This window comes from Blautia sp. DFI.3.45, assembly GCF_020593505.1.
Taxonomy (GTDB): Bacteria; Bacillota; Clostridia; order Lachnospirales; family Lachnospiraceae; genus Blautia_A; species Blautia_A wexlerae.
The window spans coordinates 1-57,671 of the sequence record NZ_JAJDMI010000016.1; the positions used below are offsets into that span (position 1 = coordinate 1).

46 protein-coding genes and 2 pseudogenes (1 of these 48 running past the window's edge) are annotated in these 57,671 nt (G+C 40.9%); 8 read left to right on the forward strand and 40 right to left on the reverse strand.

Features of this window, described 5'->3' with window-relative positions; all coding sequences use genetic code 11:
* Positions 1-209 precede the first annotated feature (209 nt).
* Together LJE09_RS07600 and LJE09_RS07605 are read right to left on the reverse strand one after the other, a co-directional pair.
* Complete coding sequence (locus tag LJE09_RS07600; protein ID WP_173697474.1) at positions 210-1,211, reverse strand: helix-turn-helix transcriptional regulator; 1,002 nt, start codon at positions 1,209-1,211, stop codon at positions 210-212.
* A 166-nt stretch (positions 1,212-1,377) separates the two neighbouring features.
* A complete protein-coding gene (locus LJE09_RS07605; RefSeq protein WP_227311112.1) occupies positions 1,378-5,997 on the reverse strand; it encodes an Ig-like domain-containing protein in 4,620 nt (1,539 codons plus the stop codon).
* Positions 5,998-6,277: 280 nt separating this feature from the next.
* Here LJE09_RS07605 and LJE09_RS07610 point away from each other — a divergent pair, with 280 nt between their 5' ends.
* Entirely contained in the window at positions 6,278-8,794 is a 2,517-nt protein-coding gene (locus tag LJE09_RS07610; RefSeq protein WP_227311113.1) for a LuxR C-terminal-related transcriptional regulator, read from the forward strand.
* 100 nt (positions 8,795-8,894) lie between these two features.
* Here the strand turns inward: LJE09_RS07610 and LJE09_RS07615 are convergent.
* From LJE09_RS07615 to LJE09_RS07655, 11 genes and pseudogenes are all read right to left on the reverse strand, one after another.
* Positions 8,895-9,149, reverse strand: a pseudogene (locus LJE09_RS07615) (PfkB family carbohydrate kinase); the annotation flags it as partial.
* A gap of 11 nt (positions 9,150-9,160) precedes the next feature.
* On the reverse strand, positions 9,161-10,645 hold the full coding sequence (locus LJE09_RS07620; RefSeq protein WP_118617219.1) for a glycoside hydrolase family 32 protein: 1,485 nt from the start codon (positions 10,643-10,645) through the stop codon (positions 9,161-9,163).
* Positions 10,646-10,676: 31 nt separating this feature from the next.
* Positions 10,677-12,356, reverse strand: coding sequence for an ABC transporter substrate-binding protein (locus tag LJE09_RS07625; RefSeq protein WP_022380669.1), 1,680 nt, complete (start codon positions 12,354-12,356; stop codon positions 10,677-10,679).
* A 19-nt stretch (positions 12,357-12,375) separates the two neighbouring features.
* Positions 12,376-13,269 (reverse strand): carbohydrate ABC transporter permease, encoded by an 894-nt coding sequence (locus LJE09_RS07630; RefSeq protein WP_008706703.1) that lies wholly within the window; start codon positions 13,267-13,269, stop codon positions 12,376-12,378.
* Between the two features lie 12 nt (positions 13,270-13,281).
* Positions 13,282-13,473, reverse strand: a complete 192-nt coding sequence (locus LJE09_RS07635) for a hypothetical protein (RefSeq protein ID WP_255601791.1) — start codon at positions 13,471-13,473, stop codon at positions 13,282-13,284.
* Positions 13,474-13,484: 11 nt separating this feature from the next.
* Positions 13,485-13,592 carry a maltose acetyltransferase domain-containing protein gene (locus LJE09_RS18400; protein WP_020993554.1) on the reverse strand — a complete coding sequence of 36 codons (108 nt, stop codon included), beginning with the start codon at positions 13,590-13,592 and terminating at the stop codon, positions 13,485-13,487.
* A 558-nt stretch (positions 13,593-14,150) separates the two neighbouring features.
* A pseudogene (locus LJE09_RS18745) lies at positions 14,151-14,249 on the reverse strand (LysR family transcriptional regulator); the annotation flags it as partial.
* Positions 14,250-14,286: 37 nt separating this feature from the next.
* Positions 14,287-15,711 carry an alpha-L-fucosidase gene (locus LJE09_RS07640; RefSeq protein ID WP_055150792.1) on the reverse strand — a complete coding sequence of 475 codons (1,425 nt, stop codon included), beginning with the start codon at positions 15,709-15,711 and terminating at the stop codon, positions 14,287-14,289.
* Between the two features lie 18 nt (positions 15,712-15,729).
* Entirely contained in the window at positions 15,730-16,557 is an 828-nt protein-coding gene (locus LJE09_RS07645; RefSeq protein ID WP_022380663.1) for a carbohydrate ABC transporter permease, read from the reverse strand.
* 11 nt (positions 16,558-16,568) lie between these two features.
* Complete coding sequence (locus tag LJE09_RS07650; protein ID WP_055058441.1) at positions 16,569-17,450, reverse strand: carbohydrate ABC transporter permease; 882 nt, start codon at positions 17,448-17,450, stop codon at positions 16,569-16,571.
* Between the two features lie 158 nt (positions 17,451-17,608).
* Positions 17,609-18,955, reverse strand: coding sequence for a carbohydrate ABC transporter substrate-binding protein (locus tag LJE09_RS07655; protein ID WP_022380661.1), 1,347 nt, complete (start codon positions 18,953-18,955; stop codon positions 17,609-17,611).
* A gap of 312 nt (positions 18,956-19,267) precedes the next feature.
* Here LJE09_RS07655 and LJE09_RS07660 point away from each other — a divergent pair, with 312 nt between their 5' ends.
* Together LJE09_RS07660 and LJE09_RS07665 are read left to right on the forward strand one after the other, a co-directional pair.
* Complete coding sequence (locus LJE09_RS07660) at positions 19,268-21,052, forward strand: cache domain-containing sensor histidine kinase (protein WP_008706711.1); 1,785 nt, start codon at positions 19,268-19,270, stop codon at positions 21,050-21,052.
* Positions 21,053-21,088: 36 nt separating this feature from the next.
* Positions 21,089-22,267: a response regulator transcription factor gene (locus LJE09_RS07665; protein WP_008706712.1), complete on the forward strand. Its 1,179-nt coding sequence runs from the start codon at positions 21,089-21,091 to the stop codon at positions 22,265-22,267.
* A gap of 78 nt (positions 22,268-22,345) precedes the next feature.
* Here the strand turns inward: LJE09_RS07665 and LJE09_RS07670 are convergent, their stop codons facing one another.
* The 3 genes from LJE09_RS07670 to LJE09_RS07680 all read right to left on the reverse strand — a co-directional run bounded on the left by LJE09_RS07670 (position 22,346) and on the right by LJE09_RS07680 (position 26,542).
* A complete protein-coding gene (locus tag LJE09_RS07670) occupies positions 22,346-24,601 on the reverse strand; it encodes a glycoside hydrolase family 95 protein (RefSeq protein WP_055058442.1) in 2,256 nt (751 codons plus the stop codon).
* 276 nt (positions 24,602-24,877) lie between these two features.
* Complete coding sequence (locus LJE09_RS07675) at positions 24,878-25,387, reverse strand: EAL domain-containing protein (protein WP_330645491.1); 510 nt, start codon at positions 25,385-25,387, stop codon at positions 24,878-24,880.
* 333 nt (positions 25,388-25,720) lie between these two features.
* On the reverse strand, positions 25,721-26,542 hold the full coding sequence (locus LJE09_RS07680) for a 4Fe-4S binding protein (protein WP_020993556.1): 822 nt from the start codon (positions 26,540-26,542) through the stop codon (positions 25,721-25,723).
* 289 nt (positions 26,543-26,831) lie between these two features.
* Between LJE09_RS07680 and LJE09_RS07685 the strand changes: the two genes are divergently transcribed.
* Positions 26,832-27,416 carry a cytidylate kinase-like family protein gene (locus tag LJE09_RS07685; protein WP_055058447.1) on the forward strand — a complete coding sequence of 195 codons (585 nt, stop codon included), beginning with the start codon at positions 26,832-26,834 and terminating at the stop codon, positions 27,414-27,416.
* 160 nt (positions 27,417-27,576) lie between these two features.
* Here LJE09_RS07685 and LJE09_RS07690 read toward each other — a convergent pair whose 3' ends face one another.
* From LJE09_RS07690 to LJE09_RS07700, 3 genes are read right to left on the reverse strand one after another with little or no spacing between them, the layout of a single operon-like run.
* Complete coding sequence (locus LJE09_RS07690) at positions 27,577-28,053, reverse strand: GNAT family N-acetyltransferase (RefSeq protein ID WP_055058448.1); 477 nt, start codon at positions 28,051-28,053, stop codon at positions 27,577-27,579.
* A gap of 42 nt (positions 28,054-28,095) precedes the next feature.
* Entirely contained in the window at positions 28,096-29,226 is a 1,131-nt protein-coding gene (locus tag LJE09_RS07695) for a type II toxin-antitoxin system HipA family toxin (protein WP_055058449.1), read from the reverse strand.
* A complete protein-coding gene (locus LJE09_RS07700; protein ID WP_008706728.1) occupies positions 29,213-29,491 on the reverse strand; it encodes a helix-turn-helix domain-containing protein in 279 nt (92 codons plus the stop codon). The genes LJE09_RS07695 and LJE09_RS07700 overlap by 14 nt, the downstream gene beginning before the upstream one ends.
* Positions 29,492-29,732: 241 nt before the next feature.
* Here LJE09_RS07700 and LJE09_RS07705 point away from each other — a divergent pair, with 241 nt between their 5' ends.
* Entirely contained in the window at positions 29,733-30,311 is a 579-nt protein-coding gene (locus LJE09_RS07705; RefSeq protein WP_008706729.1) for a TetR/AcrR family transcriptional regulator, read from the forward strand.
* A 9-nt stretch (positions 30,312-30,320) separates the two neighbouring features.
* On the opposite strand, the gene LJE09_RS07710 is transcribed toward LJE09_RS07705, so the two are convergent.
* The 9 genes from LJE09_RS07710 to LJE09_RS07750 form a co-directional block, all read right to left on the reverse strand.
* Entirely contained in the window at positions 30,321-31,865 is a 1,545-nt protein-coding gene (locus tag LJE09_RS07710; protein WP_055058452.1) for an AMP-binding protein, read from the reverse strand.
* Positions 31,866-31,968: 103 nt separating this feature from the next.
* Entirely contained in the window at positions 31,969-32,199 is a 231-nt protein-coding gene (locus LJE09_RS07715) for an acyl carrier protein (protein WP_055054282.1), read from the reverse strand.
* Positions 32,200-32,225: 26 nt separating this feature from the next.
* Complete coding sequence (locus LJE09_RS07720; protein ID WP_055058453.1) at positions 32,226-33,614, reverse strand: condensation domain-containing protein; 1,389 nt, start codon at positions 33,612-33,614, stop codon at positions 32,226-32,228.
* Between the two features lie 299 nt (positions 33,615-33,913).
* Positions 33,914-34,900 (reverse strand): alpha/beta hydrolase, encoded by a 987-nt coding sequence (locus tag LJE09_RS07725; protein ID WP_227311116.1) that lies wholly within the window; start codon positions 34,898-34,900, stop codon positions 33,914-33,916.
* A gap of 125 nt (positions 34,901-35,025) precedes the next feature.
* Positions 35,026-38,406 carry a bifunctional diguanylate cyclase/phosphodiesterase gene (locus LJE09_RS07730; RefSeq protein ID WP_227311117.1) on the reverse strand — a complete coding sequence of 1,127 codons (3,381 nt, stop codon included), beginning with the start codon at positions 38,404-38,406 and terminating at the stop codon, positions 35,026-35,028.
* A gap of 262 nt (positions 38,407-38,668) precedes the next feature.
* On the reverse strand, positions 38,669-38,863 hold the full coding sequence (locus LJE09_RS07735; protein ID WP_022381328.1) for a hypothetical protein: 195 nt from the start codon (positions 38,861-38,863) through the stop codon (positions 38,669-38,671).
* 78 nt (positions 38,864-38,941) lie between these two features.
* Positions 38,942-39,799, reverse strand: a complete 858-nt coding sequence (locus LJE09_RS07740; protein WP_055058456.1) for an EamA family transporter — start codon at positions 39,797-39,799, stop codon at positions 38,942-38,944.
* A 1-nt stretch (position 39,800) separates the two neighbouring features.
* Complete coding sequence (locus LJE09_RS07745) at positions 39,801-40,427, reverse strand: hypothetical protein (protein ID WP_022381326.1); 627 nt, start codon at positions 40,425-40,427, stop codon at positions 39,801-39,803.
* A 435-nt stretch (positions 40,428-40,862) separates the two neighbouring features.
* A complete protein-coding gene (locus LJE09_RS07750; RefSeq protein WP_025577516.1) occupies positions 40,863-42,140 on the reverse strand; it encodes an L-cysteine desulfidase family protein in 1,278 nt (425 codons plus the stop codon).
* Positions 42,141-42,579: 439 nt separating this feature from the next.
* On the opposite strand from LJE09_RS07750, the gene LJE09_RS07755 reads away from it, so the two are divergent.
* Together LJE09_RS07755 and LJE09_RS07760 are read left to right on the forward strand one after the other, a co-directional pair.
* Positions 42,580-43,512 (forward strand): AEC family transporter, encoded by a 933-nt coding sequence (locus LJE09_RS07755; RefSeq protein WP_227311118.1) that lies wholly within the window; start codon positions 42,580-42,582, stop codon positions 43,510-43,512.
* Positions 43,513-43,550: 38 nt separating this feature from the next.
* Positions 43,551-44,093 (forward strand): TIGR00730 family Rossman fold protein, encoded by a 543-nt coding sequence (locus LJE09_RS07760; RefSeq protein WP_227311119.1) that lies wholly within the window; start codon positions 43,551-43,553, stop codon positions 44,091-44,093.
* A 454-nt stretch (positions 44,094-44,547) separates the two neighbouring features.
* Here LJE09_RS07760 and LJE09_RS07765 read toward each other — a convergent pair whose 3' ends face one another.
* From LJE09_RS07765 to LJE09_RS07785, 5 genes are all read right to left on the reverse strand, one after another.
* On the reverse strand, positions 44,548-45,186 hold the full coding sequence (locus LJE09_RS07765) for a bifunctional 4-hydroxy-2-oxoglutarate aldolase/2-dehydro-3-deoxy-phosphogluconate aldolase (RefSeq protein WP_118574907.1): 639 nt from the start codon (positions 45,184-45,186) through the stop codon (positions 44,548-44,550).
* A gap of 58 nt (positions 45,187-45,244) precedes the next feature.
* On the reverse strand, positions 45,245-46,297 hold the full coding sequence (locus LJE09_RS07770) for a sugar kinase (RefSeq protein ID WP_055052625.1): 1,053 nt from the start codon (positions 46,295-46,297) through the stop codon (positions 45,245-45,247).
* Positions 46,298-46,299: 2 nt separating this feature from the next.
* On the reverse strand, positions 46,300-48,045 hold the full coding sequence (gene ilvD / locus LJE09_RS07775) for a dihydroxy-acid dehydratase (RefSeq protein WP_055052626.1): 1,746 nt from the start codon (positions 48,043-48,045) through the stop codon (positions 46,300-46,302).
* 62 nt (positions 48,046-48,107) lie between these two features.
* Positions 48,108-48,344, reverse strand: coding sequence for an HPr family phosphocarrier protein (locus LJE09_RS07780; RefSeq protein WP_118574911.1), 237 nt, complete (start codon positions 48,342-48,344; stop codon positions 48,108-48,110).
* Positions 48,345-48,356: 12 nt separating this feature from the next.
* A complete protein-coding gene (locus LJE09_RS07785) occupies positions 48,357-49,712 on the reverse strand; it encodes a GntP family permease (RefSeq protein ID WP_227311120.1) in 1,356 nt (451 codons plus the stop codon).
* A 282-nt stretch (positions 49,713-49,994) separates the two neighbouring features.
* Here LJE09_RS07785 and LJE09_RS07790 point away from each other — a divergent pair, with 282 nt between their 5' ends.
* Positions 49,995-50,681 (forward strand): FadR/GntR family transcriptional regulator, encoded by a 687-nt coding sequence (locus LJE09_RS07790; protein ID WP_227311121.1) that lies wholly within the window; start codon positions 49,995-49,997, stop codon positions 50,679-50,681.
* A 73-nt stretch (positions 50,682-50,754) separates the two neighbouring features.
* Here the strand turns inward: LJE09_RS07790 and LJE09_RS07795 are convergent, their stop codons facing one another.
* The 7 genes from LJE09_RS07795 to LJE09_RS07825 all read right to left on the reverse strand — a co-directional run.
* A complete protein-coding gene (locus LJE09_RS07795) occupies positions 50,755-51,516 on the reverse strand; it encodes an ABC transporter ATP-binding protein (RefSeq protein ID WP_227311122.1) in 762 nt (253 codons plus the stop codon).
* The gene (locus tag LJE09_RS07800; RefSeq protein WP_227311123.1) at positions 51,513-52,307 is read right to left on the reverse strand and encodes an ABC transporter ATP-binding protein; all 795 of its coding nucleotides are present in this window, start codon (positions 52,305-52,307) and stop codon (positions 51,513-51,515) included. The genes LJE09_RS07795 and LJE09_RS07800 overlap by 4 nt, the downstream gene beginning before the upstream one ends.
* A 98-nt stretch (positions 52,308-52,405) precedes the next feature.
* Complete coding sequence (locus tag LJE09_RS07805; RefSeq protein ID WP_227311124.1) at positions 52,406-53,944, reverse strand: ABC transporter substrate-binding protein; 1,539 nt, start codon at positions 53,942-53,944, stop codon at positions 52,406-52,408.
* A gap of 34 nt (positions 53,945-53,978) precedes the next feature.
* Entirely contained in the window at positions 53,979-54,845 is an 867-nt protein-coding gene (gene nikC / locus LJE09_RS07810; RefSeq protein WP_025577531.1) for a nickel transporter permease, read from the reverse strand.
* Complete coding sequence (nikB, locus tag LJE09_RS07815) at positions 54,842-55,786, reverse strand: nickel ABC transporter permease (protein ID WP_026649033.1); 945 nt, start codon at positions 55,784-55,786, stop codon at positions 54,842-54,844. The genes nikC and nikB overlap by 4 nt, the downstream gene beginning before the upstream one ends.
* Before the next feature lie 514 nt (positions 55,787-56,300).
* Positions 56,301-57,209: a LysR family transcriptional regulator gene (locus tag LJE09_RS07820; protein WP_055150775.1), complete on the reverse strand. Its 909-nt coding sequence runs from the start codon at positions 57,207-57,209 to the stop codon at positions 56,301-56,303.
* 35 nt (positions 57,210-57,244) lie between these two features.
* Positions 57,245-57,671 carry the final stretch of a sensor domain-containing diguanylate cyclase gene (locus LJE09_RS07825; RefSeq protein ID WP_227311125.1) on the reverse strand. The gene runs 1,292 nt beyond the window's last position, so only the last 427 of its 1,719 coding nucleotides appear in the window; the start codon falls outside the window, past its right edge — the gene reads right to left on this strand; its stop codon occupies positions 57,245-57,247.

Here is a 57,671-nt window from a genome sequence, read left to right on the forward strand (position 1 = left end):
CTGTAAAGTTTTTTAACTTTCTTCAATTTTAGTATTGACTTTTTATTTGCAGGCTAAAGTAACGAGAATGCGACGCGCAGTTATTCAAAAGCGTTTTTTACTAAAAATGTATCTTCTGTTTTTGGGCATTATTACTATGTATTTTCATATCCTGCGGCATCAGCGGATGGTTACGCAGAGCAAATACCGTATCTTCCTGGATTTCCCGATCATTTTAATACGAAATTCTTTAATTCATCTCTCTTTTTTACATGAAGCTTATTAAAGATATCTGTAAGATAATGCTTCACTGTGTTTAAGGATACCCCCATGTGTTCTGCGATCTCCCGGTTGCTCCAATCCCGGCAGGCCAGCATGGCGATGGAAAATTCCATGGTAGTCAGAGCGTCTGTCACAGGGTTGTCTGATGCAGGATTGTGAACCGCCATCCATCCACGGCTGAAGGTAATAACTGCATCCGATATTTTTCTGTACATCTCCGGATTTTCTTTGCGGATGCAGGACTCCAGAAGTCCCTGGAGAAGTCCGTGGAGTTCGATAAACGGCTCGATAAGCTCATCCTTCACTGCCAGTTTCCATGCAGTGAGTATGGCTTTTTCTGCCTCCGCCTGATGCTTCAGACTGATTTCACACATAGCAGTCACACAGTAAAGATATATCATCCCAACAGGATAAATTTCTTTACAGGAAAACAGTGCCGCATCACAGATTCCCAGCGCTCTGCTGTATTCACCTTTCAGATAAAGGTCATGGGAAATTACATTGGCAGCAAAAATTCTCAGTCCCTGAGGCAGACTGCTCATATATTTCTTCATATCCGGCAGTTCCTCTGTAGAGAGATGTAAAAGAACTGTTCCCATATATCCTGCAAATACACAGTATGCTGTATTTCTCTCAGAAGTGGGAGCTTCCATCTCTTTTCTCAGACATTCCCGGATGATCTCAAGGCCACGTCCGGATGCCTTCGCATTTCCCAGTGTAAGATTAGAGTACACATAGAGCATACATGCAGACAGCTTCAGTTCCAGCCGGGAACTCATAATATAAATCTCCACCAGATCACTGCATTTCTGCGCCTGCCCTGTGAAATAATAAAATTCTGCAATAGCGATCTCCCGGAAATCCCTGTCTGCAAAATTCTCTGCTGCTTTTCTTGCATTTCCTGGCTCAAATGCTGTATTTATCAGTGGTAATACTGTATTTTCCGTCATATATCCCCTCTGCCATGTCCTTTCTCTCTGTATTTTTTTATATTACCACCTTTTTCCTGTTTTTTCTATAACACTTATAAATTCTCGACACATAAGAAATACCGGATCAGGCCTGTTTGGCTCAATCCGGTATTTTTTTCATTTCACAGTTAAAACTCCATCAGGATTATTTTACAGTGATTTTCAGAGCTTTGTATACACCATTCTGTGCATATACCCATATTGTGCAGGTTCCTTTGCCTGTTGCTCTGATAAGGCCATCCGGGGTAACGGTGGCTACTTTTGTATTGCTGCTTTCGTAGCAGAGTTTTCTGTGGCGTTCGATCTTCTTATCTTTCTTTACTTCTTTTGCTTTTATCTGTGCGGTTTTTCCCATTTTCAGGGTGATCTTTGAAACATTCTTTTTGTTTCCAATCTGGGTTACAGAAACAGCTTTTGCATTTCCGTATTTACCGCCTCCGGTGACTACATGTACAGATATGGATGTGTCTGTCACTACCTTTTTGCCATTTACCAGTCTGTAGGCTTTTACCACATATTTGTAGTAAGTACCTTTTTTCAAGTCCTTCTGGGTCCATGTGCTGATATCTCCACCGGTGATGGTGGCAAGCTTCCTGTACTTGTAAGACTTTGTACCTGTATTACAACGGTTGCCGTATACGAAATATCCATCTGCATCCTTAATGATGTTCCACTGCAATGTCACAGAAGTTTTTGTCTGTTTTACAGAACGGGCTCTTAACCTTCTGAAGCCTGTGGTCTTATTGATCGTGGGTTCATCCGGGACTTTCACTGTGATCATAATGGAAGCTGTAATTTTTCCATCCTCTGTTGTAACTGTAATCTCTGCAGTTCCATTTCCAACTGCTGTTACCTTGCCGTTTTCATCTGTAATGGCAACTTTTTCGTTATGGGATTTCCAGATCAGTTTCTGTAAATCTGCATTTTCAGGCTCGATCTTTACTTTCAGTTCTGTGGATTCACCAATCTTTGTCAGGGTTTCTTTCTCTGCTTCTATGGTAAGCTTCTGGATTTCCATAGGGATTTTTACTGTTACGGAAACTGTCGCTGTGTAACTGCCGCTTACAGATGTTGCGTTAATGGCGGCAGTTCCGTTTCCAACTGCTGTTACCTTGCCGTTTTCATCTACAGTTGCTACTTTCTCATCGCTGGATTGCCAGGTTACACGCTTATTGTCTGCATAAGACGGTGTCACCTCTGCAGTAAGCTGGGCGGTTTCATCTTTCTTTGTTAAGGTAAGAGTATCCGGAGATACCTTAATGCCTGTTACCGGGTAGCTTGGGGAATAGTAGGTGTCTTTGTAAGTCAGTACATAAATGGAGAATTTATCTGACTTAAAGGTAAGCTCGTTAGTACTGCTGTTAAAGACAGAATCTAATATATCAACAGTTGCCTGATTCGTTGCACTGTCCTCATGCAGTCTGAGAATCTTGTACTCCCGGATGGTATAAGGCTGATTATTAATCATTTTATCCGGGATTTTAATCCTGATATTCATATTGATACCCGGATCTGTAATAAGTACCCTGTTCTCACCCGCAAGCTGTCTGTATAAATCTATGTCGAATAAAATCCGGTCTGCATTTTTTCCCACTGTCTTTTCTATTTCCGTGTTGATTAAATTCTGCCAGTCAGGATCAAGATTATTAACATGATTGATTTCAAGCCATACTTTAGCTCTTGATCCATTATCAATTCTGGTTTTATCACTTTCCGGGAAAAGTCCAAAAAGGATTGTTTCTTCATTGTCCAGAGCTGCAGCTGTGATTTCTGAGCCAAATATCTGGATATATTTATCTATTTTATCTGCATAGGGATCCGCCGGTTTTCCATCCTGTTTCGGGATGGCATCATATCTTTTCTGACCACAGCCCGGTACTGTACAGGTTCGCTCCTTCATTCCTTCTGACCATGAAGTTGCAGGACTTAATATCTTTCCGTCTTTTGGCCATTTATGGTCCTCAATTGTAAAGGTGCCTGTCTTTTGTGTGACAGTATAATTCGGATTTTCACCTTCTGTTTCTGTGGCTGTGATTGTATATTTTCTGGCATCCTCACCTGATTCTCTCTGCAATGTGATCCCAGATAGTGTTTCACCTTCAACGATACCGTCTGTGGTATAAGTAAGCTGAGGTTCCTCCCCGCCGATATGCTTGTATAAATCATCCGGTTTCACTGTTACTGCTTTTGGATTGATAACCCATGGATGGATGCTCTCTTCTTGGATGAAGCTGTAATTGGTATTTCCGAGAGCTGTAACCTTTGCCGTATACTTCCGGGCATTCTTTCCGGTGTTTGTGTAAGTTTCGTTAGTTTCATATGTCAGTGTAAAGGTATCACCGGGCAGGGCATTGGTCACTTTTGCAGTGACTGTCTGGTCCTTTCCATTGTAAGTCAGGTCTGAACTGCTCCAGTCAAGCTTCACCGGGAGTGGTTTTATTTCAAATGTACCGGTTGCTGTTCCAGCATTATAATTGGCAGATTCCGGTATCTGGGCTTTTACATAATAGGTGCCTGCGTTCTTTGGTACCCCACCTTCTGTTTCTGCTCCGTTTTCAGTTGAAGTCTGTGTGCTACATGCCCCATCTGTATAGTAAGTGTACTGGACTGTCTGATTTTCCGGGTTCAGGCTTGGATCTATTGACGGTGTATTTTTTGCTCCATTATATCCACCATATGTCCATCCATTGATGCTGACTTTGGAAGCAGAATTTGTAGTACTTGCTTTTTTTATTTCCCATGAATATACACTCTCTTCTTCGCTGAGGCTGTAATTGGTATTTCCGAGAGCTGTAACCTTTGCCGTATACTTCCGGGCATTCTTTCCGGTGTTTGTGTAAGTTTCGTTAGTTTCATATGTCAGTGTAAAGGTATCACCGGGCAGGGCATTGGTCACTTTTGCAGTGACTGTCTGATCCTTTCCATTGTAAGTCAGGTCTGAACTGCTCCAGTCAAGCTGCGCCGGGAGTGGTTTTATTTCAAATGTACCGGTTGCTGTTCCGGCATTATAATTGGCAGATTCCGGTATCTGGGCTTTTACATAATAGGTGCCTGCATTCTTTGGTACCCCGCCTTCTGTTTCTGCTCCGTTTTTAGTTGAAGTCTGTGTGCTACATGCCCCATCTGTATAGTAAGTGTACTGGACTGTCTGATTTTCCGGGTTCAGGCTCGAATCTATTGACGGTGTATTTTCTACTCCATTATATCCACCATATGTCCAACCACTGATGCTGACTTTGGAATCGGAATTCGTAGTACTTGCTTTTTTAACCTTAAAAATACAGGTATCAGAATCTCCCTCATAATTCGCTGTTTCTTCCACCACTGCCTTTAAGGTATATTCTCCGGCAGAAAGTTTTTTCAGGCCTTCTTCCGTTATACCAGCATAAGTACTGTCATCCTCATCCTTAACTTTGTATTGATAAACTACCTTACTGTCAGATGGTGCTGCCCATATCTGTATAGCTGGCTGCTCTCCATATGTGAAATCATCCAGGAAAACCGTTAGGGTAACCGGTGCCTTTTTAATTTCAAAATCAGTAGATATCTCTCCTGAGTACTGCTCTCCAGGCAGTGTAATATTTACTTTCGCTTTATATTTTCCTGGAGAGGTGGGAAGTGTTTCACTTTCCGAAAAAGTGGTCCCGTCACGGCCTGCATATATGATTGATCCTATTGTTGCCCCTATTTCTGACGGAAGACTATTAGCACATGTTACAGAATAAGAATTGCCATATTCAGCACAGTTATTGTTATCAAATCCATTAAGCTTAAGTGAAACTGTTGCCTTTGCATTGTCAGAACCTGTTCCATAATAATCACATTGTGACGTTGTGTTTGAGCAATATGCCTTAAGAGTATCGCCACTTAAACTATAGTTCCAGGCATGCTTATGAACCCACTTTGCATATAATGTTATTTCTTTATAGTTATTGGAACCTGCAACCGCCGCATTAACAGCCTGCGAAACTCCCTCTATCTTGCTTCCTTTTCCATTTGCTTGAGTATACCATCCAGCAAATTTATAGCCTGCTTTAGTTGGCTTAGTATCATGGTCATTTTTCCATAATCCATCAGCATTCCATACCCAATCTGTGGTTGGGCCGCCTGATCCACCCTGTAAATCATAATTAACTCTTATTGGGTTTTCTACCCCCTGATAATTAGCCAACTTATCCCCTCCAATGCCGACGAGGGTAACTACACAAAATAAAGTACAAATATTCGTAATATTAATTTTCTTTTCCACAGGAATGGAAGTTAAACTCTTAATCCCATAATATCTTTCATCGTTTGATTCTGGATTCTTTACATTTTGCGCATAATCACTGATACGTTTTTCGCTCCTATATTTGATACTATATTTTTTGTTTAACTTGCCCGAAGATGCTATAATCTCCGGATCTTCCCCCACAGTCAATGTCCCATCATGATTATTTATCACATCATAAATTGTATCCGTACCTATTTTATAACTGGGACTGGTATCAATGGTCACTGTATGTTTCGTTGTAGCAGAAGTGTCCTGTGCTGCATCCAGTGTTCCGTCAGTGAACCCATTTTCCACCTCCGGCACTCCTGCAGCAGCTACCGGCTGTTCTTTCTCCTCCTCTATCTCCGGCTCGTCTGTAAATTCTTCTTTCTTTTCTGACTCCCCGGATGCCCCATCCGAGAATTCCGTCATTCCACTGCCCCATGCTATGGATGGTGTCATGGAGAAGCACATTGTAAGTGCAAGTATTCCTGATAATATCCTTTTCTTCATTGAAATCCCTCCTTCTGATCCTGATCTGGTGGATATGTGCATCCGCTGTTTCCGCATACTCCTGAACGCAATGTCATTTCACAGTCCGGTCAGGTTTCTGTTACCTGTAATTATAACTGATTTTCTCTCATTTGATAATGCACTTTTCGGCACCAAAAAGTGCCCCCGTATAGCAAATGCGACGGCAGATGTTGCCTGAAAAACCACCTGGGAAAAAGTTTCATTTTGATACTTTATATGTTAAAATGAAACATATCGTATCAAGTGAGGGGTTTTACAGATGTCTAAAAAGAAATATAATCTGAATACAATTTACATCTCTGAGCGTCTGCAGGAGAATCTGAAACCGATTTCACAATCTGCATTCACTGCTGTGACTGCTCCCATGGGATATGGAAAAACAACTGCTATCAACTGGTATCTGGACAAACAGATCAAAAACGGACATTCCTGTGTGATCCGGATCAGTATTTATTCTGATAATCTGTCTGTTTTCTGGCAGAGCGTTCAGAAGGCATTTGCCTTTGCAGGGCTTGATTTTCTGGATAATTATGTTTGCCCCTCAGATGCTGCCAGTGCCGGGATGCTTGCTGATGAGCTTTGTTATTCCCTGAGCAGTCAGACCTCTTACTACATTTTTATTGATGATTTTCATCTGCTGGATAAACCTCATGTTGCAGATTTTTTTTGTATGCTTGCCAACAAACTGCCTGAAAATATCCACCTGATCGTATCCGGCAGAAATGCTTTTCTGTCCGGAAAAGAAATTCTCCGTCTTGGCAAAAAGTTATATCAGATCCATACCAGGGATCTGTGTCTAAATCGCCGGGAGCTTTCTGTCTATACCCATCGCTGCGGTGCCAGTCTGAACGAAGATCAGCTGAATACGCTTCTCTATTCCAGTGAGGGGTGGTTCTCTGCAGTCTATCTGAATCTCTGTACCTTTTTTGAAAGCGGACATTTTCCTGACCATACTTCTAATATCTATGATATGTTTTCCTCTGCCATGATCGCACCTCTTTCTGATGCGCAGCAGGAATTTCTCACTGTTATGGGACTTGCAGATGAATTTACCGTTGAGATGGCTCTTTTTATTACAGGGAATCCGGAAGCCGGACAGATTCTTTCCCTTATGACCAGACAGAATGCTTTTATCACTCCTTTGCCCGATGGAGTCAGCTTCCGTTTTCACCATATGATGAAGGAATGTACACAGCGTGCCTTTGCCATGCTTTCCCATGAAAAACAGACAGATTTCCGGAATCGTTACGGACAATGGTATGAATCCCGGGGACAGTTCCTGCAGGCACTTGCTGCCTATAACAAGGCTCTTAACTATGATGCAGCACTTGCTGTTATCCAAAAGGATGCAGGAATCCTCCTGGCTTCTCTTTCGCCGGAAAAGGTTCTCGCATTTCTTGATGTCTGTCCAACAGAAATCCTGAAGAACAGGCCTCTGGCCCTTCTCGTATTAATGCGCCGTATGTTTACCTGGCATCAGATTCCCAAAATGCTGGAACTGAAGCAGCTTCTGACAGATACCATAGCTGAAGATAACACTTTGTCCGAAGATGAGAGAAAGAATCTCTCCGGAGAATGTGATCTTATTATGAGTTTTCTGATGTATAACGATATCACCGGTATGAGCGTTCTGCACCGTCAGGCCAGTTCCAAAATGACCAGACCTGCCATCAGTATCCGCAAAACAGGAAGCTGGACCTTCGGTTCTCCTTCTGTTCTGATGATGTTTCACCGCAGATCCGGAACCCTGGATGCAGAACTGACAGCTATGAATGAATGTATGCCCCACTATTACAGGATTACCCAGGGACATGGACAGGGTGCGGAATTGCTCATGAATGCAGAGGCAGCATTTATGCAGGGGAATTTTTCAGATGCACAGATTCTGCTGGAGCAGACTTATTCCACCATTGCCTCAAACGGACAACACAATATTTCGCTCTGCTGTGATTTCCTTGCTGCAAGGCTTTCCCTTTTTCAGGAGGGTGTCACCTTTGTGAAGAACCCTGAAGTAAAGCGTAAGGAGCTTCTGTCTCTCCACAATATGATGTGGCTGAATATTTTTGACAGTACTTATGCTTACTACTATGCATTAATTAGAATGCCGGAAAAGATTCCCGCATTATTTAAAGACCACATGTTATCCACTGTCAGCTTTCTCTCTCCCTGCAGACCTATGATGGAAATGATCGAGAATCAGGTCTTTCTTTCACAGAAAATGTACGCAAAAGTTATAGGCAGAAGCGAAACGCTTCTGCCCTTCTGTGAGAAAATGCACTATGAACTTGTGTCTCTCCACGTTCAGATCCAGACCGCTGCTGCTTACGCAATGCTGGGCAAACATCATGATGCACGACAGCTTCTGCAGAAAGCCTTAGGACACGCCATGCCGGATGGCTTTCTGATTCCGTTTGTAGAAAATTATAACTATATCAAGGATGTGCTAGGCAGTATTAATTCCATAACACCAGAGCCTTTCACAGACCGGATCCTTTCCCTTGGTTCTGTTTATGAACAACACTGCCTCCGCCTGTCCAGCCGTAATTCCAGACCTGAGATCCTAAATATGCTGAACAGCAGAGAAGCAGAAATCGCAGCTTTGATCACCGACCGTCTGAGCAACCGCGAAATCGCAGAGAGGTTATTTCTCTCTGAAGGCACTGTGAAACAATATGTCAACCAGATTTATTCCAAGTTGATGATCAACGGTGATACACGCACCAAAAGGAAACAACTGGCAGAGCTGATTTCTTCCATAAACAAGGGCCTTACCTGACACTTTGAGAAAAAAAAGCAAGGAAATTCACATGACCAAAGTCTTGCGATTTCCTTGCTATTTGGCAAGAATTACAAATTTAAAGTTTTTTACTTATTTGCATTTCTGTTTCCTTGAGAATATCCTCGGAAATCTCAGTTTTATTCAGCATCATGTCTGCTCCCGGATTACGATAGAAGGAAAAATCCCTATCTCCATCCGGATATGTATGTACCATAGCAAGCGTAGTATGAATTTTTTCATCTGTACATAATCCAATGTCATCAATTCCTGCTTCTTTTATGGCTGCTCTCAACTGATCTCCAAAAAAATCATTACCAACCTTACCAATAAATGCTGCATTATGTCCCAATTTATAACTCTTTATTATAATAAATCATATTTCACTATATCAAGCTTAACTGCACCATCAGCAAGGAAAGAAATCCCCTTTGCTTCCTGCTTTGTAAGAATAACCGCAGACATAACCTGCTCGCCGTCATTAATAAATACTTCCACACTAAACTTATCCAAAATCACACGCAGTTTTAGTTCATTGCTGTCACCGTTTACCAGACAACTGCTCTGATGAACCAGCGCCCGTTCGCTTCCTGAGAATTTTCTATCGATTTTTAAAACAGATTCATCCGGACGGAAGCATAATGTAGAATGATATTTCTCATTCTCTGCAAAACAGAGTTCAAATTTTTTATAAAGATTGTCTTTATCTGCCGGTCGTATCACAAGTTCCAGATCTACCGTTCGTCCTTCAATCTGATCCAGTGTGAGCCTGGTATCTTTTATCACAACATTGTTATACTCGACTTTGTTTGCACGCATGGCATTAAGTTCTCTGATCGGAACCTGATACAATCTTCCGTTTTTAACAGACAGTTCTCTTGGAAGACTCATTTGTGCGAACCATCCAGAGTCATTGCATCGATATGCAAGCGTATCCCAGTTCTGCATCCAGGCGATCATAATTCTTCGTCCATCCGGTGCAAGCAGTGTCTGCATTGCGTAATAGTCAATTCCGTAATCAACACCTTGACAAAACTGTTCCTTTAAAGTATGTGTCTCAGGATCCAACTCCCCAATAATACATAACGTTCCATTTCCATTATGAAATTCTAATCCTTCCGGAAGCATATCCTGTGGACTTGTCAGAAGCACATATTTGCCATCCAATTCAAAGAAATCCGGGCATTCCCACATTTTTCCATAACGATTTTGATTCTTTGCCAGAATGCTTACAAATTCCCATTCAAAGCCATTTTTACTTCTGTAAAGAAGGATCTGTCCGCTTCCATCAGCCGGACGACTTCCTATAACACAATAAAAGTTTCCATCGTTCCCTTTCCAGATTTTGGGATCACGAAAGTCTACTTTACTAGCCCCCTTTGGAAGATCTTTGGCTGTCAGAACCGGATTCTTATCATACTTTTCATAATCCTTACCATCTCCAACTGCCACTGCCTGTGTCTGAATATCCCTTACAGTTCCGTCTTCCAGTTTCTCCTGATTTACAGAAGTATACATAAGCAACTGTCTGCCATCCTCTAATTCTATGGCACTTCCTGAAAAACAGCCGAATTTATCATAATCTTCATCCGGTGCCAATGCAGTCGGAACATAGTTCCAATGCAATAAATCCTTACTCACTACATGTCCCCAGTGCATACTGTCCCAATGTGTGCTATACGGATTATACTGGTAGAACAAATGATACTCTCCTTTATAATAGGAAAATCCATTTGGATCATTCATCCAGCCAACATAAGGAGTTATATGAAAGGCTGGTCTTTCTTCCTCTTTGATCTGCTGTCCCTGTATAAATTCATATTTTCTTGCCTTTTCCAACATTTCGCTCATATAGTTCCTCCTGTCAAAATGATATCTTCTCTTATTTTTCACTGCTTAATGAATCCTGATACTGGTCAAAATATTTTTGCTTGATTGAAAGGTAATCGGAAAGCCCGTACTTCTCCATTTTTTTCAGATAAGAATCCCATTCTTCATCAATTCCTCCGTTCAGGATCCAATCTGCTTTCTTCTGTTCTGCATATTTCTTAATATCTGTATCATACTGTGACACTTTGTTTGTATCATCAATACTCATAAATACATTAGGATAAACATATTTGCTGTTCATATCCTGTAAATATGTCTCATGCATATTATCCAGACGCCATTTCGCATCTTCCGGCTGTGTTACATATACGTCATAATATTCATTTAATATAGCGAGAGGACCATTTACAGATTGCGCTTCACGTACTTCCACCGGTGACTGATCTCCTAAGTCCATATGCTTTAACATTTTTTCGCCATCTTTGTTTACAGACAGCTCAAAAATATTAAAGGAATCCTTCTCTCCATAGGTTCCCCAGTTATTTTGCGGAGACTGAAGGGGTGCATACATCTGATCGATCCATGCGGCAGCAAGTGCCGTGTTACGGCAGCTGGTAGTAAGCACACATCTTCCTCTGTCAAAACCGCTAGTCTCACTGTTGTTCTGTCTGGTGATATTTCTCATTCCATCCGGTCCGGTCAGTGCCGGAAGCATCACATAATCCGTATTGTTGTCTATATTAGCAATATCCCATGTGAAGCAAAGTCCATAACGGTGATTCTTTCCTTTTGCAACATAAGTAGACCATTCCTGTGTAAATGCTTCCGGATCGATCAGATTCTCTGTCACAAGTTTATGCAGCCATTTGATACCTTCTTTGTATCCTTCCTGAACCGTTGTATAAATCACCTTACCTTCATCTGTTACAGCAAAATGATCTCCTGTGTCCCCATAACCATCTCCGAATCCATTTATTAAGATTGAAGGATCCTGATCTCCGTTATTGATAATAAATGACATCGGTATTACATCACCTTCAATGGAAAACTCTTGTTTCAGATCATCTGCATGATCTCGAAATTGAATCAGTACCTGCTCCAGTTCATCTGTTGTTGTTGGAATCTCAAGACCAAGATAATCAAGCCATTTCTTATTAATATAAGGAATATCTCCAATGGCCTGAATTGCTTCTTTTCCGGAACCAAGCTGTTCAATCCACGGAAAAGAGTAAATATGTCCATCCGGTGCTGTACACATGGTTCTGTATTCCGGGTATTTTTCAAACACAGCCTGAAGGTTTGGCATATATTTGTCAATCAGATTTTCCAGCGGAATAATTATTCCCTGCTTTGCATAACGCAACAGATCATAATCACTCATGCCTGCATTAAACAGTCCATCCGGCAGATTTCCAAACTGAGCCAACGCCAGATTCTTTTTATCTGAAAACTGATCTGATACAAAGCAGGTCCAGTCAATATGAACATTTGTCTGTTCTTCCATTCTCTGGAAAATCACTCTTTTATTTGGATCCTGTGTTGAAGTGGCCGGTGCACTGGTAATAAAAGAAAGCTCCTCTGTTTCTTTCAATGGAAACTGTACATCCGATACCGGTGTATCCGGATTAATCTCAGCATCAAGCCTCTGCTGTTTTCCACACCCCATTATACTTACCATCATTGTTAAAGAAAGTCCAAGTGCAAGCAAACTTCTTACTCTGTTTTTCTTCATATCTGTATCATTCCTTTCTTTAGCCTTTTACCGATCCAACCATAATTCCTTTATCAAAATATTTCTGGAAAAATGGATACATCACTAAAAGTGGTAAACTTGATACTACAATTGTTGCATATTTCAACTGTTCTGCTACCTTTGCCATCTCTGCTGTGCTTTGGATATCTGCAATCATTCCCGGCTGTGGAGTATTCTGCACCAGGATTGAACGCAGTACCAGCTGCAGTGGCTGAAGATTTGCATCATTCAGATAAATCATCGCATCAAAGTAGCTATTCCACATTCCGACAAATGACCACAGTGCCAGTACTGCAATGATCGGTTTACATACCGGCATCATAATTTTGAAAAAATGCTGAATTTCATTAGCACCGTCAATTGCAGATGCTTCTCTTAATTCTGCCGGAATTGACTGATAATAAGTTCTTGCAAGAATCATATTCCAAACGTTAAATGCTCCCGGAATCAAAACCGCCCATACTGTATTTACCATATGCAGCTGATTGATCAAAATAAATGTTGGAATCATTCCTCCCCCAAAAAACATTGTGATCAGAAAAATCAGATTAAAAAATTTTCTTCCCACAAATTCTTTTTTAGACAGAGGAAAGGCTGCCAGTAATGTTACAAAAACTGAGATCACTGTAAATGCAAATGAATACAGAAAAGAATTCAAAAATCCGCGCCAGATCATCTCATTCTCCAGTACTCTTCTATAAGCATCCAAAGTCCAGTCCTTAATATCAGAGCTCAGTCCCTGATTATTCAAAACAGTAGGATCCATAAAAGATGCAAGCACTACATATATAATTGGAATCGCAATAGAAAGCACAAACAGTCCAAGAATCGTGAATCCAATTCCAAGGATCAGACGATCTGTCCTTGAATATTTTCTCTTCTTTTTCTCCATCTTCTCTTCCTCCTATAATCCCTCTCCTATGGTAACACCGCCACAAACAACCACATTGGATGCTAGCCAGCAATTATCTTTTATAGTAATTGGTTTCGCATATTCAAAATTATAAAAGCTTCCATCTTCTCTTTTTCTGCTATTACGTTCTTCAGGTAAAAATGGGTGCATGGGAGTTGCCAATGTGACATTTGGACCAATCATCACATTATCTCCTATATGTACTTCACATACATCCAAGCAGGTGAAATTAAAAATTGTTCCAATTCTTTATCCGTTGGATCATATAACTCTCCACTTACCATTTTTTCTCTTTCTGTCATTTCTGATAGCCTCCAGTAAAAATTTTATTACCAAGTTAGTTATTTCCGAGTACTTGATAAGTTTTTCCTACTGCAATAATATATAGATAAGGAGAATCACTGTCAATGCAATCGTAAAAATTTGCGATTGATTTTTTGATTAATTTTAACTGTGTTATGGTCAAAAATCGTTTCTAACTCATGGGATTGTAAAACAGATTTTTGTACCCATCTATCAGGGCAAAATAACTGATATCTTTTAATTTAGACGCAGTGAACTCACGGTCAACAATAATCATCCCTTTTCGCGCAATGAGATTTCTAATCTATTCTTCATAGTTCAAAAATGGTTTTATCGGTTTTAATGCTTTTTCTATCGCTATAAAAATCTGCGTATATAGAAAAATGGAGGACCCTTAGGTCCTCCGTCCGGTCGCAGGCATCGCAAGTTTCTGCAACCTGATCACTGACAAGCATTTTAATACGAGCCTTTCTAAAAGACAAGTGCTTTCTGCGAACATTGTCCATTTGCACCATGACTCCTGCATTAGTTCCAAGATTACTTATAAAAACAATCTACAGTTTGGAAAAATCTATTCCAAACCAATTGGCAATTTTGCTTTGAATGTTCTCTCTTTCAAGCAGGTTCAATGGTTTTCTAATAATATCTTCTTGTTTCTACCTTAAGATATTATGAGAAAGAATGCTTTCCCTATTAAAGACTTTCAGGATAAATTCCAACAAATGAGAGCAGCGGAAGTACACGGAAATCATGTAAAACAATTTTCATTTTCTGGGCTTTTTGCCCCTTAACAGAAATGATCTTCTTATAACCAATTACCGTTCCTGTGTAAATACTGTTCCATATTTCCCCCTCTTTAACAAATATCTCAAATTTTTCCACTCTCTGACTATAGCAGACAGCCTCTTTTAATACCAGATACCCTAAGTTGTATGAACCGTCCAGACAAATGGTTATTTCTACTGGCAGTTCGCTGCTTTCAGGCTGAAACCAGGTTTCTGAAGTATCATCTGTCAAATCAGAAACCGGATGCGTCGGATCTTCATTTTCTGAAAAAATATGTGCTGTACTCATTAAATTATGAGTAAAAGATTTCTTTTTCCAACTTCCAAATTCTTCCAGACGTTTAACATCATTTTCATGAAGAAGCCCGTTTGGCATAGGTGGAATATTTAACAAAAAGGTTGCATTTCCTCCAACAGCCCCAATATAGATATAGATCAGCTCCTCCAGACTTTTCACCTGATCATCTTCTTCTGGATGATAAAACCATCCAGGTCTTATAGAAGTATTTACTTCTGCCGGATACCAGATCAGATTCGTTTCACCTTCAAGCGCTCTTCTGCTTCCAAGATCTTCCATGTCGCTGGTGATCCGGCGCATTCTAAATTCCTTATCATCGGTCTGCTGGCTTCTTTCCTGTACACTCTCTGCAAGTGCTGTACGTGCAGGAACAACACTCCACTCAGATTTTCTTACATCGCCAGCTTCATTTCCGCACCACCTGATATCCGGCCCACACACACAGATACATGCGTCTGGCTGATATTTTCTGACACATTCATAATAGCGTTTCCAGTCATATATCTGTTTTTTTCCATTTGGTCCTTCTCCGCAGGCACCATCTAGCCAGACACTAAAAATATCTCCATAACCGGTGAGAAGCTCAGTCAGCTGTGCCAGATAGTAATCATCATATTCTTTTCCGCTTCCGTAACAAGGCTTGTTGCGATCCCATGGTGAAAGATAAATTCCAAATTTCATCCCATAACGACGGCATGCTTCAGACACTTCCCAGACCACATCTCCCCTTCCATTTTTCCATGGACTGGATACAACGCTATGGCTGGTATATCTGGTCGGCCACAGGCAGAAACCATCATGGTGTTTACAGGTAAGGATTACCCCTTTCATACCTGCATTTTGTGCTGCAGACACCCACTGGTCTGCAATAAACTCTGTAGGATTAAAAATTTGTGGTGTTTCTGTTCCATCTCCCCACTCACGATTGGTATATGTATTCATTCCAAAATGAAAGAACGCATAAAACTCTGTTGCCTGATAGGCAAGCTGGCGGCTGGAGGGAACTATTTTTATTAATTCCTGATCAGTTGGCATTTTATTTCCCCTTTCATTTTACCCTTTTAACCCGCCTGCACCAATTCCCTGAAGCAGATATCTTTGTCCAATCAGATAAATAATGATTGTTGGAATCATAATAATTACAAGTCCTGCAAACAGTGCACCCCAGTCCGTGGCATATTTCTGCACTTCAAACAAGTTTGCCATTCCGATGGGAAGAGTTTTCTTTGCATCTTCCGTGAGAAGAACAAGTGCCAATGGATATTCATTCCAGAAGCCCATGGCACTTAACATCGTAATGGTCGCAATTCCGGGTTTTGCAAGAGGCACCATAACTCTTGATAGCAGTTGGATATTAGTAGCACCGTCAATTCTTGCAGATTCCTCGTAATCTCTGGGTACTGCAGACATAAAGCCCTGTAAAGTAAAGATACAAAAAGGAAACTGCATAACTGCATAAACAAGGCATAGTACCGGCAGGTTATTTAATCCATTCACAGCCTGTAATTCCAGAAACAAAGGAATCATAATGTAGGTAGCCTGCAGAAAAATACATGCCATATAAATGGCAGAGATCAGTTTGCTGCCCGCAAAACGATATCTTGCCAGTACATAAGAAATGGGAATAACCAGAAGCAATAGCAATACAGTGGAAAACACAGTCACAAATATGGAATTTCCAAAATAAGCGGCGATATTTGCTTTCTGCCATGCTGCCACAAAATTATCCAAATTCAAAGCTGTGGGCAATGCATAGGGATCTGTCAAATATTCTGCATTTGTCTTAAACGCAGACATCAGGTTCCAGAAAAGCGGGTACAAAAAGATAACGGTAAACAGAATCATCAGGATTCTGATACACCAGGTTCTTACAGTTTTCATCAGTCTCCCTCCTATTCTTTTTCAGATGATACTTTTTTAGAAATCATTGCAAGCACAATTGCAAGAATCAGGGTAAACATGGCGATTGCCATGGCATATCCAAAATTAGCGTTTCGCATACCCTGCGTATACATATACTGTAAAAGCACACTGGAAGCACCGTTTGGTCCACCGCCTGTCATAACGTTGGACAGAGTAAAACTTAAATTGATAGTACCAGACAGGGAAAGTATATAGGTCGTTCCAATGGATCTGCGAAGCAGAGGAATGGTAATCCTAAAGAACTTCTGCACTCCTGTTGCACCGTCAATGGAAGCAGCTTCATAAACCTCCTGGGAAATCCCGTCAATGGAAGCCACATGCATAACCATATAATAACCAATAGCCTGCCACACCAGGGCTGCACCGATACACCAGAGAGCCGTTTTTCCCTCTCCAAGCCATGCGTGTTTCCAAGTGGAGAGATGGAACAGATCCAGCATATGATTCAGAATTCCTCTTGTGGGATTAAACACAAAAGACCACACAATACCAACTACAGTCATGGAAACAATACTTGGGAAAAAGAATATGGTCCGGTAAAATGACTTTTCCTTGAGCTGTCCCTGAGTAAGGATAAATGCAAATACAAGACTTAGAAATATGGTCACAGCCGGGATTACCAGCATCAGCTTAAGAGTATTAAACAGTGCCTGAAGAAAATCCTTATCCTGGAACATATACTTGTAATTATCCAAAAATACAAATTTGCTGTTAAAGCCTACGCTAAGTGCAGTGGAACTGGTAAAAGACAGATAAATGGCATTTACCATAGGCACAATCATAAAAACAATGGTTAAAATCAATGCAGGAAGCGTACACAGGGCTATAAATAATCTGGGCTTCTTTACCACGCTTGTTCACCTCTTTAAATTTAAAGTATTTAATAAATGTGGATGACATCACCGATTGGCGATATATCTGTTCAGGGTTACAAAAGGCTGCTGCATAGCATACACTGTGTAGCAGCCTTTCCATGCTTTACCGTTTTTATCCGGCTGGTATATGAAGTTTAGTTGGCAGCTTCCATATCAGCACGAACCTGTGCAAAAGCATCTTCCACATTCTGTGCCCACTCTTCCACTGTCATTTCATCATTCATAACAGATGTAATCGGATTAAATATCTCATCTTTCGGGTTAACCTTGCAATCAGCCGGAACTGCTGCGAAGCTCATAATCAGGGAGGAGGCATTTGCCTCTTCGTAGATTCCGTACATGTTGTAGATTGCAGTAGACAGCTTATCTTTTGCTACTTCACGGGCACTCTTGGTAGCATAGAGGGCACCGGAAGCTTCTGCAAAAGCAGATACAGATTCATCACTATACAGGAAACGAAGAAATTCTTTTGCAAGTTCTGGATTCTTGGCAGCTGCCGGAATGGAAAACTGCTCGCAGCTGTCAAATACATAGTGCACATCGTCTGCGTTCTCGGTCGGGATCGGAGCCATTGCAAATTCAAATCCATCTTCTCTTGGCGCATCCTGCATCTCATTTTCCATCCAGGTTCCGTTTGTGATAAATGCAGCTTTTCCAAGCATCATCTCTGTCTGAGACTCTGTATGGTTCATACCAACAGTGCCCTCTAACAGATAGCCTTTATCTGCAATCTCTTTAATATGACTTAAAGCCTTTAACACACCCTCATTATTAAAGGAACCTTCTTCGTAATTGGCAATCTTAGTAAGCGCTTCTTCGCCGCACTCATTTGCAATTGCCGGCCAGAGCATTTCTTCCATGTATCCCGGATAAATTCCCTGATATGTGAAAAGTGCACGTCCGTCAATATCTTTTACCTTATCACCAAGTGCAAAGAACTCATCCCAGGTCTTCGGCACTTCCAGATTATTCTCATCAAAGAATGTTTTGTTGTAAATCAGACCCTGCGGACCACTGTTGAATGGTGCCAGATAGATCTCATCATCTCCGTATGGTGCGCACTTTGTACTGGAAAGGATCCCATCTGTAATATCATCGCGAAGGGTACCGGTTCCAGCATAATTTTCTCCGTCAAAAACATCATCCAGGTTGAGAAGTGCATGATCTTTGATCAGGGAAAGGATTACACCATCCTCACCACCATCGTTAAGACAGATAAAATCAGGTGCATTTCCAGCTACAATCTGTGGACGGATGATATCTCCAATTGTAGGGCTGATAGTCATGTTTACTTTCACGCCCTCATGGCTTTCTTCAAAAAGCTCCACCATCTGATTCCAGTAAGCATCCCCATATCCACCCTGGAAAATGGCAATGTTCAATTCCTGTTCTTCTGCCTCTGCAAATGCAGTAAGCGGGGAAAGTACTGTTGCTGCGCTCATAGCAAGGATCATAGCAGAAGCTGCAAATCTTTTCTTCATAGGTTGTTTCCTCCTTCTTGTTGGCTTTTATTATGTTTGCCTGATGATATTAGTATAATGAAAAATCTTCTTGTGGTAAATTCACAAAACAATTCTTTATATGGAACATTTTTCTGTTATTTTTATATAATATGGATTTTCTTGCGACATATATGTACAATCTTTTTCTATTTGTATTTTAAATGGATTATCTTGTTTTTTTCCTGTATAATAAATCTGTCACAATCCGATACAGTCATGAAAATCAGAACGATTTTTTCCATCTTTACCGGACCATGTACGAATTATTTTTTAGAAATGAGGGACAGCGGCATGGAAAAAAGACAACGATATCAGGGATTTCGAAAATTCAGTATTAGAACCAGGCTGATCATAGCGCTTTTCCTGATCTCTATTGTACCATTAACAGGAATCAGCTTCTATTCGTTTCATATTTTTTCAGAAGCGCTTCGGGAAAAACTTTCCACTTCCATCTCACAGACTTTATCCATGATCAATCTGAATATGGTAAGTGAGATTGAAAAGTATCAGTATCTCTGCGGCTCCATCTGCATCAGTCAGGAAATCAAGGACGGTCTTCTGAAAAAGGGTATGACAGATACGGAAAAGAATCAAGCCATCAATGAAATCCAACATATGATTCGAAGTAAAATCATCTATCCTGCACAGGCAAAAAACATTACAGTATATGATACAGATGGGAATATTTTTTATGATTTGGGATATGATGGGTTATATTCGGATGATGTAAGCAGGATCCTGAGTCGTCTTGAAGAAGAAAATCAGGATGTATGGGCATACGCACATACTTACCGTAACCGGGACATCCTGATTCTTGGAAGAAGAATTTATGAACAATACAGTCAGAGTCGTGTAATTGGTTATACCCTGATTTCCATTGATGAAAAAATTTTTTCCAAAACAGTACTGGAACCAGTAGGTCTGGCTGACTCTTCCAATATTATGTATCTGAATATGGATGGAACAATCCTTTCTTCCTGGGATCGTAGTATTCAACTGGGGCAAAAAACCGAAAAAAAGCTGCTGAAAAATATTCAAGCAAGACTTCCAAACAGAACAGATTTTTTCAGCATTTACAAAGATGGCGAAGAACAGCTGGTTACTTATATTTTCAATAAAAACCTGAACCAGCTGTTTGTATATACCATGCCATATCATTATATTAATTCTGAAGTTAACACTATGTTTTGGAAAATCCTGGCTGTGGCATTCTTCCTTGTTCTACTCTGCATTGGAATTGTAGCTATGGTGTATCCTGGAATTACCTCCCCCATCAGAAGCATGCTGGATTTTTGCAGGGAATTATCAAAGGGAAATCTTTCCGTACGGATCCAGGATGACCACAAAGACGAACTTTCCGATCTTTCCGGAAGCATGAATCATATGGCAGATACCATTGAGAGCCTGATGAAACAACAGAAAAGCCAGGAAAAGAAAAAAAGAGAATTGGAGCTACAGATGCTTCAATATCAGTTAAATCCTCATTTTCTTTTCAACACTTTAAACAGTCTGCGCTTTGTAGCCGCCATGCATAAAGACCAGATTGTAAGTGATGGAATCCAGGCCCTCAGCAGTCTTTTGCAAAATACACTGACTAATAAAAACGAGTATATAACCATTCAGGAAGAGCTTGAGAACCTGGAAAACTACTTCGCGATTTTAAGAATCCGGTATGCCGGAAGCTTTGAGTACTCTTTTGACGTAGAAGAGGAAGAACTGCTCTCCTGCCTTGTTCCTAAACTAATCCTGCAGCCCCTTGCAGAAAATTCTGTTATGCATGGTTCTTCTGATGACGGCTCCGTTATGGAAATTCTAATCACCTGTTGGGAAGAAAACAATCATCTTATCATAGAACTCTGTGACAATGGAAAAGGATTTGAAGTGACACCTGCAGCGCTGGAACCTCATACAAACCGGAAAAAGATTGGAATTACCAATGTAAATGACCGAATACAGCTGAATTTTGGAAAGGAATATGGACTTAAGGTCAATAGTCACCCTGGAGAAGGAACTACATGTACGCTGACTCTTCCCTTACTATATGTACAAGAACTGTCAAAAGATTATAACAACTAAAAATCACAACCACTTTTGCCCACAGAAAGGACTTTTATGTACAGTATATTAATTATTGACGATGAACCAATCGTAAAAATTGCGCTTCGCTCCATTCTTCCCTGGGAAGAGCATGGTTTTTTCATTTGTGGAACAGCATCAAATGGTCTTGAGGCTGTTCCACTGATTGAAAAACATCATCCGGATATCATTATCACTGACCTGAAAATGCCTGAAATGGACGGACTGGAACTAATTCGTTTTCTGAAGGAAAAAGAATATCCCGGAGAAATACTGGTACTAAGCAACTACGAAGACTTCGATTCAGTAAGAAGTGCATTGCTTTTAGGTGCTGCGGACTATCTGTTAAAAATCAAAATTCAACCAGATACACTCCTTGCCTGTCTGAACAAAACCACAAAAAAAATGCAAAATACAGCTGACCGAAAAGATTCCATTCTGAAAACAGACATCACTGAACCCATAACCGATCATCTTCTCTCCTTTTTTCAGGGAGAAGAGTCTCTCGATTCGTTCATTGAAAGATATGGAGCAGAAAAATTTGGATTTATGAAACATTCCTGTGCTGTATGCTATGTAACGTTTGAAAAATTTTTATCAAATGATGCATTTTCTATATCAGCTAATCTGCTGCGAGATATGATACTGGATGCTGTTCAGGGAGTGCTACAGCCATACATTCTTGTTCTTAGTGCCCATAATGCGCTCGTAGTATTTTCCCAAAAAGAATTAATGTGCAGTCAAGTAAAAGTGGAACAGCTGATAAAAAAGCTGTATAACCGTTTTACCATGTACCAATCCTTTGCACCAGATATGCCATATAAAGAAAATCTGAAAAATTATGAAGAGGCCAGGACCACATATCAGGACTTTCTTCATAGTGAGGGGCATTATAAAAATGATGTTGCCAAAACCCTTACATACATAGAAAATAATTACATGCACCGTCTCACATTATCCTCCATTTCGGCAAATGTCAATCTCAGCACTAGCTATTTATGCCGTGTTTTCAAGTCCGAAGTAGGAACAAGTATTACCAGCTACTTAAACAATCTGCGGATAAGAAAAGCTGCTACACTGATAAAGGAGAATACCTTTTCCCTGAAGGAGATCTCCGTTATGGTAGGAATTGACGATCAACTTTATTTTAGTCGATTATTCAAAAAGTGTATGGGAATTTCACCTTCTGAATATGGGAAACGATTTCATCTATAAGCAGGTAATCTGATATAAAACAGCAGGATGTCTTATAATCACAAGATATCCTGCCTTTCATATATCATAATATATTCTTTATATCAGCGTCTTCTGATAACTGCTTCCAGCATTCAGGACGATTTCTTCTTCCATACCATTATATAAGATTACCAGTTTCGCATCAATTGGAGATTTCAGATTTATTTCCGTAACCCGTTTTTCTTTCCACTTGAAATTAAGTGTGATATTACCAGGTGCTTTCACGCCTTCTGCCATCCCATCTTTCCATTCATCTGGTAATGCCGGAAGAAAAACAATTTTCTGCTCTTCATACTGAACCAGCATTTCCAGCACAGCAGCAGCAAATCCAAAATTACCATCAATCTGAAACGGAGGATGGGCACAAAGCATATTCGGATATATCCCTCCACCTACCAGACTGCATGCTTCTTCTCTTGTTAAGCGAAGCTGATTTTTTAATAAAGTCAGGGCATGATTTCCATCTCCAAGTTTTGCCCACAGGCAGGCTTTCCACGCCATACACCAGCCGGTTCCCTTATCCCCACGCCTTTCCAAAGAAGTTCTGCAGGCTTCTATAAGAGGTTCATTCTCTTTATGAATCTGGTTCCCAGGATATAATCCAAACAGGTGAGAAATATGTCTGTGATTGATATCTGCTTCCGGGTAATCATAAAACCATTCCTGAAGCTGCCCTTCTTTCCCAATTTTATAGGGAGGAAGTTTCTGAAGCACATTTTTGACTGCATTTGTAAAATCTTCTACTCCCAGAATTTCACATGCTTTTAAATATAATCCAAACAGTTCTCTCAATATGCTGATATCCATTGTTGACGCAAACGTAACACTATGCGTCGTCATGTCTGGTGCAAGGAATGTATTTTCAGGTGAAGTAGAGGGAGCAGTTACATAATATCCCTTATAAGGTACCAGATAGCCCAGGTAAAATTCTACGGCCCCTTGTATAATCGGAAATGCCTTCTTTTTTAAAAAAGCTTCATCCAATGTATAGCAGTAATGTTCCCATAAATGACAGCATAACCATCCAGAACTCATCGGCCACATGGAATATGTACAGGGATTTTCGTCCTGTCCAAATTGTCCAACCGGGCTTGAGTGTCCCCAAATATCCAGATTATGGTGGCTTACCCAGCCAGCCAGATGATAAACATCCTGAGCTGTTTTTTCACCTTTTTTTGAGGTACGTTCTATAAGTTCAAGCAAAGGCATATGACAGTCACTTAAATTTGCTTTTTCTGCCATCCAGTAATTCATTTCCGTATTAATATTTACAGTATAATTACTGCTCCAGGGAGCACGCATATGGTGATTCCAGATTCCCTGAAGATTTGTACATTGTGAACCGGGTACAGATGAACAGATCATCAGATAGCGGGCATAATGAAACATTTTTAATGCAAGTTCATTATCGGGTGTATAATTAATGTCAAGATGCATCCTATCAAAATAATTTGCGTATACATCCATATGCGCCTTTTTTTGCTTTTCATATTGAATGTGCTGGATGTTTTCCATCATACAGTTTCTTTTTGAAAAAAAGAGTTCTTTTTGTTTAAAATCAGTTACTCCGGACACGTAAATATACACATCATTTGGAGTATTTATAAAAAGCTTATCCGCTTGCTGATATACATTTCCACCGTTCGTTTGTACATATAATCCAATTGCAAAACGGATTCCCTGCCCCTCTTCATAAACGACAGGAACTTCGCAGGAATAATAAGGTGGTGCAACATAAATGGGTGCCTGCCCTTCTAATATAATTCCATTTTCTGCAAAAAAAGCAGATTTGTGCTTTATTTCACTTTCCAGTGTTATTGACATTTCAAGATTGCAATTTGGAGAAGTATGATAATGAATTGCCATCACTGGTTCTGACATACTCACAAAAAATTCTCTTTGATAAATCAAATCATCCTGGCAGAATTCTATTTTTTCAGTTGCATTCGTCAGGCACAGTTCTCTTCTATAAAAGCTGTTTCCATTTTGAATGGGTTCTTTCACATTAATGGAAAGCGTTCCTGCAGGCAGATAGCTTTCTGTCCAGTCTCCTAACACATTTTCTTTGCAATAATTCTCTGCTCCCTGGTAATCCCCTGCAAAAATGTGTTTTCTAAAAAGATCCCAGTCGACATTTTTGTTTGGATTTTCCTTGTTTCTTCCATTTCCAGACCAAAGCGAATCCAGATTCAATTCTATTCTTTCATTTTGAAATCTTCCATAGGACATTGCTCCCATGGTTCCATTTCCAAGGGGCAGCGCTTCATTCCAGGCTTCTGCTGGTTTATCAAAAATAAGTGCTAAGCGATCCATAACCCACTCCTCAATTCTAGTACATCGTTTTCGAAATAACTATACCACTCACTTGTCTGCGAATCCGATTGCACAGGTCTAAAAGCCTCAGCGTAGCCCGCTACGCCTGCGTTTTTATACCAGCACACTCGAATCCGCATCCTACGCGATTGGTATAGTTATTTACGAAACGATGTACTAGAAAACTTTATTTTTATAATTATACACAACTCTCAGGGATTAATCAACTGGTGTAATTTCGGATTTATTGTTGAAAAATGTAGAAAAATGAATGACTTATTTGCCTGATATATCCAAAAATAAAATATTCTTTCTCCCATTTAATCGCTCTAATATTTCTTCCGATTCAGCACTGATATTTCCAAATGCACGTTCTGGTTTTCCGAGGAAAAATCCCTGGCCGTAATGCACTCCCAGGCTGTGCAGACATTCCAGCTCCTGTACTGTTTCTATCCCTTCTGCGATCAGAATTGCTCCTGTTGCATTACAGTAATCTAACAGGAGTTTCATCATGATCTCTTTTTTCTTATACTTGTGAATATCCCTTACCAGTTCTATATCCGCTTTCAGATAGTCAGGTGTGGTATTCACTACACGATTTAGGCCTAAATGTCCAGCTCCCACATCATCCAATGCTATCTCATATCCCTGATTTGCATAATGTTTCATGATCTGCTGCAATATCTGATAGTTTTCTATGTCTGATCTCTCTGTTATTTCGAATACAATATCAGAAGCAGGAACCCCTGCCTGTCTGTAAATTGACGATTGGCTGAAACACCGGATATATGGATTTTCTCTCTAATATCTTATAGAATTCATCTGCTTTGTTTACTTTCATCCTTTTATGATCACTCCCATACTTGCGTAAATCCCCTGCATCAGTTCACTCCCAATAGAGTACATGGTGATGTAATCAGAATTCCTGCAAATGAAATGAATATTTCATCACACGATTACAGATCGGGTGTTCATTACATTGGAGAGTATAGAAACATTGAGAAAAAAGTTCAATAGACTTTACTGAGGTTTAACTATATTTAACATAGGTCTTACGCTACTGTTCGTTTCGTTCTCAGTAACAGCTGACACCAAAGTACATCCTGCAGGAAATTCGGCTCAAAGTGCTTTCCTCGGACAGGTTCTGACACATTCCATACACAAAATACATTCTGTTCCGTTTTTCCGTTTTCTGGAGTTATCGATCATATCAACATTCATCAGACAAACTTTTTTACATTTTCCACATGAAATACACTTCTCTTTGTCACACTTAACCCTGACTACAGAGAAATAACTCATAGGTTTCAGAAAAATCGTGACCGGACAAATATACTTACAGAACGCTCTGTTATCTTTAAGTCGGAATGCCAGAATAATCCCCACAATATAATACAGAATATTCCCCACGATAAAAGCTATAAACATGATTTTTTCCATATTTCCTACGTGATTCAGAAAAAGCATCACCACGAAAAGAAACGAAAATGCAAATGTAATATACCGGATGAAACCTATCTTTTTTCTTGCAGCCTGAGGCTTTTTATATGGTAAAAAGTCCAACACCATAGCTGTCCAACAGGCATATCCGCACCATCCTCTTCCAAACAAAAGTGGTCCGAATATTTTTGCAACAGCATAATGGATCGTAGCTGCTTCAAATACTCCGGTAAACAGATAATACCAAAAACCTTCCATCTGCATGTTTTCCCGGCATATAAGCCCCAGATAAATCAGCATATACAAACCAACCAGAAGTTGAACGATCCTACGTGCATGCTTATAGTTAAACTGAAAAAGCAAAAGCCCAACAGTAATCGATGTTCCAATATAACTGAAATTTAAAAGATAAAACAGATTATCTTTGGTAAGCCATAGTGTAACAGCCACTATTTCAAATACTATCCACATTCCAAAGGGTGCCAGCCGTTTCCGTCTCATATTCATTTTCTCCAACATTGTGCCCCTAACTTGATATCTACGAATTGCTCCGCTGCAAAGCAGCTCCCACAATTCTCATCATATCTCAATATAAGGTATTTGTCGAATGTTTATATTAAGCAAATATTTGTCAGACCAATTTGCCATAAGTACCAGAATATCAGGATTTGCGAAGGCAATTTATAGTAGATTTTGGCATATACATTTCGATTTTTTTTGAGTATAATAATTCCGAAAAAGTACTTTGACAGTAAATAAATGCAACATCATTGCACAGGAGGCATGGGATATGATTATTACAATAGCAAGACAGTGCGGAAGCGGCGGACATGAAATAGGAAAAGAACTGGCTTCCAGACTTGGACTGGAACTCTATGACAGAAAGAAACTGGAAGAAGAGGCCAAAAAACTTGGAAAGCTTGACGAAAACAAAGAATTTTTCCAGGAAAAGGCAGTAAACAGCCTGCTCTACAGCATTGCTGTAAGCTACGGAGAAAGCAATCCGATGGAAAAATCTTTTGAACTTATACGTGAACTTACGCAGCAAAAACCTGCCGTAATCATCGGACGCTGTTCAGGAGCGATTTATGCAAATGATCCTGAGGCAACTACTGTTTTTCTTCACGCAGATAAAGACTGCCGTATCAAACGTGTAATGGAACGGGACGGTATTAATGAGAAAAAAGCTGCAAAGCTGATAAAGGAAGTGGATGAGAAAAGAGCATCTTTCCACAAATTCTGCACAGGCAAAGAATGGGAAGACGCCAGCCAGTATCAGCTGTCTATTGATACAGGCAAACTTGATATTTCCGATGCAGCAGACATGATCATAAATTATATCAATGCTAAAAATATCGGACAAAAGCACCTGTAATTTCCAAATAACACTGTAAAAATCAGGCACAAGTTTCCGAAATATAACTTGTGCCTGATTTGCATTTTCTTTTAATATTTACTGTTTGACTGATTGGATTCATCCATCGGATATCTCTGTAAATTCGCAGATAGACTTCTCAAATATGCTATACAACGCATCAATGTTCTAGGATATATTCCATCTGCCTTTCTTTTGTTTTCATACCCATTTTTTCATAGAACTTTTCGGCTGAAGTATTTCCTGCCCATACGTTCAGTGTCACTTCATAACAGCCCATTCGCTTTGCTTCATTTTTTACATATTCAAACAAGCTCTCGCCGATATGCTGTCCTCGTGCGTGCTGATCAACACATAGATCATCTATAAAAAGAGACTTAAACGGTACCATATTAGTTGAAAAAGGCTGTTCCTGTAATTGGCAAAATGCATATCCTACACAAACATCTTCCTCGTTCACTGCTACATATATGGGTTTTTCTTCTTTTCCTAATAGCTCTGTCAATTGGCTTACAGTATATTTTGTGGTACCGGGAATAAAAATATCAGGTCTTATATCTGCATGGATCTGCAATACCTGTCCCAACAGTTCAATTATTCTTAGAATGTCTTTTTCTTCTGCTTTTCTAATAGTCATTTTTGTCCTCCAAGTAACAAATTATTCCACATGTCGATTTCTTTAAAGATATCTTCCCAGCATATTTTTCACACACTTTTCTACCATATCCATACTTTCTATACATACCTCTTTTTTCATTCCTGCCGCAATTCCCACAGTCAGGAGTTCTTTTCTGCCTGGATTACGTCCATTTCCGTCAACTGTTGTAGTATGCTCTCCATAGTATGTGTTACTGTAAGTAAGATCATATGCCGGACTCAGGCTCCATCTGTCTTTTTCATCATCATATAAATAGGTGAAATTCTTTGAATGATCATCTCTGTTATGTGCAAAAACATTAAAACACATCCTGCGAAACATCTCTCTCATATCTTTCTCATTATCTCTGGTTAATATTTTTGTTAGTTTCATCAGACTGTGATAATCCAGGCTTGGCTGCTCAAAATTCAACTCCAGCAACGCAGCAGCTGTCAGCATATGAATTCTCTTTGTTCCATTTTTATCTGATATCCTGTCAAACCGCTTAATCCCAAAATACCCCTCACAGTTCTCAGATGGAAACAGTCTGGTTTCACTCATTATAATACCACATTTTTTTGCGCAGCATGAATAATCATATTCCATCTTCCCTGCATTTTCTCCATCCACATGTGCAGGAAATTTAATAATCCATTCCTCTCCATTCACTGTAGTCATAATTTTGGGGCTGGCTCCACCACTTGTACCACCGAGACGATATAATTCATCCAATCTATCGGAGTATTCCGTATTTAGTATTTTCCGGCACTGCTCCGCAAGTTCATCCAGATCCACATCTCCATATTGTTCATCTATTTTTTTCTCCGGATAATAGGTAAGTGCTCCCATACCTGACTTTCCAACAATTGCCAGCCGATCCAGCACCGTTAATTTGTCTGGATTCTGCTTATGTGCACGTAGCAGACGATCCAACAACAATCTCCCCCAATTATCCGGCAAACTATCTGCAAATACTCCAAATAATCCGTCAAAATAATCTTTTGTCGGTACAAAAACCTGCTTTTTAAGGGGAAGTGAAAACGGACTGATCGGAAAACCATTTTCAATCCATTCTTCACTATATTGAAACGCAGCTTTATGGTCAGCTGTCATAGCCAGTGTTCCTACAAGTTTTTCATCATAAAATACCTGTAATGCATTACCTTCCCTCATTTATGACCTCCTGAATATCTTTATATGGAACATGCGTAAAAATATTTCTAAGCTCATCTGCAATATCCAAAGCCATGGCAATCTTTGTCAGTGATATCAATGATATCTGTCCGGTAGTTTCGAATCTCTTAATTGAACCATAGCTTACTCCGCTCATGGAAGATAATTTTTCCTGAGAAATAGAGCGTCGTTTTCTGATATTACGCACCCTTTGTGCAAGCTTCTGATCCAGTTCCTCTGCTGTTTCCCATACAAACTGCTCCATTTTCCCTCCTTGCTTTTTATTGTTTTATGGATATTATTTTATCCAAAATTCCGCCATTTCATTAAAATCAGACAATATTTTATCCAATATCATTCTATCATTTACTCTTTCATAAATCAAGCCTTTACCTATTCTTTATATATTATTGAAAATTTATTAAAAAAAAGAAAAAGCACCTGATGTATCGTCAGATTTGTGATATACTTTATGTATTACTTACAGACTCCCGGGGGAAACAACTATGCAAAATATAATTCCCGATGAAAGATATTCTGTGGCTGACGAGGCCATTTTAGGTGCTTTTTTCAAATTGTTAAAAGAAAAGAAACCTGACAGGATTACTGTATCCGACATCACTAAAACAGCTGGTATTGCCAGAAGTACCTTTTATAATCACTATCAGGACATCCCTTCACTGATCTCTGCAGTTGAGGATAAAACTATTCATGATGTTTTTTCCATGATGGAAAATTTCCAGCCAAAAAATGACCGGGATATCTGCAGTTCCTATTTTCTGACTCTGTGCCGATACACTATGGAAAATCCTTTTCTGTCCGGTCTTTTGAGCACGCCTCATGGCAATGATCTGTTTGAAAAAATGCTGACTATGCTCCATCATTATGTTACAGAAACTACATCTAATTCCAGGCCTGACAGGCATACAAAGGAAGAAGTTTCCTATGTGATCACCTGCGCCATCGGCAGTACCATCGGCGTTCTCCACAAATGGAGCCGGGATAATTTTAATCTGGCACCGGAAGTGATCGCTGATATTCTGTCTGAGGTTTTTTTATCCGGTATGCTTCCACTTTTATCTTAAGCCTCTGTCTTATTCCAGAGGCTCATCAATCAGGACATCCTGTCTCCTGATTTTTTTTGTTGTGTTGCGGATAAACGGATTTTTGCGGACAACCAATCCTGTAATGCGGCGATAGGTGGGCTGATTTCTGTTATATTCATCCAGAAATGCCTGAAGCTGTGCCTGAATTGCCTCTGCATCCAATGCTTTCGCTTCCACAACAGCCTGCTCCGGATAGATGCGGGCGGTCAGTCCATTGTCCTCACCTGTGACGATCACTTCTCCTATCAGCGGATTCAGAGCCAGCTTATTCTCAATCTCCTCCGGAGATACATTTTCACCGTTGGACAGGATGATCAGGTTCTTCACACGTCCATTGATAAACAGATAACCGTCTTCATCCATATATCCCTTGTCACCGGTATGCAGCCAGCCATCCTTTAAAGTCTCTGCTGTCTCATCAGGCATCTGATAATATCCCTTCATAACACTGCTTCCCTTTACCAGAATCTCACCGTTTTCGAATCTGATTTCTGCATTTTCAAGTGGTTTTCCAATAGAACCCTTTTTATTGTTTTCCAGTGTATTATTGCTGATAACAGGAGAGCATTCTGACATTCCATAGCCTTCCAGTACTTCGACGCCATATTCTGCAAAACGGTCAATATAATATGGATCCAGATGTGCACCGCCTGTAAAGATAATACGCAATTTTCCACCGAATACCTTTTCTGCCAGAACTGCCTTCGGAATTGACGGATCAGCGGCAGCCAGTCTCTTATAAATAGTCTCGATCATCATTGGAACCATAAGCATAATCTCCGGTTTGAAAATACTCATATTCCTTACCATATGGAGCAGGGAATCATTGATGCAAAGAGTTGCACCCAGAGAGAATCCCTTCAGCCAGTCCATAACCAGGCAGAATGCGTGATGGATTGGAAGCACACTGAGCACGGCAGTTCCCGGTTCTGCCGTAATCTTTACTGCCTCAACATTGGAGGCCAGATTATTCTGTGTCAGCATAACACCCTTGCTCTTTCCTGTTGTTCCGGAAGTGAAGATAATGGTCGCAATATCCTCTGCATCCGGGCAGACAGAATCTGATGATGCACTCTTTCCTGCATTTCGAAGTTCGCCAATACCGTATACCTTTGCCGGCGCATCCTCTACCTCTTCCTGAAGCATCCACACCTTCTGAAGTTTCGGGCAGTTTCCAAGAAATGCATCCAGATATGGTCTAAGCTTCGGACTTAAGAAAAGAGCGGCGGAATCGGAACGGTTAAGCAGATCGATCAGATCCTCACAGGGAAGTGCTGCATCCAGCGGTACTGCTGTGGTACATCCTGTAATGATTCCCAGATAACTTTCCATCCACTCTACAGAACTGGTTCCGATCAGTGCAATGTGCTTTCCCTCAAAGCCTTCTGCAAGAAGACCTTTTCTGGTGGAAACTACATTTTCCATCAGTTCGCCATAGCTTCTTTCCATAATTTCCTTTTTCTTGAGCCATTTTACTGCTTTTACTTCATCAAATTTACGTACACTTTCTTCTAATATATTTCTGATCAGCATATCTGTCCCCCATTATTTTCTGAACTATTCAAGTTATGGATATCCTGTCAGGTACAAAATATCCTTGACCCTGACATCTTTATAAGTTTTGCTTCGAAAAAAATTACTGAAGTTCTTCCAGCAGATTTAAGGCTTCGCCAAGAGTTGTGATCTTCAGCACTTCGCTCTCGTCAAGTTCAAGATCAAAGGTATCCTCAAGCTCACCTAAAAAGGACATAAAATCCAGAGAACTGAAACCCAGATCCTCGCGGAATCTCATTTCATTATTCATTTCTTCCGATGCTACCTTGCTATACTGTGCTACGATATTTTTAAATTCCATTTCCTGATTCATTGCATTTCCTCCTGATATTGATTTAGTTAAACCAGTTCCATAATTTCGCCGATGCTCATATCCGGCTCTGCGATTCCCTTGAAAAGAATACGCATCATATAATAATAGAGCAGTTCCATATCATGTTCCTCCAGATGAGCAGTCTGGTAATGATAGGAGAAGTTCATACCTCCATCTTCTGTATGGGATACAGTCAGATACATCTTCTTGGTAGCTGCACCGTTTGCAAACCATTTTGCATGCTGACGGATAGTTCCAAGCATTTCATTCTCTACCTTCACAGTCATTGGCTGGTAAGTCAGATAACAACTCTCATATCCTGTATGCTCCGGTGTATTGTATCTCTTTCTCATCTCATCCATAATAAATGCCGGATCGTAATTGCTGTGCATGTAGATACGATTCTGCATATTCTGGATCTCATAAGCAGCAGAAAGGAAATCTGTCTCCGGTGTGATCACTGTTCTGCATGGGAACATGATAGTTCTGCTTCCTCCTGAAGTCCATTCATCATGAGTAGAACGTCTGGATATAAAGTTCTGGATAGTGATATCTTCCTGTCCGTTATTTACCTTTGACAGATAGGTACGGATGCCAAGCAGAAGAAGGTTTGTCATAGACAGCTGATGGTTCATACAGAAATCGATCAGATTTTTAGTTGGTCCCGGCTCCAGATAATAATCCTTAACTGCCACAAACAGATCCTTCATCTCAATGTCAGAAGAACGAAGTTTTGGATTTCCATGACGTTTTCTTGCTTCCTCCAGTACGGACGGTCCCTGAATATCAGAATACAGAGGTTCGCCCAGTGCATCCAGCTGATCATCCCAGAATTTCTTATCTTTTGCAAAACGTTTCTCGTTGCCTGCTTTTGCAAGGTCTTTTTTCAGTACTGTCTCAAAGTCTGCCAGTTCCTGCGGATAGGCTGTTCCATATTTATAATAAGTATATAACTGAAACAGATCACCGATCATTACTACCAGACCACAGGAATCGATCAGTCTGTGATCCATATGTACAAAGAAACCATTATATCCTTCCGGCAGCTTCAGCATAGTAAACTCGCACATGGGAATGTCATCACCGTCAAAGGTTTCGTATGCCCACTGCTGCATCAGCTCGTCTGCTTTTGCAAGGCTTCCCATTCCTGACAGATCCTTGAATCCGATATCTCTTGGATCCTGTTTTACAAGGTATTGCTGTACATTTCCGTCTTTATCAGGCTTCGTAAAACGGATTCTGGTGCATCCGGAACGTTCTGTCTCCATCTGAATACATTTTTTTAATAATCCAAAATCCAGTTCAGCCTGTACAGACGCCACAACACTGACACCGGATACCTGCTGTGTACCGTAATCCATGATCCAGTTATGGTGCATTTTCTGTGCTGCTGTTAAAGGATAGTAGTTTGTCATACTTTATTTAACCTCCATCACCCGTTTTTTCTCTTTTCCCGGGTACAAAAACATTACATACTTGTTCAGTAGCCCACAGTTATTTTAAAAATAATGTACTGGCAGCTACAACATTACTTTTTTATTACGTGACAAAAATAGCACAGATTTTTCCCAAATGCCAGTACCCTCAGCACTTAATGAACACTTTACATAAAATTGACCGAGACTTATCATGCATTTAACAAAACGCATCTGATAAGTCCCGGTCAGGGATTGTTATCATTCATAATCGCCTTTGGCGGTTGAAAACAGTCACATTATTTTTCAGAATTACTGCCATCATATTTCTCAAAAAACTCCATCACTGTACGCTGATACAGTTCCGGATCTGCATAGGCACTGCACAGATGTCTTGCTCCCTGTACAATGACCAGTTCCTTTGGTGCTTTGCACAGCATATAGTTCTGGAATGAATTGTTCGGGTACACATAAGTATCCTTCTCTCCATGAAAGAAAAGGACAGGTCTTGTATTCCTTTTCATAGCTTCTGTGGTATCTGCATCTTTCATACGAAATCCTGCCACAAAATGGCACAGACAGTTCATTTCCTTCAAAAGCAAAGGAATATAATGCAAATGAAACCAGTTGTCAGCCATATCCCGCATCTGTCTTTCCATAGACTGAAAACCACAGTCTGCGATCAGCCCTTTCACCTCTGACGGAAGCCTGTATCCGGATGCCATCAGTACAGCGGCTGCTCCCATAGACTGTCCATACAGATAGATTGGAAGCTTCTCCTTATTTCTCTCGGACACATAAATTGCCCAACGCTGCACATCCCATTTTTCCTTTGCTCCAAAGGTAATATATTTTCCTTCACTTTCTCCACAGCATCGCTGTTCCATAAACAGAAGATTACATTGATGCTCATGGAGATATTTTGCCATAAATGACAGGGAACCAAATCTGCTGCCCCTGTAACCATGGCTTAAGATAACAAACCGCTTTGCATGCTCTGCCGGCAGATAGAATCCGTGGAGTTTTAATCCATCCACGCTTTGGATATAACAGTCCTGCATCTTCTGAGTCTCGCACCATGCCCTGCTCTCATCATATTCCTTTTCGTATCCGTTTCTGGGATGATTATCCCGTATATGAGATAATTCAAACCATTTCTTTCTTTCCTTTTTCCTTCCCCCTCTTTTGCAGCAGACCACCATGTTAAAAAAACGCCAGCCAATCTCCATAATCCCTGAAAAAAAAAGCAATCCTGCTGCTGACAACCTGAAAAATTTTTTCTTCATCTGATTTTCTCCTCTTCTTACCTGTCAGAATGTGTTTGAAATAACTACACCACTTGCTTGTCTGCGAGTCCTGTTGTACAAATGAAAAAGCCTCAGTGTAGCCCGAAATATTCACGCCAGCTTTCTCATAATCTGCTTTCTGTAAATTTTCTCATAAATTCTTCATACTCACAAGGCTTCCCCCAGAAATATCCCTGTGTGAATTCCGGGTACAGTTTTCGGATCATGGCCCATTCCTGCTCATTTTCCACGCCTTCAATGCAAATCCTCATATCCAGATTATGGATCATGGTGCAGAACTGATTCAGCAGATAATATTCCTGTTCATCTGCAACTGCTTTCACAGTGAAAGAGCGGTCAATCTTAATGATCTCCGGTTTCAGCTCGCTGAGATAATGGAAGTTCGAATATCCGGTTCCAAAGTCATCCAATGCAAGACTGATTCCCATCCGCCTCAGTTCTGTGAGAAAATGCTTCTCATTGATATTTTGTTCCAGAAGGTCACTCTCTGTCAATTCCACGATCAACGCTTCCAGCGGCAGTCCTGCTCTTTTCGTTTCTGCACTGATATCCTGGATCACATCGGACTTGGATGCCTGAACCTGGGAAATATTAATACTCACTCTAAAACCTGGAAGTACTTTCCGGATCTCGCTGCATTTTCCCATAGCTTCTCTCATCATCCAGCGGCCAGCCGGAATAATAAGACCGGTTTCTTCCAGAATCGGAATAAACTCTGCCGGTGAAATCATCCCGAGTTTTTCAGAAGTAAAACGCATTAAAGCTTCTGCTCCATAAGGTACTTTTTTATCTTCGTCAAATACAGGCTGATAAAAAGCCGTAAAACCCTGGCAGCCATTGAGCACAGCCTCCCGCAGTTCCTGGGTAATCTCCCTCTTCCGAAGAAATTTCCTGTAAGTTTCTCCGTCAAATATATAACAGCGGTTTCTTCCCAGCGTCTTTGCCTCATTCAAAGCAAAATCCGTCAGCTTCAGGGCTTCTGAATACTGATTTCCCTCTAATGCCGCAAATGACACAATTCCTCCTGAAACCGTATACATGACCTTAAACTCGTTAGATTCAATAAATCTGTCTGTTGCAGCTCTCACTTTATCATAAAGTTTATCTGCATCCCTCACCTGGTCAGAAGAAACATCCAGAATCAGAAATTCATCTGCCACAAGCTTGTACACTTTCTGTCCTTCTGACAGGCATCCGGAAATACAATCAGCCGTTTTCCTAAGCACAAAGTCACCGTACTCCTGTCCGAAGTTATCATTTATTTCCTTAAAATGATCAATTCCAATCCGAAGCAGATATCCTGTTTCCAGAGGAGTGTCCTGTTGGTCCATATACTCCCGGAATCCTGTCTCTCCTAATAACCCGCTTACATTATCTGCCTTCTGTCTTTCTCCAATCTCATTGATACAACCAATCATATAAAGAGGTTTCATATTATCATCCCGCACCAGATATCCTTTGCAATGAATCCAGACCGGCACTTTTTTCAGATCCAGCCATCGATATTCCATGCTATGTGTACAGCGGTCTGTTTTAAGAAGATTATCAAATTCCTCCTTCATTTTTTCATAATCAGGTTCATATACAAATTCTTTATGGTTTGAAATCACATTATGAAAACTATTTTTCGGAATACAGAAACGGTCAAGAGCCTGGTTTGCTATGTAATAAAAATCTGTCCGGAAATCAACCACATACGGGTAATTATCTGTGGTCGGACTCAGAAGATCGATCACGCTGCAAAGCTCATCCAAGGGCATGCTCTGATATTTCTTCTCCTGCAGGATCACTTCATCTGTAATTTCCTCTGTGGAATGCTTTTCCATACGGGAAAGCAAGTGACCCGGATCAGTTGACCGCGCAATCTTCTTCCTGCGCTTCTGACGGTACAGCATGGTATCGCTTCGCCTTACAATATCTTTAAAATCAAAATCTATATCAGGCTGATAATAAGCGTATCCTGCTGATATACTAAGCGGATAATCCAGCTTGTGTGTTTTCGCTGTTTTTTTCAGAAGCAGCTCCAGGGTCTTCAGCCGTTCCGGAATCATATCTTTCTCGTCACTGTGATATACATACGCAAACTCATCACCACCGATTCTGAAACAGTTCTTCACATTCTGAAATGCCTGACTGATACACTGATAACACAGCTTCAGCGCCTCATCTCCCTTTTCATGTCCAAAATTATCATTTATCACTTTCAGATCATCCAGATCAAAAACCACCACACCTGTGGTACTCAGTTTAATTTCACCTTCATCCAGATATTTCACCATATCCTCGTAAGCATTTCGGTTCATGGCCTCTGTGAGCATATCCATATTGGCTATTTTCTGCAGATAAATCACCTTTTGCTTCTGGATATATTGATCGTAATATTGAGAAACCTGTATCCAGATCAGCATAATAATAAACAGCATAGTTCCCATGGAAAGCAAAATGGATATCTGTTCAAATCTTCTTAAATAATAAAAAATCATTTCCGCCATTCCAAATCCCATGACCACGCACATAGGATACCGGAATTTTTGGGCTACATCATTTTCTTTTTTTCCGGCTTCGTAAAGAATGATCACAACTGTGTAAACCACATTTGCAACCATAATAACATGAATTACAGAAAGTAACCGGGACATATCAATAATTCCTGTACACTGAAGCAAAACATCGACTGCCATATTTGTAAGATAGAGGATGGAAAAAATCAATGCACCTTTGTGGTACCTGCTTTTGCAGATATCATATAACAGGAAATTAAATGGCACCGGAAAAAGAAAGAGTGAAAAATACTCCACAAAATATAAGGTTCTTCCATCCGGGATCAAAAACTGCAGAAAACCACATTGTACCAGTGTCCATACTGCGACCAGCAATGAAAAAAATCCAAGATTTAAAAAAATCTCAATTTTCGCTTCTGTCTTGTCGCTTCTTTTTCTTCGCGCTGCACCACAATAGAGAAGTATGCAGATAACAGCGGCAAACAGGATTCCACAGCTGATCACCAGAATTCCAAGACAGTCCGTTAAGATTTTCAGAATACAATCGCCTCGTGTTCCGTATACAAGGCTGACTTCATTTCCATAATAGCCCTCATATACCGGAATAATTCTGACCTCCAGGTTTTTACCTGAACTGTCTCCGGGAATATCCACAATATGCCAGCAGCTTCCAGGTGTCTTCATAAAACCCGGAGCATCCGCTTCATTTCCATATTCATATATTTTTTCTCCATCCAGCCAAACTTCTGCAATGGTGTGGGTGGTTTTAAATAAGATAGATTTGGGAACATCGAAGTCTTCGGGCAGGGCAATATTCTCTGATTTGATTTCTCCCTCTTTCAGTTCTTTTGTTTCGCACCGGATCGTATTATCCCAGAACAATTTTTCTCTGGCCGTACTCTGTCTGAAAATCCAACCTGAAAAACAAATGGCGAATATCCCAAATGCAAACAGAATAATCCATAGTTTTTTTTCTATTTTCATAGTCTCTCCCTTATCCAATATATCTGTATTCTGAGATATATCCAACAGTCAAACGGATAATATCAGATATTTTCTATATTTCGTACTTTCCATTGTATCACAGATTTCTGAATAATTGTTAGTGCTTTTTGACACTTTCTTTATTTTTAGAAACACAAAATTTTACGGCATTTTGAGTAAGAAATCAAAAAGCAGAAATGTCTTTCACGAATAAAATCGCTTCAGACATTTCTGCTCTATCTGCTGTCCTGTCTGATATACTTCAGACACAGGATAAATATACAATTTGGGGATAACGGTCTGCGTATTCTTTTTCCAGGCCGTATCTTTCCAGAAGTTCTTCCACTTTTCTCCGGGTTTCGGTGCAGCTTATCCCCATATTTCTCAGACTTTCTCCAATTCCGTCTCCGAGCGTACAGCGCGGATCAAAGGATTCCATTGGCATCTGAAATACCATCTGAATATCCCTCTGCTACCTGAAAAAGCCAGTTTCCGCAATTATACTTTTCCAGATAGTTTTTCTTTTTTATAATAGTTATATCAGCAAAGCTAACGTTCCAACAACAATAAGCAGCAGTCCTGTTCCTGATTTCAATGACAGTTTTTCATGGAATACAATATATGAGAATGCAACGGTCACAAGAATACTCAGTTTATCAATGGGAACTATCACACTGGCCGGACCTGTCTGAAGTGCTCTGTAATAACATAGCCAGGAACCGCCTGTTGCAAATCCGGAAAGAATAAGGAACAGCCAGCTTTTTCTGTCAATGTTATTAACCGTATTCTGCTTTCCGGTCACAAATACTACAATCCACGCCATCACCAATACAACAGCAGTCCTGATCGCAGTTCCAAGATTTGAATTGACATCCTGAATTCCAATCTTTCCCAAAATAGAGGTAAGACTGGCAAAAACAGCGGAACCGACTGCATAAAGCAGCCACTTCTTATCTTCTGCCTTCTCCTTTGTTTCCTTTTTCTGTATCATCAGATAAGTACCGATACCGATAAGAATCATTGAAACAAATTTCAGCCACGTTATTTCTTCCCTGAGAAAAATAAAAGCCAGCAGCATCGTTATCACTGTACTCGATTTATCAATTGGTGTTACTTTATTGATATCTCCAATCTGCAGTGCTTTGAAATAGCATAGCCAGGATATCCCCGTTGACAGTCCTGACAAAATCAGAAAGATCAGGACTTTTGCTGAAATATCTCTAATTCCACTTTGTGCCCCAACTACAAATACCATAAGCCATGAAAAGACTAACACTACACCGGTTCTTAATGCTGTCGCAACATTAGAATCTGTGTTTCTGATTCCGCATTTTGCTAATATGGCTGTCAAGCCTGCAAACAGAGCAGAACCAAATGCAAATAATATCCACATATTATTTCCCCTCCATTACCCAGGCAAATGCTTTCGCAATTCTTATATCCGGTTCTCTAAAATGATTGCCCTGATTCCATTCCAGGTTACAATTGATCCCATGCTCTATGAGCCACCCATATCCCATCCGGATACAGTTTCCAACCTGTGACATCACCGAATTTCTCGTTTTTTCTTCTCTGTCACCAAGACTTAGATAAACTGTCTCACTTTTAATTTCATGTTCCTTCATATACTCAATAAATCCCGGAAACCAGACAGACGGTGAAGCAGCTGCAATGCCGGAAAATACATCTGTCTGATATGCTGCCCATAACGAGAACAGCCCCGCAAGAGAATATCCCCCGATATAATATGTCCTGCTTTTGTCTGTGCATAATGTCAGAATCTGCTCCAGTGTCCTGACAGCACCATCACCAAAGTCTTCATTTCCGAACACTGCCGGTGCTTTCCATGGAGACAACTCATAATTCCAGTCATCAACTTTTGCAGCAATGAGTCTGAAATCTGTTGAAGTCCGTTTTCGGATTTCTTCAACCTCATTCTTAAGAACAGATAATTCATGATCACCAGTCAACTGAATCAAAACAGTATCCGCATCTGGATTTCCATACTCATATATAGTCATATCTATCTGCTTACCTCGTAAAAATTTTTTACTTTCTCAAGTTCCTTGACTTCAATTTTATTTTCAGCAAACTCAGTCAAACAAAAAATCTCTTTATATTGACTCTATTCTTCACTTTCTTTATTCCAAGTCATTCATAATTTCATTTTAAGATGACCGTAATTCTGCTTTTCTTGTTTTAAGTCATTCATATTCTCTTCTATACATGACTGTAATTGTACTTTTTTCGTTTCAGGTCATTTTCATCGGTTTCTTAAGATGACCGTAATTATACTTTTTTCGTTTCAGGTCATTTATATTCCTATTTTCAGATGAACATAATAGACGAATTGAAATTTATAGTCATTATTTTTTCTTGTCTTATCACAAAACCAGTGCAATTATGTCTTTTTTTCAGCAGGAGAATATACCGTTCTTTTTTACTTTGTCATAAAATCAAACACGCTCTAACATAATCCGCAGAATTTCTTTGTCTGTTTCTTTCATTCCTTCTTTGCCGATCTGTCCTACACAGCTGATGGTTTCGCCGGCTTCTTCCTTGAGGATTCCGGTATATGGCGCATAGGACTGACCGTTCATAGCAAGGTGATGTGCCAGGAATGCAGCATCAAGGCTGGCGGCGATTTTCGCTGCACAGGATATTTTCGCTCCATCACAGATGATTCCCGGAATATTGGCAAGAGTATTCTCTATGGTCTTCTTGATCACTGAAAGTTCGCCACCTCCCATGTAGGTAATCCCCGCACCGGCTGCACAGGATGCGGATACCGCACCGCAAAATGCGGAAAGTTTACCGATATACTGTTTCTGGTATACAGTTAAGAGATTAGAAAATACCAGTGCGCGGTAAAGTACATAGTCCGGAAGTTCCATTTCTCTGGCATACACGATCAGTGGTACGGAACAGGCAATCCCCTGGTTTCCACTGCCTGAGTTGATGACTACCGGCATATCGCATCCGCCCATTCTGGCTTCGGAAGCTGCGGCTGTGAGGCTGCGCATTTTGGTAAGCATATCATTGGAATAGGTTTCGCGTATTATCCGGCCGATTCCAAGACCGTATTTACCAGTCATTCCTTCATGAGCGATTGCCATATTGCTGCGGATCTGATTTTCTATAATTTCTTTGACATCATCAATTTCTACAGTATCTGCAAATGTTTTAATGTCTTCCAGATTGAGCAGAGTTCTGTCTGCTGCAGCCGGAGTTTCACCGGATTTATGATCTGAATCCAGCAGGACTTCCTGGTTCTTTACGATCTTTGTTACATTTATATGATCGTATTTGATCTCCAGACTTACTGTGTCATCCCCTGCCTGCATTTCTATGATAAAGTGCAGGACTACCGGGGAGTCCAGAAGTTCTACTTTGCATATCTTTTTATCCAAAAGTTCACGACATCTCTTTCTTTCAAATTCATTTACATTCGAAAGAACTTCCATGTTCAGGGATGCGTTTCCGGCTACTGCACCGAGAACTACACCTGCTTCAATTCCAGTCAATCCGCCGGAGTTTGGAATGATAACACAACGGACATTTTTTATAATGTTTCCACTGCATTTTGCAGTGATATGTTCCGGTTCTTTTCCCAAAACTTCTCGTGCTCTGGCTGCTCCATATGCCAGTGCGATCGGTTCTGTACACCCCATTGCAGGAACCATTTCTTCCTTCAGGATTCCTATATAACTCTCATATATCCTTTCATCTAACATTGTGCTGATGTCTCCTGTTCATTTTAATTAATACATATGATGTTATCCACGAATTGCTCCGCTACAAAGCAGCTCCCGCAATCCTCTGCATATTTAAGTATGACATAATACTATCAGAATGTCCAGAAAGAATCAGCTAAGATCTGCTTCGTAATCCTTTAATTCTCCGGATGCCGTTATTGATAAACAATAAGCCTGACGTATACTATGAATGCTGTTCTGTAAGATTTCCGCTGAAAAACTGTCTGATAATATAATCTGAAACACTTTCTTAAATCTGTGGTTTGCTTCCTGTAAAATATTGTCAGCAAATGTTTCTGTTCGCACATTACTATTGAACCGCAACCGGGAAAGTTCTATAATGAGTTCCGACATCAGAAATCGGGTAAATACAATATTCCCGATGACGGACATTTTTAAGAATACGAGGTGGATATTTATGAATATCAGCATACTGCTCATGGAACAGATTATTCAATTGTTTCTTATGATCTTCATGGGATATTTGATCGTGAAAGTTGGGCTTGTAAAAGATGAAGACAGCAAGGTTTTATCCAAAATCATTCTCTATCTAATCATTCCCTGTGTAATCATCAATGCTTTTCAGGTAGATTACACGATGGATACTGTAAAGGGATTGCTGCTTGCTCTGGCTGCATCTGTCATGACCCAGGTTCTTCTCCTGATCATTATCTCCATAGCCGGAAAGCTTTTACATCTGAATGAAGTAGAAATTGCTTCTGTTTATTATTCTAATTCAGGAAATTTGATCGTACCCATTGTGACCTTTATTCTTGGACAGGACTGGGTTTTATATGGATGTGTTTTTATGAGTGTGCAGCTTATCTTTCTGTGGACACACTGCAAAAAGATTATCAGCCGGGAATCTTCCTACGACTGGAAAAAGATTGTGTTAAATATTAACATGATTTCTATTTTCATCGGTGTTGTACTTTTTTTCGCAAAAATCCATTTGCCGGAGATCATCAATAATACTCTTGGCTCAGTGGGCAGCATGATAGGACCGGCCAGTATGATCGTAACCGGTATGCTGTTTGCAGGAATGAATCTGAAACAGATTTTTGCTGACAAAAGAGTATATTTTGTATCATTTCTTCGTCTGATTGCAGTGCCTTTGCTTGCACTTATAATGATTAAGATCAGCCATCTGGCTATGTTCTCTGCAGACGGAAATAAAATTATGCTTATTGTCTTTCTGGCGATCATCACACCGTCTGCTTCCACAATAACCCAGATGTGCCAGGTATACGGAAATGATTCACGCTATGCCAGTGCCATCAATGTCATGACTACACTGTTCTCAATTATTACAATGCCGCTGATGGTAATGTTATTTGAGGCAGTTATATAAAACAATTACCTGTACATGAAAAAAGAAAGGAAATTACAATGAATATTACTGTTTATCTTGGAGCTTTGGAGGGGAATGATCCGGCACTTGGAAATGCTGTCCGGGAACTTGGTACATGGATTGGAGAAAGCGGAAATTCTCTGGTATATGGAGGTTCAAAGTCCGGTCTTATGGGACAGATAGCAGAAAGTGTGCTGAATGCCGGAGGAAAAGTAACAGGCGTGGAACCACAGTTTTTTATAGATTCTGAACTGCAGTATGATGAGATCACAAAACTGATCGTCACAAAAGATATGGCTGAAAGAAAAGCAAAAATGATTGAACTTGGTGATGCATTTATTGCATTTCCAGGAGGCACCGGTACTCTGGAGGAAATCACAGAAGTTATGTCCATGGTTTCCCTCAAACACCTGGATGCCCCCTGTATTCTGTATAATCTGAATGGATATTATGACAGCCTGAAACAGCTTCTTGACCATATGATCAAGATGGGGCTGTCCTCAGAAAATCGTCAGCAGGGAATTTATTTTGCTGATGATATGGAAGATATTAAAGCACTTCTGGCTACAGTAACTAAGTAAAATTCAGATCGTAAACAATTGTCAAACACCCCTGGGGGATATTTACCTATTCATATATTGCATAGTTCATACTACTTTTTTCATGGTTTGAAATCCCCCTGGGAGGCTTGTTCTTTCCCATAATTTTGTTAAAATATAATCAATGCAGAGATCATTAAATATCAGTCAGCGAGATACTTAATGATTCATGTATCCGCACAAAGATTTGTGTCAGACAACAAATAAAGGTGCACAGACCTCCGCGCAATGCGCATCAAAAAACTCATTAGAAAAAGTACTTCTATCCGCAGGAAGTGCTTTTTTTATACTATAAAACCATTTCATTTTTCGTACATCTGGTCAAGCAGATATTCATAATCCGCTTCGCTACTTGCTTATAACCGAAATATAGCGAAGGGACAGGAGATCATAAATAACTCCTGTCCCTGTCTGTGAATATGTGTAACAGCACCGATTATTTTCGGATAGATTCAACCAGATTTCTGGCTTCTGCTGTCAGCTCTTTAATTTTGTCAAATGCACCTGCTTTTACAAGATCTCCTTTTACCATCCAGCTTCCGCCACAGCATATGATCTTGTCAAAGGAGAGATAATCCTCCAGATTCTTTGCATTAATTCCACCCGTAGGCATAAATTTAATTCCTGTGTAAGGTGCTGCCATGGCTTTGATCATGGCAACTCCTCCTGCCTGTTCTGCAGGGAAGAATTTTACAGTTTTCAGGCCGCGTTTCACTGCCTGTGCTACTTCAGAAGGGGAAATGCATCCCGGTAAAACAGGAATCTCTTTTTTCAGGCAATAGTCTACAATCTCCGGATCAAAGCCAGGGCTTACAATAAACTTTGCACCTGCTTTCACAGCTGCATCTACCTGCTCTGTGGTAAGTACAGTTCCTGCTCCAACCAGCATTTCCGGGAACTTTTCTGCCATCAGACGGATGGACTCTTCTGCTGCCGCTGTACGGAAAGTAACTTCCGCACATGGAAGTCCTCCTTCTACAAGCGCCTGAGCAAGCGGCACTGCATCCTTTGCATCTTCCAGAACTACTACAGGGACAACTCCCACTTCATGAAATCTTTCTGCTAAATCTTTCATTCGAATTTTCTCACCTTTCATAATGTTTTATCGAATATCATCCATAAATCCTGATGTTTTATCTCTTAATATCAAAATTCATTTCCATTACATGTCTGATCAGGGAAACGTCATCTGTAATATTTCCGTCTCCATGGATCGTATGTTTTACTGCACTTGCAGCAACACCGAAGTTTACTGTATCCTCAGGTGTGTAATCATTCATCAGTGCGTAGATGATTCCGCTTACAAATGCATCTCCCCCTCCCACTCTGTCCAGAATGTGGAAAGTCAGACGTCTGCTTTCATAGATTTCTCCATCTTTCCACAGATAAGCAGAAAGACTGTTTTCACTGCAGCTGTGTGCAAATCTCACATGTCTCGCAATGCATTTGATATTTGGATATCTCTCCACAAAGGCTTCAAATACTTTTTTCTGTTCTTCACAGTTGGGTTGGAAAGGAACACCGTCCTTCACATCTCCGGCTCCATGATCCTCTTCATTTTTCCAGATATGATAAGGTTCTATTCCAAAAAGAACATCCACATATGGCAGACAGAGTGTACAGAAATCTCTGGCTTCTTCCCAGCTCCATAAGGTGCTTCTGAAGTTTCCGTCAAAGCTTACTCTCATACCCATTTCCTTTGCAGTTTTCAGGCAGGTCAGAATCAGTTCCCTGCAGCTTTTTCCAAGAGCAGGAGTGATACCGCTTAAATGAAGCCATGTATAACCTTCCAGCAGTTTTTTCACATCTGTCTTACTGAAATCATACTCAGAAAACGCACTGTGCTTTCTGTCATAAACCACCTTGCTTGGGCGGATTCCATATCCGGTTTCCAGATAATAAGTTCCCAGACGATGAGTAGGAGTCTCTTCTTCTGTAGAATAAACAATGCTGTCACAGTTTACATCATTGCTTCGCATCATACGAACAGCACTTTTGCCCAGACTGTTATCCGGCACAACTGTGAAAAATGAGGCATCAATTCCAAGATTTGCAAGGGAAAGGGCCACATTGGCCTCACTTCCCCCATATCTTGCTTCAAAGGTTGTAGCTGTTCTGATTTTTTCATAATCCGGCGGTGTCAGACGCAGCATGATCTCGCCGATGGTAATAAATTTATGCTTCATAATCAATACTCCAGATAAGCTCCCTTCATAGGGCTGGCTGCATGCTGGCTGAAAAGACGCAGCACACCTTTTTTGTATTTTGCTTCTCTTGGTTTCCAGTTTTTACGTCTTTCTGCAAGAATCTCATCGATTTCTTCCATGGACTTACGCTCTCCTGCGATTCCGATGATATTTAATTTTCTTTCCATAACATCGATTTCGATCAGGTCGCCTTCTTCTACCAGTGCGATAGGGCCTCCGTCAACAGCCTCCGGGCTGCAATGTCCGATAACCGGACCTGTAGATGCACCGGAAAAACGGCCGTCAGTGATCAGGGCAATGCTCTTTCCAAGTTCTTTATCACTGCTGATTGCTTCGGAAGTATAGAACATTTCCGGCATTCCGCTTCCTTTCGGTCCCTCGTAACGGATAAATACAGCATCACCTTTCTGAACCTTATGTTTCAGTACTGCATCCAGGCATTCTTCCTCGCTGTCAAAAGGTCTTGCGCGAAGAACGGATTTAAACATTTCTTTCGGGCATGCAGTATGTTTGATTACTGCGCCTTCCGGTGCCAGATTTCCACGAAGGATTGCAATACTTCCATCTGTTCCGATTGCTTTATCATATGGACGGATAATATCTTCTTTTGTAAGATTTACATTGTATCGTTTGTTAAATTCCTGAAGCCACTTCTCACATTTCTCATAAAATCCGTTGTTCTTCAGTTCTTCAAGGTTTTCACCCAGAGTCTTGCCTGTAACTGTCATAACATCCAGATGGAGATGCTCTTTGATTTCTTCCATGATTGCCGGTACACCACCTGCATAATAGAAGCATTCTGCAGGCCAGCGTCCTGCAGGACGAACATCCAGAAGATATCTTGCATTTCTGTGAAGTCTGTCGAAGGTGTCTCCTGTAATCTCAATGCCAAATTCATGAGCAATTGCAGGAAGATGAAGCAGACAGTTTGTGCTTCCGGAAATTGCTGCATGTACAAGGATTGCATTCTCAAAGCTGTCCATTGTTACAATATCAGAAGGACGCATATTTTCCATCTGTGCGATTCTTACAGCCTGTCTTCCCGCTTCTCTTGCAAAAGCCAGAAGATCCGGACTTGTGGATGGCATCAGTGCTGTACCCGGAAGTGCAAGTCCCAGTGCTTCTGCCATGATCTGCATTGTAGATGCTGTTCCGATAAAGGAACATGCACCACAGCTTGGGCAGGCATTACATTTTGCCCAGTCAAGCTTCTCTTCGTCAATTTCGCCACGTTCAAATTTGGCGCTGTACATTCCAAGCTGTTCCAGAGTCAGCATTTCCGGTCCTGCATTCATAGTTCCGCCCGGTACAAATACAGACGGAATATTAACTCTTGCAAGTCCCATCAGATTTCCGGGTACACCCTTATCACAGCTAGAGAGATAAACTCCTGCATCAAATGGTGTTGCATTTGCATGAATTTCAATCATGTTTGCGATCATTTCACGGCTGGCAAGACTGTAGTTAATTCCATCTGTACCCTGGCTTTCTCCGTCACAGATATCTGTGCAGTGATAACGGGCACCAAATCCGCCTTCCTCAGCAATTCCCTTGCGGACCTCTTCCACAAGAATGTTCAGATGTCCACTTCCTGGATGGCTGTCTCCGTATGTACTCTCTACCATAACCTGTACTTTTCCCAGGTCTTCTTTCTTCCATCCTGTACCAATACGCAACGGATCAAGCTCCGGTGCAAGCTTTCTCATTTCCTGACTTTTTAACTGCATGATTTTTTCCTCCTGTAAATTTGTACTGTTAGAATCAAAAGGTATTTTGACTCTGATATCATTTATTTTCGAATCAGATTCAGGCTTTCCAGCTTTTCTCTGGCAAATTCTGCTTCTTCTTCTCCTACACTTATTTCCACCTGCTCGAAAGTGGGCAGACTGAATACCCCAAGCATGGACTTGGCATCTACCACATATCTGCCACAGAGCAGATCTACGTCACCTCTGCAGCTCTCTGCAATCTGTACCAGATGTTTCGCGTCATACATATCTCTTAAATAAACCGGTATCTTTACCATTCTCTCTGCCTCCTATGCAAAAATCGAAATAACCAGGCTTACAATAAGTGCTGTGACACCGATCAGTGTCTCCATAATTGTCCAGGATTTCAGTGTTGTTTTCTCGTCGATCTCAAGGAAGGTTCCTACCAGCCAGAATCCTGCATCATTTACATGGCTCAGAGCTGTAGCACCTCCACAGATAGCGCAGCACATTGCTGCTCTGTAGAGCATACTGGTATCCATAACTGCAGGCATGGTTGCCATAATTCCGGATGCCATTGTCATTGCCACAATGGAGCTTCCCACTGAAGCTCTGACAAGAATAGCAATGAAAAATGCAATCAGGATCAGCGGAAGTCCGCTTTTCTCAAGAGCAGGTCCGATAATATTTCCAAGTCCGGAATCCTGCAGCATCCAACGGATCACACCGCCACTGGCAATAACCAGAAGAATCATACCTACAGGTCTGAGGGAGTGATCCAGGATTTTCTTTAACTGTGCACCTGAGAAGCCTCTGCGGATTCCCAGGAAATACATTGCAGCCAGAGTTGCAATTGTCAGTGCCAGGAATGGTTTTCCAAGGAATCCCAATACATCCTGTACGCCTGCCGGAAGGGGCATATATTTTGATAAGGTACTGAGAAGGATCAAAACAAGAGGTATGAGGATCACACCAAGCACCAGTCCAAAGGATGGCAGTTCTTTTCCGTCATCTTTGATCTCACCTACATTGGCAGGAAGCTCTGTAAAAATCCTATTTCCGATAAATCCGCCCCAGATAATACCGGAAACCAGCATACAGATCAATGCTGTAGGAATTCCGACCATGATCATGGTTCCCAGGTTTACGCCCAGTGCGTTTGCCACCAGTACAGATCCGGCTGATGGCGGTACAAAAGCGTAACCACTGGCAAGACCTGACAGAAGGGGGATTGCATAGTACAGAGTTGATTTTTTTGTCTGCTTCGCAACACTGAATGCCAACGGGATCAGTACCACAACTCCTGCTTCAAAGAACACTGTGGTTCCGATTACCAGTCCTGTAAGTCCCAATGCCCATCCTGCTTTTTTCTGACCGAATTTATGGATCAGTGTCTCTGCAATCCTCTGTGCGCCACCGCTTACTTCCAGGATTCCTCCAAACATGGAGCCAAGACCTACCAGAAGTGCAATACCCTGAAGTGTTTTTCCAACACCCTTTTCTACCGTGTCGGAAATCATGGTAAGGGGCATTCCTGCACCTGCTCCGATGATAATAGCTGAAATCATCATTGACAGAACCGGATGAAGTTTGAACTTGATGATCAGTACCAGTAATACGATGATTCCTACTGCTGCTGCAATCATTAATCTCATGGGATCTGCCGCAAAAGTTGTTTCTTCCATTTTTTCCTTTTACCTCCTTGATTCATCTGATGTTTTTCTACTTTCTCTCCAATACATCTGACCTATTTTCTGTTTTTCTTCTGAATTTACTTGTTTTTTCGTTTTTTGCCTTTCAATTCATCTGATGTATTTATAATATATTCTCTTCTTAAAAAAATCAATACTGTAATTTTGTCTAAATTTTCGTATTTATTTTTGTGCATATTAGCACTTTGACATTCATTCTAAAACACCTTATCATAGAGATTAAGAAATTTCACTTTTAGAAATGGAGTAAATCATATGATGAATTCATCAGAAGAAAAAAGTCTTCCCCAGAAAATCTCGGAAGACATTATTTCACTTATATTAGAAGAGAACCTTCAGCCCGGAGACAAGCTTCCCAATGAAACAATTCTTTCCGAGCGTCTGAATGCAGGAAGAAGTTCTGTCCGGGAAGCCATGAAGCTGCTTGCTTCACGAAACATTGTTACCATACGTCAGGGTTCCGGCACTTATATCGCTTCTTCTCCGGGAATGGTAGAGGATCCTCTGGGATTTACCTTTATCGGAAATAAACAGAAGCTGATCCATGATCTTCTGGAGGTACGTTTCCTTCTGGAGCCTTCCATAGCAGCTATGGCAGCTACGAATGCAGAAGAAAAAGACATAAAAAAAATCACCGCTCTCTGCGATGAAGTAGAAGTGTTACTGAATAATCATGAGGATCACACACACAAGGATATTGAATTTCACGCTGCTATTGCCCTGAGCAGTAAGAATGTTGTGGTGCCAAGACTGATTCCGGTAATCAACAGCTCGATTCCTCTTTTTGTGGAAAGCACCGGAAATACTCTGCATAAGGAGACTATCGAAACTCATCGTGAGATTGCAGATGCTATCGCAGCCCACGACCCGCTCCGCGCACAGGATGCCATGTATCTTCATCTGGTCTACAACAGAAAAAGGATTCACCTTGCCATGAAATGATCCGGAATTATGACATAAAAAAGTACTTCCATCTCCGGGAAGTACCTTTTTTATAATCATTTTAAGAACACCATCACGAAAGTACCGCATCCACCAGTCTCCGCGTATATTCTTCCTTTGGTTCATTAATGATATCATCGGGAATTCCGCTTTCCACTACTTTTCCCTCATACAGTACCAGGACCCTGTCGCAGAACATCTGGACAAGAGCCAGATTATGGCAGATAAAGATAAAAGACAGCCCCTTCTTCTCTTTCAGGTCTTTCAGAAGCTCCATGATCTGTTTCTGTATGGTTACATCCAGGGCACTGGTTGCCTCATCACAGATCAGAACTTTTGGTTCCACTGCCAGAGCTCTTGCTATCGCAGCCCGCTGACACTGTCCGCCACTTACCTCATGAGGATATCTTTTTGCATATTCCTTCTCAAGGCCGCACTGCTCAAGCAATTCTGCTACTCTTTTCTCCACATCAGCCTTTTTCATTCCACGGTTTCTAAGACTCTCACCAATTCCGTCACCCAGTGTCCTTCTGGGATCAAAAGAACCCACCGGATTCTGAAAAACCATCTGTATATCTCCATATACCTCTTTCAGCTGACTTTGCTTCAGTCTTGTAATATCTTTTCCTTCAAATTTCAGTGTGCCCTCTGTGATATCAGTCAGCCGGGTGAGCAGCTTTGCTATGGTACTTTTCCCGCTGCCGGATTCTCCTACGATTCCCAGCGTTTCTCCTTTTTTTAGTGTAAAGCTTACATCCTTTACCGCTTTCAAAGGATTTTTTCCTCTCTGGGTAAATGTTTTGGTTAAATGTTCTGCCTCTAAAAGTATGCTCATACTCTGACCTTCCTTTGCAGCTTTGGTACAGCCTCCAGCAATTTCCTGGTATAGGGATCCTGGGGATGATCCAGTACACGGTCTGCTGTGCCATATTCTATTGTTTTACCATTTTTCAAAACCAACACAGTATCTGCCATTGCCCGGACTACTCCGATATCATGTGTCACGACCACGATTGCAGTTCCAAACAACTCTCTTAACTTAAGCATTTCCCTTACAACCTGGCGCTGTACAGACACATCCAGAGCACTGGTCGGCTCATCTGCAAATAAGATAGGCGGATTCATAAGCATGGCGATGGCAATACCTGCTCTCTGATTCATTCCGCCAGACAGTTCAAATGGATAACTGTCCCACACGCGCTGGCTATCCTTAAAATTCAGTTTGTCAAACAGATCCATTGCCCTGGTTTTAGCCTCACTTCTTGTTATCTTTGTATGTGCACACATACTTTCGTAAATCTGCTCTCCGATGGTGCGAATCGGACACAGAGAGGCACCTGCATCCTGAAAAATCATTCCAATTCCTGCACCTCTGATCTTTCTTTTTTCTTTCTCCGGTATATCCAGGATATTCTGATTCATATATCGGATATCTCCTCTTGTCACAAGACCATCCGGTCCCAGAAGTCCCATTGCAGCTTTGATCAGAGTGCTTTTTCCACTGCCTGATTCCCCCACAAGACCAAGTATTTCTCCATGTTCAAGGGAGAAACTCACATCATGAACCACCGCTTTTCCGCCAAATGATATCTCTACGGAATCGTAGGTCAGTATTTTTCTATCCATCTGTAAACCATCCTTGTTAATACTTACCAAATCATGGGCAAAATATCTTTTGCCCCTGAAATATCATCGTTCAAATATTCTTCATTTATTCTTACAGTTTAGTTAATATCCAGATCTGCTGTCAATTCATAATAATCACATGGATGTGCAGTCAGTCCTGTTACATTAGACTGCATGATCATACTCATTCTCAGGTGAGAACAGAATACATAGGCATTATCATCCAGGATTGTCTGCTGCATCTGGATTGCCAGATCTGAACGCTTGTCTGCATCAAATTCTTGCTTCATCTGTTTTTCCAGATCTTCCAGTTTATCACTGTGATAATGTCCGTTATTGCTTGCAGATTCATCCAGTGTACAGGAAGTGAAGAAATACTCCGGATCTCCTGTAGGTGCAGTTACCATGGCACTTGCATATACATCCCATAATGTAGGATCTTTACGGATAGTATTATTATCAGAGGTACAATTCACCTGAACATCCATACCGATTTCTTTTAAGGTCGCCTGTGCAGACTCTGCAAGAAGCGGAAGCTCCTGACGGCTTGGATAAGTAAGCCAGCGGATTTCCAGTTTCTGTCCGTCTTTTTCACGGATACCGTCACCATCGGAATCCACCCATCCAGCTTCCTCCAGAACCTTCTTTGCCCCATCAGGATCATAGCTCTCTGTTGTCAGATTCTGTCCGCCAAAAGAGAAAGTATCCGGGAAAACACCGACTGCAGGATATCCATATCCTTTCAGGAGCACAGACACAAAGCTGTCCTTATCAATACCCATGGCAATTGCTTTGCGCACTGCAGGGTCAGATGTTACAGGGCTTTCAAAGTTCATCCATGCATAGAATGCACGGCTTGTAGCTGTACTGGTAAATGTAAAATCATCATTTTCAAATAAGGGATAGCTTGCATATGCCATACCATAGGCAGCATTGATCTCCCCTGCCTGAAGAGCCATTGCCAGTGTATCACCGTCAGAAATTGTGCGGACAGTGATCTCATCCACATTTACATCTCCATTCCAGTAGTTTTCGTTTTTTATAAGATTAACATGATCATCTGTCACCAGTTCAGTTGCCACATAAGGACCTGTACCGATCACTATACCATCATCACTGATACCTGCCTGCATATCAATAATACATCCATAAGGATCACTGAGATAATTGATCAGTGCAGGCTTCGGTTCTGTAGTCTTTATGGTAACAGTATTTCCATCTGCCTCGATAGTATCAATGCAAAGATCTCCTGCTGCACGCTCATGATTGGCAACCAAAGCCTCCAGGCTTTCCTTTACTGCTTCTCCGTCACAGGCACGTCCATTGGAAAACACAACTCCGTCGTTCAGTGTGATCTTCCAGGTCAGCTCGTCAATATTTTCATACTCTTTTGCGATCCATGGCTCTATTTCCATTGTATCAGAATAACGGAAAAGAGTTTCCCCTACTCCATAACGGATGCAAGCCCATCCTGCATAGGTATTCTGAGGATTAATATCTGCCTCCTCATTTTCCGCATTAAAGGTGGTATCGCCAAATACCAATGTCTTTTTTTCTGCTGCCAGTGTTGGCATAGCTGTCATTCCTACTGCCAGCCCCAGGGCAATTGCCATTGCCAGAAATTTCTTTGTTCTCATTTTCTTTCCTCCTCGTTTGTTTTCATATTACTTATCATGAACGGCTGTTCTTAGGATCCAGATAGTCACGAACTGTATCACCTAACAGATTGAAAATTGCCACAGATATAAAAATTGCAATTCCAGGTGATAATACTACCCATGGATATGTTTGGATCATACTTCGTCCGCTGCTCATCATACTTCCCCATTCAGCCATGGGAATCTGTGCTCCCAGTCCAAGAAATGACAGACCTGCAAGTTCCATCATCATGGTACCGATATCAAGCATGGCTGTTACCAGAACAGGGCCCAGCATATTTGGAAGAATATGTCTGAGCATAATCTGACCTGAGCTGTCACCTGCCAGTATGGCAGCATGAATATAGGGTTCCTCTTTTAATGCCAGAGTCTGCCCTCTGGCAATACGTGAATATTTCGGCCAGCTTACTACTGCCAGTGCTATAACAGCATTCTGAATGCCTCCCCCAAGAATAGCTGCAATCGCCATGGCAAATACAAGCCCAGGGAAAGCAAGACATATATCTGAGATTCTCATCATAACAGTATCTGCAGCTCCGCCAAAATATCCGCAGCATACACCCACAGCTGTTCCTAACACAAAAATCACAGCAACCAGGATAAAGGTCGAAAAAATACTGGCTCTTGCACCACTTATAACTCTGGACAGCATATCTCTCCCATATGTATCTGTTCCCATAGGATGCTGAAGACTGGGGGGCTGAAGTGCACTTGCCAGATCCTGTGCATAAGGGTCATATGGACAGAGATGCTCTGAAAAAACTGCAAGTATCACAAGCCCTATTGCCAGAATAAGAAAAAAGACCAGCTTTTGTTTTATATGGTTTTTCTTAATCTTCTGTACACGCACTGTCACATTTTTATTCTGCTTTTCACTCATTGTTTCACACCTCCCAGACGGATTCTCGGATCCAGGAACCGGTATGACAGATCTGTAAGCAGATTTACTACAACATAGATGATCGCCATCCACATAACATATGCCTGAATAATAGGATAATCACGCATGGAGATGGCATCTACTGCCATCTTTCCAACTCCATCCCACATAAAGATTGATTCTACGATTGCAGTTCCTCCCAGCAGATTTCCCACTGACAGCATCAGCAAGGTAATGATGGTTACCAGCGAAGCCTTCATAATACTTTTCCAAAGAGTGACAGAAAACTTTACTCCTCTTGCTTTCGCTCCTGCCACATAATCTTTACTCAGTTCATCCAGCACAGTTGCACGGACCTGGCGAAGATACTTGGCCGACATGGCAATTGCCAGAGTGATTGCCGGCATTGCCACACTCTTTAAACTTACATCTTTGGATATAACCGGAAAAATCCGCAACCTGATCGCAAGAAAATACATCAACAGCAATGATACAAAAAAATTAGGAAGACTGTTTCCTATAAAGCTGCATAAACGGATCAGATAATCCGTAATCGTATTCTGTTTCACTGCTGACAGAATCCCCAGAGGGATTGATATGATGATGGTCAGCAAAATAGATGTCACTGTAAGAAGCAGCGTTGCCGGAAGCTTTGATATGAACGTGTCAAAAACCGGAAGACTGGATACATAGCTGTTTCCCATATCTCCATGAAGCAGTTTCCCAAGCCACACAAAATACTGGGTCAGAAATGGTTTGTCCAGTCCCAGCTGTTCTCTGGCTGCATTTAACTTATCTTCTGACAGGATCTGTCCTGTATTTTCCATTTTTTGTGTTACTACATCACTTCCCGCAATCCGCATCATGCCATAGGAGAGAAAAGTAATCGCAAACAAAATGGGAATCAGCTGGAGCAGTCGTCTGAATGCATATTTTTTCATTTGAGTATCTCCATTTTATAATTTTTCAAAATTGTACTCCTAATTAGCCTCCACTCAGTTTAACAAAAGCAAAAACAGCCCACAACCCACCCGGGGGGTTATGAGCTATTCTTAATTTGAATATCTATCGTCATTTTTGGAATAGGTTTTTTTAATATCAGCAATAATTTAAAACAACCATCCCATTTTGTTCTAAACTATGTTATACTACAAGAGCTGTCGAACCTCCAGCAGGAAGGAGGTGAGTTTCATGGAAGCAATTTTTACTTCATTTCTTGTCTCTGTCATAGCAGGCGTAGTTAGCTACTACATATGCAAATGGCTGGACAGCGGACATTAGACAGCAACAGTCTAAACGGAACAGCTCCCCGTAACGAGCAAGAAAGCCCTCAGAGCGGCAACTCTGAGGGCTTTCGTTTCGCTTCATGGAAATTTCACTTCATTTCTTAGCTACTATTAGTATATGCAAAATAAGTTAAAAAGTCAACTGCAATTTTTATTAATGCTTCGGCAATTAATGCTTCGGCAGTCTGCTCTTTAAAAACTCCACAAGCTCTGCCACACTCTCATCCATTGCTTCTCCTTTGTGGAGTATAAAACCAAAAATCACTTTACTGTCTCCAAGATCCAGAGGGATTCCCGGTGTAGTTCCTTCTTTGTTTTCTGACAGGTAACTTCCGCTTATATTTGCCACCTTACTGTTCTTCAGCATTTTTTCCATAATATAATCACTGTTGGTCAGCACGGAAATATCAATATCCTTCCATTGGAATGCATCTTCTTTTACAGCACCGATGTCAAAAAATTCATCCTGATAATTCTGTATAAAACGGATTCCCTCCAGGTCTTCCAGTTCTGCCCTCTCTTTGCCGGAATTGTAAAGCTCTGTCAGCCCTCCCGGATACAGCATTACATCTGTTTCATAGATAGGTTCGAAATGCATTTTGTTTTTTGACAATTCATACAGGAAATTTTCCTTCTGCTGACTGAGGATATATACAAAACCAATATCATCCATATAATCCCGGACTCTTTCCATTACGCTTTGTACACCTGCTGTTGTTACCTGGAAATGATATTTTTTTTCATAGGTTTCATTATAAAAGTCTACAAATTGATTGGCAAACCAGGAGCTGGGATTTAAAGATATCCGGATCCATTTTGTCATTCCGCTGGAAGCCATATTTTCCAGAACATTTACTTCATTTATAATTTTCGACGCATATTCATACATCTTATGCCCCTGTACTGTCAGTCTGATTCCTCTTGGCAGTCGTTCAAAAAGCTGCATTCCCAGCGTATCTTCCAGTCCCTTGATTACCTTGCTGACACTGGGCTGTGTAGAATACAGATTTTTCGCAGCATCACTGAATGAACCAGTCTGCGCACATACTACGAAATACTGTAATTGTTTTAAATCCATAAAGATTTTATCCCTCTTTCTGTTTTTATCCGCCATTAACCCTTTTTTCTATTTTGAGTTTTATCTTCATACATTCTGTGATCTGCCATAATGCGGATTTCATCGATCTTCTGGCTGTGTTCCGGATAAATGGCATAGCCACAGCTTGTATCCACGCTCAGCAGACGACCCTCTATGTTAAAAGGCCGGTCAATGACTCTTTTTATTCTTCTGACCATCATCTCACAGAATTCATCATTAATATTGCCCTCCTCAATGATCAGGGAAAATTCATCTCCACCGATACGGAAAGCATAGTCTGTCTTCCTGATACATTTGCACAATCTCCGGGAAACCGCCTTCAGCAATCTGTCCCCCATGTCATGTCCATAAGTGTCATTAACAGGCTTAAACCTGTCCAGATCCAGATAGAACATGGCAAATTTTTTATGCAGCTTTCCATTTCTTTTTAATCTTTCGGAA

Coding starts and splice junctions, on each gene's coding strand:
- LJE09_RS07600 (WP_173697474.1), bottom strand. CDS start 1,211: ATGACGGAAAATACAGTATTACCACTGATAAATACAGCATTTGAGCCA.
- LJE09_RS07605 (WP_227311112.1), bottom strand. CDS start 5,997: ATGAAGAAAAGGATATTATCAGGAATACTTGCACTTACAATGTGCTTC.
- LJE09_RS07610 (WP_227311113.1), top strand. CDS start 6,278: ATGTCTAAAAAGAAATATAATCTGAATACAATTTACATCTCTGAGCGT.
- LJE09_RS07620 (WP_118617219.1), bottom strand. CDS start 10,645: ATGAGCGAAATGTTGGAAAAGGCAAGAAAATATGAATTTATACAGGGA.
- LJE09_RS07625 (WP_022380669.1), bottom strand. CDS start 12,356: ATGAAGAAAAACAGAGTAAGAAGTTTGCTTGCACTTGGACTTTCTTTA.
- LJE09_RS07630 (WP_008706703.1), bottom strand. CDS start 13,269: ATGGAGAAAAAGAAGAGAAAATATTCAAGGACAGATCGTCTGATCCTT.
- LJE09_RS07635 (WP_255601791.1), bottom strand. CDS start 13,473: ATGATTGGTCCAAATGTCACATTGGCAACTCCCATGCACCCATTTTTA.
- LJE09_RS18400 (WP_020993554.1), bottom strand. CDS start 13,592: ATGACAGAAAGAGAAAAAATGGTAAGTGGAGAGTTATATGATCCAACG.
- LJE09_RS07640 (WP_055150792.1), bottom strand. CDS start 15,711: ATGCCAACTGATCAGGAATTAATAAAAATAGTTCCCTCCAGCCGCCAG.
- LJE09_RS07645 (WP_022380663.1), bottom strand. CDS start 16,557: ATGAAAACTGTAAGAACCTGGTGTATCAGAATCCTGATGATTCTGTTT.
- LJE09_RS07655 (WP_022380661.1), bottom strand. CDS start 18,955: ATGAAGAAAAGATTTGCAGCTTCTGCTATGATCCTTGCTATGAGCGCA.
- LJE09_RS07660 (WP_008706711.1), top strand. CDS start 19,268: ATGGAAAAAAGACAACGATATCAGGGATTTCGAAAATTCAGTATTAGA.
- LJE09_RS07665 (WP_008706712.1), top strand. CDS start 21,089: ATGTACAGTATATTAATTATTGACGATGAACCAATCGTAAAAATTGCG.
- LJE09_RS07670 (WP_055058442.1), bottom strand. CDS start 24,601: ATGGATCGCTTAGCACTTATTTTTGATAAACCAGCAGAAGCCTGGAAT.
- LJE09_RS07680 (WP_020993556.1), bottom strand. CDS start 26,542: ATGAGACGGAAACGGCTGGCACCCTTTGGAATGTGGATAGTATTTGAA.
- LJE09_RS07685 (WP_055058447.1), top strand. CDS start 26,832: ATGATTATTACAATAGCAAGACAGTGCGGAAGCGGCGGACATGAAATA.
- LJE09_RS07690 (WP_055058448.1), bottom strand. CDS start 28,053: ATGACTATTAGAAAAGCAGAAGAAAAAGACATTCTAAGAATAATTGAA.
- LJE09_RS07695 (WP_055058449.1), bottom strand. CDS start 29,226: ATGAGGGAAGGTAATGCATTACAGGTATTTTATGATGAAAAACTTGTA.
- LJE09_RS07700 (WP_008706728.1), bottom strand. CDS start 29,491: ATGGAGCAGTTTGTATGGGAAACAGCAGAGGAACTGGATCAGAAGCTT.
- LJE09_RS07705 (WP_008706729.1), top strand. CDS start 29,733: ATGCAAAATATAATTCCCGATGAAAGATATTCTGTGGCTGACGAGGCC.
- LJE09_RS07710 (WP_055058452.1), bottom strand. CDS start 31,865: ATGCTGATCAGAAATATATTAGAAGAAAGTGTACGTAAATTTGATGAA.
- LJE09_RS07715 (WP_055054282.1), bottom strand. CDS start 32,199: ATGAATCAGGAAATGGAATTTAAAAATATCGTAGCACAGTATAGCAAG.
- LJE09_RS07720 (WP_055058453.1), bottom strand. CDS start 33,614: ATGACAAACTACTATCCTTTAACAGCAGCACAGAAAATGCACCATAAC.
- LJE09_RS07725 (WP_227311116.1), bottom strand. CDS start 34,900: ATGAAGAAAAAATTTTTCAGGTTGTCAGCAGCAGGATTGCTTTTTTTT.
- LJE09_RS07730 (WP_227311117.1), bottom strand. CDS start 38,406: ATGAAAATAGAAAAAAAACTATGGATTATTCTGTTTGCATTTGGGATA.
- LJE09_RS07735 (WP_022381328.1), bottom strand. CDS start 38,863: ATGGTATTTCAGATGCCAATGGAATCCTTTGATCCGCGCTGTACGCTC.
- LJE09_RS07740 (WP_055058456.1), bottom strand. CDS start 39,799: ATGTGGATATTATTTGCATTTGGTTCTGCTCTGTTTGCAGGCTTGACA.
- LJE09_RS07745 (WP_022381326.1), bottom strand. CDS start 40,427: ATGACTATATATGAGTATGGAAATCCAGATGCGGATACTGTTTTGATT.
- LJE09_RS07750 (WP_025577516.1), bottom strand. CDS start 42,140: ATGTTAGATGAAAGGATATATGAGAGTTATATAGGAATCCTGAAGGAA.
- LJE09_RS07755 (WP_227311118.1), top strand. CDS start 42,580: ATGAATATCAGCATACTGCTCATGGAACAGATTATTCAATTGTTTCTT.
- LJE09_RS07760 (WP_227311119.1), top strand. CDS start 43,551: ATGAATATTACTGTTTATCTTGGAGCTTTGGAGGGGAATGATCCGGCA.
- LJE09_RS07765 (WP_118574907.1), bottom strand. CDS start 45,186: ATGAAAGATTTAGCAGAAAGATTTCATGAAGTGGGAGTTGTCCCTGTA.
- LJE09_RS07770 (WP_055052625.1), bottom strand. CDS start 46,297: ATGAAGCATAAATTTATTACCATCGGCGAGATCATGCTGCGTCTGACA.
- ilvD (WP_055052626.1), bottom strand. CDS start 48,045: ATGCAGTTAAAAAGTCAGGAAATGAGAAAGCTTGCACCGGAGCTTGAT.
- LJE09_RS07780 (WP_118574911.1), bottom strand. CDS start 48,344: ATGGTAAAGATACCGGTTTATTTAAGAGATATGTATGACGCGAAACAT.
- LJE09_RS07785 (WP_227311120.1), bottom strand. CDS start 49,712: ATGGAAGAAACAACTTTTGCGGCAGATCCCATGAGATTAATGATTGCA.
- LJE09_RS07790 (WP_227311121.1), top strand. CDS start 49,995: ATGATGAATTCATCAGAAGAAAAAAGTCTTCCCCAGAAAATCTCGGAA.
- LJE09_RS07795 (WP_227311122.1), bottom strand. CDS start 51,516: ATGAGCATACTTTTAGAGGCAGAACATTTAACCAAAACATTTACCCAG.
- LJE09_RS07800 (WP_227311123.1), bottom strand. CDS start 52,307: ATGGATAGAAAAATACTGACCTACGATTCCGTAGAGATATCATTTGGC.
- LJE09_RS07805 (WP_227311124.1), bottom strand. CDS start 53,944: ATGAGAACAAAGAAATTTCTGGCAATGGCAATTGCCCTGGGGCTGGCA.
- nikC (WP_025577531.1), bottom strand. CDS start 54,845: ATGAGTGAAAAGCAGAATAAAAATGTGACAGTGCGTGTACAGAAGATT.
- nikB (WP_026649033.1), bottom strand. CDS start 55,786: ATGAAAAAATATGCATTCAGACGACTGCTCCAGCTGATTCCCATTTTG.
- LJE09_RS07820 (WP_055150775.1), bottom strand. CDS start 57,209: ATGGATTTAAAACAATTACAGTATTTCGTAGTATGTGCGCAGACTGGT.